General features: G+C 69.2%; 51 protein-coding genes and 8 pseudogenes. 27 read left to right on the forward strand and 32 right to left on the reverse strand.

The features are described from left to right. Positions 1–182: 182 nt before the first annotated feature. On the reverse strand, positions 183–749 hold the full coding sequence (locus IO33_RS0137705) for a hypothetical protein (protein WP_157857984.1): 567 nt from the start codon (positions 747–749) through the stop codon (positions 183–185). An 85-nt stretch (positions 750–834) separates the two neighbouring features. Next, entirely contained in the window at positions 835–3150 is a 2316-nt protein-coding gene (locus IO33_RS46225) for a hypothetical protein (protein WP_157857986.1), read from the reverse strand. 247 nt (positions 3151–3397) lie between these two features. On the opposite strand from IO33_RS46225, the gene IO33_RS0137715 reads away from it, so the two are divergent. Further along, positions 3398–3580, forward strand: a complete 183-nt coding sequence (locus tag IO33_RS0137715) for a hypothetical protein (protein ID WP_031173571.1) — start codon at positions 3398–3400, stop codon at positions 3578–3580. A 695-nt stretch (positions 3581–4275) separates the two neighbouring features. Here the strand turns inward: IO33_RS0137715 and IO33_RS0137725 are convergent. Both IO33_RS0137725 and IO33_RS0137730 read right to left on the reverse strand, forming a co-directional pair. Next, positions 4276–6804 (reverse strand): tetratricopeptide repeat protein, encoded by a 2529-nt coding sequence (locus IO33_RS0137725; RefSeq protein ID WP_051927195.1) that lies wholly within the window; start codon positions 6802–6804, stop codon positions 4276–4278. A gap of 5 nt (positions 6805–6809) precedes the next feature. After that, the gene (locus IO33_RS0137730; protein ID WP_031173576.1) at positions 6810–7289 is read right to left on the reverse strand and encodes a hypothetical protein; all 480 of its coding nucleotides are present in this window, start codon (positions 7287–7289) and stop codon (positions 6810–6812) included. A gap of 381 nt (positions 7290–7670) precedes the next feature. Here IO33_RS0137730 and IO33_RS52975 point away from each other — a divergent pair, with 381 nt between their 5' ends. Next, positions 7671–7904, forward strand: coding sequence for a hypothetical protein (locus tag IO33_RS52975; protein ID WP_245235981.1), 234 nt, complete (start codon positions 7671–7673; stop codon positions 7902–7904). Between the two features lie 100 nt (positions 7905–8004). On the opposite strand, the gene IO33_RS52985 is transcribed toward IO33_RS52975, so the two are convergent. Both IO33_RS52985 and IO33_RS53640 read right to left on the reverse strand, forming a co-directional pair. Beyond that, positions 8005–8439: a hypothetical protein gene (locus IO33_RS52985; protein ID WP_245235988.1), complete on the reverse strand. Its 435-nt coding sequence runs from the start codon at positions 8437–8439 to the stop codon at positions 8005–8007. 104 nt (positions 8440–8543) lie between these two features. Then, entirely contained in the window at positions 8544–8669 is a 126-nt protein-coding gene (locus IO33_RS53640) for a hypothetical protein (RefSeq protein ID WP_280921955.1), read from the reverse strand. 81 nt (positions 8670–8750) lie between these two features. On the opposite strand from IO33_RS53640, the gene IO33_RS50735 reads away from it, so the two are divergent. Then, the gene (locus IO33_RS50735) at positions 8751–9263 is read left to right on the forward strand and encodes a hypothetical protein (RefSeq protein ID WP_157857990.1); all 513 of its coding nucleotides are present in this window, start codon (positions 8751–8753) and stop codon (positions 9261–9263) included. A 45-nt stretch (positions 9264–9308) separates the two neighbouring features. On the opposite strand, the gene IO33_RS54250 is transcribed toward IO33_RS50735, so the two are convergent. The 3 genes and pseudogenes from IO33_RS54250 to IO33_RS48275 form a co-directional block, all read right to left on the reverse strand. Next, a complete protein-coding gene (locus tag IO33_RS54250) occupies positions 9309–9401 on the reverse strand; it encodes a hypothetical protein (protein ID WP_425347997.1) in 93 nt (30 codons plus the stop codon). Beyond that, positions 9398–10243 (reverse strand): pentapeptide repeat-containing protein, encoded by an 846-nt coding sequence (locus tag IO33_RS0137745; RefSeq protein WP_051927197.1) that lies wholly within the window; start codon positions 10241–10243, stop codon positions 9398–9400. Before IO33_RS0137745 ends, IO33_RS54250 begins: the two co-directional genes overlap by 4 nt. Positions 10244–10445: 202 nt before the next feature. Further along, a pseudogene (locus IO33_RS48275) lies at positions 10446–11061 on the reverse strand (IS5 family transposase); the annotation flags it as partial. Positions 11062–11693: 632 nt separating this feature from the next. On the opposite strand from IO33_RS48275, the pseudogene IO33_RS54255 reads away from it, so the two are divergent. Further along, positions 11694–12229: pseudogene (locus IO33_RS54255) on the forward strand (transposase); the annotation flags it as partial. Here the strand turns inward: IO33_RS54255 and IO33_RS0137760 are convergent. Beyond that, a complete protein-coding gene (locus IO33_RS0137760; protein WP_031173579.1) occupies positions 12220–12744 on the reverse strand; it encodes a MepB family protein in 525 nt (174 codons plus the stop codon). The pseudogene IO33_RS54255 and the gene IO33_RS0137760 overlap by 10 nt on opposite strands. A gap of 840 nt (positions 12745–13584) precedes the next feature. Between IO33_RS0137760 and IO33_RS44870 the strand changes: the two are divergent. Then, positions 13585–14915, forward strand: a pseudogene (locus IO33_RS44870) (NF041680 family putative transposase). A gap of 136 nt (positions 14916–15051) precedes the next feature. Here the strand turns inward: IO33_RS44870 and IO33_RS0137770 are convergent. Further along, positions 15052–15591: a MarR family winged helix-turn-helix transcriptional regulator gene (locus tag IO33_RS0137770; RefSeq protein ID WP_051927198.1), complete on the reverse strand. Its 540-nt coding sequence runs from the start codon at positions 15589–15591 to the stop codon at positions 15052–15054. A gap of 68 nt (positions 15592–15659) precedes the next feature. Here IO33_RS0137770 and IO33_RS0137775 point away from each other — a divergent pair, with 68 nt between their 5' ends. Next, complete coding sequence (locus IO33_RS0137775; RefSeq protein ID WP_245235983.1) at positions 15660–16952, forward strand: MFS transporter; 1293 nt, start codon at positions 15660–15662, stop codon at positions 16950–16952. Between the two features lie 149 nt (positions 16953–17101). Here the strand turns inward: IO33_RS0137775 and IO33_RS0137780 are convergent, their stop codons facing one another. Next, positions 17102–17467 carry a hypothetical protein gene (locus IO33_RS0137780; protein WP_031173583.1) on the reverse strand — a complete coding sequence of 122 codons (366 nt, stop codon included), beginning with the start codon at positions 17465–17467 and terminating at the stop codon, positions 17102–17104. Positions 17468–17940: 473 nt separating this feature from the next. Here IO33_RS0137780 and IO33_RS0137785 point away from each other — a divergent pair, with 473 nt between their 5' ends. Next, positions 17941–18636 carry a hypothetical protein gene (locus IO33_RS0137785; protein ID WP_051927199.1) on the forward strand — a complete coding sequence of 232 codons (696 nt, stop codon included), beginning with the start codon at positions 17941–17943 and terminating at the stop codon, positions 18634–18636. A gap of 140 nt (positions 18637–18776) precedes the next feature. Here the strand turns inward: IO33_RS0137785 and IO33_RS0137790 are convergent, their stop codons facing one another. Then, the gene (locus IO33_RS0137790; protein WP_031173586.1) at positions 18777–19637 is read right to left on the reverse strand and encodes a hypothetical protein; all 861 of its coding nucleotides are present in this window, start codon (positions 19635–19637) and stop codon (positions 18777–18779) included. 911 nt (positions 19638–20548) lie between these two features. Between IO33_RS0137790 and IO33_RS46235 the strand changes: the two genes are divergently transcribed. Then, the gene (locus IO33_RS46235) at positions 20549–21355 is read left to right on the forward strand and encodes an N-acetylmuramoyl-L-alanine amidase (protein ID WP_051927200.1); all 807 of its coding nucleotides are present in this window, start codon (positions 20549–20551) and stop codon (positions 21353–21355) included. A gap of 236 nt (positions 21356–21591) precedes the next feature. Here IO33_RS46235 and IO33_RS54260 read toward each other — a convergent pair whose 3' ends face one another. Both IO33_RS54260 and IO33_RS54265 read right to left on the reverse strand, forming a co-directional pair. Further along, on the reverse strand, positions 21592–21939 hold the full coding sequence (locus IO33_RS54260; protein ID WP_425347995.1) for a transposase: 348 nt from the start codon (positions 21937–21939) through the stop codon (positions 21592–21594). Then, positions 21917–21970 (reverse strand): annotated as a pseudogene (locus IO33_RS54265) (hypothetical protein); the annotation flags it as partial. The pseudogene IO33_RS54265 and the gene IO33_RS54260, both read right to left, overlap by 23 nt. A 244-nt stretch (positions 21971–22214) precedes the next feature. Between IO33_RS54265 and IO33_RS0137800 the strand changes: the two are divergent. After that, positions 22215–22865 carry a DUF6082 family protein gene (locus tag IO33_RS0137800; RefSeq protein WP_051927201.1) on the forward strand — a complete coding sequence of 217 codons (651 nt, stop codon included), beginning with the start codon at positions 22215–22217 and terminating at the stop codon, positions 22863–22865. A 65-nt stretch (positions 22866–22930) separates the two neighbouring features. After that, a complete protein-coding gene (locus IO33_RS0137805; RefSeq protein ID WP_157857991.1) occupies positions 22931–23182 on the forward strand; it encodes a hypothetical protein in 252 nt (83 codons plus the stop codon). Between the two features lie 353 nt (positions 23183–23535). On the opposite strand, the gene IO33_RS0137815 is transcribed toward IO33_RS0137805, so the two are convergent. The 5 genes from IO33_RS0137815 to IO33_RS0137845 all read right to left on the reverse strand — a co-directional run bounded on the left by IO33_RS0137815 (position 23536) and on the right by IO33_RS0137845 (position 34185). Continuing rightward, positions 23536–24363: an alpha/beta fold hydrolase gene (locus tag IO33_RS0137815; RefSeq protein WP_031173592.1), complete on the reverse strand. Its 828-nt coding sequence runs from the start codon at positions 24361–24363 to the stop codon at positions 23536–23538. A gap of 886 nt (positions 24364–25249) precedes the next feature. Next, the gene (locus tag IO33_RS50750; RefSeq protein WP_157857992.1) at positions 25250–25417 is read right to left on the reverse strand and encodes a hypothetical protein; all 168 of its coding nucleotides are present in this window, start codon (positions 25415–25417) and stop codon (positions 25250–25252) included. A 114-nt stretch (positions 25418–25531) separates the two neighbouring features. Beyond that, positions 25532–30145: a peptidoglycan-binding domain-containing protein gene (locus IO33_RS0137830; protein ID WP_157857993.1), complete on the reverse strand. Its 4614-nt coding sequence runs from the start codon at positions 30143–30145 to the stop codon at positions 25532–25534. Positions 30146–30150: 5 nt separating this feature from the next. Further along, positions 30151–33165 (reverse strand): hypothetical protein, encoded by a 3015-nt coding sequence (locus tag IO33_RS0137835; protein WP_031173596.1) that lies wholly within the window; start codon positions 33163–33165, stop codon positions 30151–30153. A gap of 465 nt (positions 33166–33630) precedes the next feature. Beyond that, a complete protein-coding gene (locus IO33_RS0137845; RefSeq protein WP_031173599.1) occupies positions 33631–34185 on the reverse strand; it encodes a PASTA domain-containing protein in 555 nt (184 codons plus the stop codon). A gap of 174 nt (positions 34186–34359) precedes the next feature. Between IO33_RS0137845 and IO33_RS44875 the strand changes: the two are divergent. The 6 genes and pseudogenes from IO33_RS44875 to IO33_RS0137870 all read left to right on the forward strand — a co-directional run bounded on the left by IO33_RS44875 (position 34360) and on the right by IO33_RS0137870 (position 38921). Further along, positions 34360–35051, forward strand: a pseudogene (locus tag IO33_RS44875) (AfsR/SARP family transcriptional regulator). A gap of 82 nt (positions 35052–35133) precedes the next feature. Continuing rightward, complete coding sequence (locus IO33_RS53870) at positions 35134–35520, forward strand: hypothetical protein (protein WP_342448393.1); 387 nt, start codon at positions 35134–35136, stop codon at positions 35518–35520. Positions 35521–35784: 264 nt separating this feature from the next. Beyond that, positions 35785–36390: a hypothetical protein gene (locus IO33_RS53875; protein WP_342448394.1), complete on the forward strand. Its 606-nt coding sequence runs from the start codon at positions 35785–35787 to the stop codon at positions 36388–36390. 309 nt (positions 36391–36699) lie between these two features. Further along, complete coding sequence (locus IO33_RS46240) at positions 36700–37149, forward strand: peptidoglycan-binding domain-containing protein (RefSeq protein WP_031173600.1); 450 nt, start codon at positions 36700–36702, stop codon at positions 37147–37149. Further along, on the forward strand, positions 37146–37412 hold the full coding sequence (locus IO33_RS46245; RefSeq protein WP_157857994.1) for a lysozyme family protein: 267 nt from the start codon (positions 37146–37148) through the stop codon (positions 37410–37412). The genes IO33_RS46240 and IO33_RS46245 overlap by 4 nt, the downstream gene beginning before the upstream one ends. 198 nt (positions 37413–37610) lie before the next feature. Continuing rightward, positions 37611–38921: a hypothetical protein gene (locus tag IO33_RS0137870; RefSeq protein ID WP_031173603.1), complete on the forward strand. Its 1311-nt coding sequence runs from the start codon at positions 37611–37613 to the stop codon at positions 38919–38921. Here the strand turns inward: IO33_RS0137870 and IO33_RS0137875 are convergent. From IO33_RS0137875 to IO33_RS0137895, 5 genes and pseudogenes are all read right to left on the reverse strand, one after another. Next, positions 38905–40683, reverse strand: a complete 1779-nt coding sequence (locus IO33_RS0137875) for an asparagine synthase-related protein (protein ID WP_031173604.1) — start codon at positions 40681–40683, stop codon at positions 38905–38907. The genes IO33_RS0137870 and IO33_RS0137875 overlap by 17 nt on opposite strands. A 1-nt stretch (position 40684) precedes the next feature. Beyond that, positions 40685–41308 carry a lasso peptide biosynthesis B2 protein gene (locus tag IO33_RS48290; protein ID WP_245235984.1) on the reverse strand — a complete coding sequence of 208 codons (624 nt, stop codon included), beginning with the start codon at positions 41306–41308 and terminating at the stop codon, positions 40685–40687. A 356-nt stretch (positions 41309–41664) separates the two neighbouring features. Further along, positions 41665–41805 (reverse strand): annotated as a pseudogene (locus tag IO33_RS54455) (SWIM zinc finger family protein); the annotation flags it as partial. Between the two features lie 325 nt (positions 41806–42130). After that, on the reverse strand, positions 42131–42997 hold the full coding sequence (locus tag IO33_RS0137890) for a peptidoglycan-binding domain-containing protein (RefSeq protein WP_157857995.1): 867 nt from the start codon (positions 42995–42997) through the stop codon (positions 42131–42133). Between the two features lie 389 nt (positions 42998–43386). Continuing rightward, the gene (locus IO33_RS0137895) at positions 43387–43818 is read right to left on the reverse strand and encodes a serine/threonine-protein kinase (RefSeq protein WP_031173608.1); all 432 of its coding nucleotides are present in this window, start codon (positions 43816–43818) and stop codon (positions 43387–43389) included. Between the two features lie 116 nt (positions 43819–43934). Between IO33_RS0137895 and IO33_RS44895 the strand changes: the two are divergent. The 10 genes and pseudogenes from IO33_RS44895 (at position 43935) to IO33_RS0137950 (ending at position 50811) form a co-directional block, all read left to right on the forward strand. Beyond that, positions 43935–44685, forward strand: a pseudogene (locus IO33_RS44895) (transposase). A 151-nt stretch (positions 44686–44836) separates the two neighbouring features. Next, a complete protein-coding gene (locus IO33_RS54270) occupies positions 44837–45208 on the forward strand; it encodes a hypothetical protein (RefSeq protein ID WP_031173609.1) in 372 nt (123 codons plus the stop codon). An 11-nt stretch (positions 45209–45219) separates the two neighbouring features. Beyond that, positions 45220–45414 (forward strand): annotated as a pseudogene (locus IO33_RS48310) (IS21-like element helper ATPase IstB); the annotation flags it as partial. Between the two features lie 131 nt (positions 45415–45545). Continuing rightward, positions 45546–45881 (forward strand): nuclear transport factor 2 family protein, encoded by a 336-nt coding sequence (locus IO33_RS0137915; RefSeq protein WP_209438991.1) that lies wholly within the window; start codon positions 45546–45548, stop codon positions 45879–45881. A gap of 2 nt (positions 45882–45883) precedes the next feature. After that, complete coding sequence (locus tag IO33_RS46250; RefSeq protein ID WP_051927203.1) at positions 45884–46657, forward strand: alpha/beta fold hydrolase; 774 nt, start codon at positions 45884–45886, stop codon at positions 46655–46657. A gap of 137 nt (positions 46658–46794) precedes the next feature. After that, positions 46795–47601 carry a nucleotidyltransferase domain-containing protein gene (locus tag IO33_RS0137925; protein WP_031173613.1) on the forward strand — a complete coding sequence of 269 codons (807 nt, stop codon included), beginning with the start codon at positions 46795–46797 and terminating at the stop codon, positions 47599–47601. A 242-nt stretch (positions 47602–47843) separates the two neighbouring features. Then, positions 47844–48371, forward strand: coding sequence for a hypothetical protein (locus tag IO33_RS0137930; protein ID WP_063765852.1), 528 nt, complete (start codon positions 47844–47846; stop codon positions 48369–48371). An 18-nt stretch (positions 48372–48389) separates the two neighbouring features. Beyond that, the gene (locus IO33_RS0137935; protein ID WP_157857996.1) at positions 48390–49427 is read left to right on the forward strand and encodes a hypothetical protein; all 1038 of its coding nucleotides are present in this window, start codon (positions 48390–48392) and stop codon (positions 49425–49427) included. 28 nt (positions 49428–49455) lie between these two features. Further along, entirely contained in the window at positions 49456–49788 is a 333-nt protein-coding gene (locus IO33_RS0137940; protein ID WP_031173617.1) for an ASCH domain-containing protein, read from the forward strand. Between the two features lie 714 nt (positions 49789–50502). Further along, a complete protein-coding gene (locus tag IO33_RS0137950; protein WP_245235985.1) occupies positions 50503–50811 on the forward strand; it encodes an ANTAR domain-containing protein in 309 nt (102 codons plus the stop codon). 56 nt (positions 50812–50867) lie between these two features. On the opposite strand, the gene IO33_RS53880 is transcribed toward IO33_RS0137950, so the two are convergent. The 7 genes from IO33_RS53880 to IO33_RS44910 all read right to left on the reverse strand — a co-directional run bounded on the left by IO33_RS53880 (position 50868) and on the right by IO33_RS44910 (position 54966). Continuing rightward, entirely contained in the window at positions 50868–51062 is a 195-nt protein-coding gene (locus IO33_RS53880; RefSeq protein WP_051927205.1) for a DUF6417 family protein, read from the reverse strand. Further along, a complete protein-coding gene (locus tag IO33_RS53885; protein WP_078964066.1) occupies positions 51017–51676 on the reverse strand; it encodes an ISAs1 family transposase in 660 nt (219 codons plus the stop codon). Before IO33_RS53885 ends, IO33_RS53880 begins: the two co-directional genes overlap by 46 nt. Then, positions 51642–52181, reverse strand: a complete 540-nt coding sequence (locus IO33_RS48315) for a transposase family protein (RefSeq protein WP_167349498.1) — start codon at positions 52179–52181, stop codon at positions 51642–51644. Before IO33_RS48315 ends, IO33_RS53885 begins: the two co-directional genes overlap by 35 nt. Before the next feature lie 144 nt (positions 52182–52325). After that, positions 52326–53045, reverse strand: coding sequence for an SDR family NAD(P)-dependent oxidoreductase (locus IO33_RS0137965; RefSeq protein WP_031173623.1), 720 nt, complete (start codon positions 53043–53045; stop codon positions 52326–52328). A gap of 63 nt (positions 53046–53108) precedes the next feature. Continuing rightward, a complete protein-coding gene (locus tag IO33_RS0137970) occupies positions 53109–53771 on the reverse strand; it encodes an NAD(P)-dependent oxidoreductase (protein ID WP_031173625.1) in 663 nt (220 codons plus the stop codon). Positions 53772–53838: 67 nt separating this feature from the next. Beyond that, complete coding sequence (locus IO33_RS0137975) at positions 53839–54210, reverse strand: DoxX family protein (RefSeq protein ID WP_031173627.1); 372 nt, start codon at positions 54208–54210, stop codon at positions 53839–53841. 87 nt (positions 54211–54297) lie between these two features. Next, a complete protein-coding gene (locus IO33_RS44910) occupies positions 54298–54966 on the reverse strand; it encodes a DsbA family oxidoreductase (protein ID WP_037686990.1) in 669 nt (222 codons plus the stop codon). A gap of 105 nt (positions 54967–55071) precedes the next feature. Here IO33_RS44910 and IO33_RS0137985 point away from each other — a divergent pair, with 105 nt between their 5' ends. After that, positions 55072–55518 carry a winged helix-turn-helix transcriptional regulator gene (locus IO33_RS0137985; RefSeq protein ID WP_037686993.1) on the forward strand — a complete coding sequence of 149 codons (447 nt, stop codon included), beginning with the start codon at positions 55072–55074 and terminating at the stop codon, positions 55516–55518. Positions 55519–56774 lie beyond the last annotated feature (1256 nt).

A 56774-nucleotide genomic window follows, 5' to 3' on the forward strand; every position in this document is an offset into this window, starting at 1 on the left:
AACGAGGCCCCCAGGCCCTTCGCATGGACCAAGACCGCCGACGAGATCCTCGACAAGGTGGCCACGTATTGCCGGCGAATCTCTGACTCAGGTCACTAGCGGTGGATAGGTAAGTACCGAAGTCGTGCCTGGCTGCGTTGACTCGCCGTATCACGCAACCATCTCGTGCGCAGCTTCCCGGATCACTCCAGGTCGTCCCAAGTCCAAGCATGGGCTGCGCTCCCGTCAGGCTCTCGCCCGAATCGGAACCGTTCGCGGTGGTCACTGATCTCGATGAACTGGTGAAGTTGCCCCGCGGCAGGAAGGCGTGCGGCTAGGGTGTCCACCTGTTCCCGGCCCCTCACCTTCCGCAGCGCCTCTAGCAGCCGCGCCACCGCGGCCGGGTCGTCGAGGGCGGCATAGGCAGCGGCCCGTGCGGCCAGGGCGCCCACCTGCTCCTGCGCCCCCACCCTCCACAGCACGTCCAGCAGTCCAGCCACCGCGGCCGGGTTGTCGAGGGCGGCATAGGCGGCGGCCCGTGCGGCCAGGGCGCCCACCTGCTCCTGCGCCCCCATCTCTCGCAGCCTGTCCAGCAGCCGCGCCACCGCGGTCGGGTCGTCGAGGGCGGCATGGGCAGCGGCCCGTGCGGCCAGGGCGCCCACCTGCTCCTGCGCCCCCACCTCCCGCAGCACGTACAGCAGCCGCGCCACCGCGGCCGGGTTGTCGAGGGCGGCATGGGCAGCGGGATCGCGGGCCAACAGGGCGTCCACCTGCTCCTGCGCCCCCACCCTCCGTCGAGAACGACATGGGCAGCGGGATCGCGGGCCAGCAGGGCGTCCACCTGTTCCCGGCCCCTCACCCTCCGCAGCCTGTCCAGCAGCCGCGCCACCGCGGCCGGGTTGTCGAGGGCGGCATGGGCAGCGGGATCGCGGGCCAACAGGGCGTCCACCTGCTCCTGCGCCCCCACCCTCCGCCCGGGGCATCGAGAACGACATGGGCAGCGGCCCGTGCGGCCAGGGCGCCCACCTGCTCCTGCGCCCCCACCCTCCGCAGCACGTCCAGCAGCCGCGCCACCGCGGCCGGGTTGTCCAGGGCGACGTACGCGGCGGCCCGTGCGGCCAGGGCATCCACCTGCTCCCGGCCCCTCACCCTCCGCAGCGCCTCTAGCAGCCCCACCACCGCGGCCGGGTTGTCGAGGGCGGCATGGGCAGCGGGATCGCGGGCCAGCACGGCGTCCACCTGCTCCTGCGCCCCCACCCTCCGCAGCACGTCCAGCAGCCGCGCCACCGCGGCCGGGTCGTCGAGGGCGGCATGGGCAGCGGGATCGCGGGCCAGCACGGCGTCCACCTGCTCCTGCGCCCCCACCTCCCGCAGCCTGTCCAGCAGCCGCGCCACCGCGGCCGGGTCGTCGAGGGCGGCATGGGCGGCGGCCCGTGCGGCCAGGGCGTCCACCTGCTCCTGCGCCCCCACTATCCGCAGCACGTACAGCAGCCAGGCCACCGCGCCCAGGTAGTCCAGGGCGACGTGCGCTGCGGCCCATTGGGCGGGACGGAAGTCGGCGCGGTGCAGTCTTCGTAGGTGCCGGACGAGGGCTTCTGCGGCGTGGCCATGGCCGTGGGTGGTGGCGAGTTTGTGGAGTTGGGCGGCGTCCCGGTACAGGCCGCGCCTCCAGGCGGCGTTGCCGAGGGGGCCCTGGTCATTGGGGTGGGCATGGTGGGCGGCTGCGGTCCAGAAGTCGACGGGCGGGATCGTGTCGGCGCGGTGGTGGCGGCCGTGCTGGTCGAGGTAGTCGGCCAGCCGGTACACCGGCTCCTGTTGTCCGGCCCGAGGGCGAGCCGGCCCGGTACCAGGCCGGGTGGTGGGGCGGTTGCGCTGATTGCGGTCGGCACCCGTTTTGACGGGGGTGAGCATGCTGGGGATGCCGTTCCACGGTGTTGTGACGTAGCCCAGGGCCTGCTCAAGCCAGTCGTCCTGGGTCTCGTCCCACTCGATGTCGGTGAGGTAGCCGGGGGCGGCCTGGGCCAGCCATGCCAGGGGGATACGGGGTCCGGCGCCGAGTCGGCGGGCATCCATCGCGGCATGAATCAGCGCCCGAGCGGCGGGCGGAGCATCCTCGTAGCGGTCCAGCAGGACCAGTCCCCCGGCCAGGTACTGGGTGACCTGGCCATCGCGGGCGTGTGCGGCGGCCTCGCCGAGCCGGGGATCACGGCCAGCGGTGTCGGTCAGTGCGGCCATGTCGGCGACGGTGAACGCATCCGGGACTTTGATCTTGTGCCCGTCCAGCAGTTCCCTGGCCTGGCCGTGCAGGTCCGGATCGGCACGGGTGGTCAGAGTCTCCCAGTGCTCGGGCCACAAGGTGGCCAGCACCAGCACCGGAGTTCGCCGCGGGTCGTGCAGCAGGGTCCGCAGGCCCGCGGCGACCTGCTCGCCGAGCGGGGTCGGGCTGAGGTAGAACTGAGCCTCGTTCAGCCAAACCACCGTGTGCGGAGCAAGGCTGCTCAGTTCGGTCAGGGCGGCGTCGGGACGGGTGGGGTCGATGGGGTGCCACAGCCGCCACGGCTCGGACTGTTCGCGCAGCAGGCGAAGGATTTCCCAGCAGGCGCGGGTCTTGCCGGTGGAGGACCCGCCCACCAGCACCGCGATCTGACTGGTTCCGGCAGCGGCCTGTGCCACCACCTCGGCCAGGTCCCGGTCATGCTTGCGCTCCACATACGCCGGAAGGTTGGGAAGACCAGCAACCCCAGTGCCGATCGCGCGGTGCACTTCCAGCCGGAACGGGTCGGTCACCTCCGTCAGCGGGTCGCCTGGCCGTATCCGCGCCAAAACCTCCCGGCCCTGCGCGGCCAGCGCCCCGCTCCGCGTTCCGTCCGCGCGCCGGCGGGCCTCGATCAGGTGGGTGCGCCGCCATAGCTGCTCGTCCAGCAGCTTGGCCACGTCCTGCTTCTGCAGTAGCCCGGCTTGCTTCGCCTGGCTCCGTACGGCCCGCACCAACCGCAGCAGCGGATCGATCTCCTGGGGAAACTGGCCTCTGCGCAGCCAGTTGCCGATCGTCGTTGGGCTGGCCTGCGCGGCCTCGGCCAGGGTGCGGTCCGATGGCCCGCCTTCCAGCGGGCCGTCACGGAACCGGACCAGCTCGTCGATCAACGCGGTGTATTCCGGCTCTTGTGCCACCGGTCCCGTCACCACGACGCTTTGTACCCTCCCCCGCTGGTCCGTGCGCGCGTGTCCACGGTGCCCTTGGGCACCCCGGTGGACGCATCACCTGCCGTGACCTGAACCCTAGCGGCCACCAGCGCACTTCCGGCCGGTGTGTCCAATCGTCATCGGACTCCTGTGGGACGGCCCTGTGGACAGTCAGCGTCGGACTCGTCCCGCACGGCCCGCCCGGGCCGTCACGACCCATGGGGGAGTTCCCGCGATGAGCCCACTACAGATCCTGTCCCTGCTGCTGGCTCTGTCAACCGCCCTCAACATCGCGTTCACCGCGTGCCTGTTGGCCCACCGCTCGGGGGTAGGCATTGCCCAGGCGATCCTTGCTGGCGCAGGCGCCGCAGCCACCAGCCTCGGCATCTACCTCGCCGCCGTCGCCGCCTACAAGTAGTCAGACCCGTTCTCCCAGCACCCGGTGGACGGAATTACCGCTACCGCTGTTGGCTGTCCAGCTGTTCCCCGAAGCTGGGGCCGCACCCGGGGTGGTTGCGTGCGGTGCTGAGGGGCTGCCGGGCGGACGCGGGGCGCCGGCCGCTGTGGAGCTACTTCCGCACGCGACCGGCGCGGCGTGCACGTCTTCACCGGCGTCGCCGACTCCCCGGCCGCGGCCCTAGGCGCATCCGCCAGCCCCTGGTCATCGCCGACCCGTCACGCCCGCACGTGGTGCACCGGCTCAGCGCCGGCGGTGTCCACCGGATGCGGCTGCAAGACCTTCGGCCGGTCGAGCGGAGGTGGCTTCTACGGGAAACCGAGGACGGCCTGGAACCTGCCATGCTCCTAAACGAGAACGGGCTGCCGATGTCGGTCTCCGGCTGGCAGGCGATGTTCTCCACGGCCCACGACCGCGGCCACAAGGCCGACGTGCCGGTCGAAGCACACGCCCATCTCCTGCGTCACACGTGCAGAGGGCTCCGCACCTTCCGAACCTCGAAGTCCATCGCATCCCCTGAACTGGGGTGTTGCGACAACCACTAGAACGGAAGGCGAACACGCGGGGGTACGGGCCTTTTTGCGTTGTGGATCAGGCCAGCTGGCGTCTTGTTCCCTCCAGAGCCGACAACGTAGTCCTGTGATTGGGGACGGCCGTCAGTTGGGCCACCCGCCTGAGGCGCGGGCCCTTGCTGCTTGGACTCGCACTTCGGCTTCGCGGCGCCGATCGCCAGTCTCTCGAAAGATGGCAGCAGCGGCGGAAAGAGCCTCAACGGCCTCGTCGAGCCTGCGTACCTGACACAGGCTGAGCCCGACATTCTTCCAAGCGATGCCTTCGCCCTGGCGGTCGCCCAGCTCCCGGCAAAGCGACGCGTCCTGGGTACCAACGTCAGCAGCCTCATCGAATCTGCCTTCTTCGGCGAGGGCTTGGCCGAGGAGATTCAGCGTAGAGGCCGCACGGCGGCGGTGGCCGGTTTCCCGGAAGAGTCTGGCAGCGGTGGTAAGCGGAGTGACGGCCTTGTCGAAGCTCCGCTTCTGAAGCAGCAGTTGACCGAAGTTGGCCAGCGCCATGGCCTCACATTGAGGGTATCCGATCTCCTTGGAGAGGCGAGCAGCGCCAAGAACAGCATCTGCGGCCTCGTCGAACCTACGCATCCGGATCAATGCGGCCCCGAGATTGTTCAGAGCATCTGCCTCCCCATGGGGGTCACCATGTTCACGGAAGAGGGCAACGGCATCAGTATGAGCCTTGACTCCCTCCCTGAACTTGCGCGCGCCGACCAAGGCAAGACCGAGGGAGTCCAGCGTCACGCTCTCTGCGTGGCGGTCGCCCACCTCCCTCCAGTAAGCGACAACCTCGGTCAAGTAGCCGACGGCCTGCTCGGATCCGCCCAGCTTGATCTGGATGGGCCCTAAGATGCCCAGCACCCTTGCTCCGCCCAGGCTGTCTCCTATCTCATCGAATAGAGCTGCAGCATCGGTGAGGACGTTGACGGCTTCCACGAATTTCTCCAGGAATGCCAGAGCCTGTCCGAGATTGCTCAACGTTATGGCTTCTATGTGGCGGTCTCCGGTCTCACGGCAGAGATCGAGAACCGCTGTGAAGATGTCGACAGCTTCTTTGAACCTGCCTGCACGGATGAGGGCACGCCCGAGAGCATCGAGCGCTGCCCTCTCGTTGTGACGGTCTCCGGCCTCACGGCAGATGGCAACGGCGGCAGTACTGAGGTTGATCCAGTCGTTGGTGTGGCGGCGCAGGTCGAAGAACGTGCCAAGAGCCACAGCGAGTCCTGTCGCGGCGGCGTGGTGTGCAGGGGCGGCCGTGGCGGCGGCGACGAGGTTGCTCTGTTCGGCTTCCAGCCACTCCAGCGCCTGATCGCGGTCGGTGAATTCGTCCGGGAGGGGCAAGCCCGGCGTTGTCTGCAGGTGGACGTCGGCGGCCTGAGCGGTAGTGAGGTAGTGGTCGAGCAGGCGCACCACCGCCGCATCCCGGCCGTCGTCCGTGGCGCGGGCGCGGCCGACCTCATCCGCGAAGAGCCGAACCAGGTCGTGCATCCGCCAGCGGCCCCAGACCTGCCCGGGCTCGACCAGGTGCGCATCGGCCAGGTGTTGCAGCAGTTCTTCGGCCCTGTCCGTGTCGGTGCCGGCAAGGTGGGTGGCGGCTTCGGTGGACAGGTCGGGGCCGGGGTTGAGGGGCAGTAGCCGGAACAGCCGGGCGTAATCACTGTCGAGGAGTCGGTAGGACAGGTCGAAGGCGGCCCGTACGGCCCGGTCGGGGCGGCTCAGCTTGTCCAGGCGGGTGTGCTCGGCCTGAAGGGCAGTGGCCAGGGAGGCCGCGGGACGGGCAGGCGCGGCAGCCAGGACGGCGACGGCTATACGCAGGGCCAGCGGAAGGCCCTCACACAGACGGGCAATCGTCGTGGCCGCTTCCGGATCGTCGGCAAGGCGGGTGTCGCTGTCTCCACGGGCGTGTCGTAGCGCCTGGTCGAGCAGGGCGATGGAGGCTGACTCCTCAAGGGCGTTGAGGTCGTGGAGGCGGGCGTCGAGTCCGTCGAGGGTGTGACGGGAGGTGACAAGGGCAGCGGTCACACCGTCGGTGGGCAGCAGCGGGCGAGCCTGCTCGGTGGTGAAGGCGTTGTCGACGACCACCAGGATCCGCTGATGGTGTTCGGCGTAGGCGGCCAGCACACTGCGATACAGCCGCTGCCGGTCCTGCAGACCGTCGGGTATGTGATCGCCGGGCATGCCCAGTGCGCGCAGCAGGCCTTCCAGGGCCCGCTCGGGAGACAGGCGGCGCTCGGGGTCGTAGCCGGACAGGTCGGTGAAGAGCACCCCGCCGGGGAACCAGCCCGGCTTCTTGCGGGCCCGGGCGGCGGTCTGGACGGCCAGTTCGGTCTTGCCGATGCCGGCCAGACCGGACACGGCGGTCACCAGCACTGCCTGCCCGGCGCTCGTGCCGCTTTCGTCTGGGGCCAGCACGTTCAGCAGCCGCTCGATGTCCTGGTCGCGGCCGGTGAAGGTGGCAGAGGGGGCGGGCACCCCGGACAGGGCCGGGGTGATCTGCGGCGGCAGCTGCACGGTGATGTCCCGGCCCTGGATGACCGCGTGGAAGAAGATCCCGCCGCTGATCGTGTTGGTGACTCGGTGATCCGCTGCGCCCTCGTGGGCTGCCTCTGTCTGCCCCATGCCGGTCAACCCCGCACCGGTGGGAGGGTGCTGTCGCCGTAGTCCGTATCGGCCGCCGGCTGCGCGGCAGGTGCGGAGGGCGCAGGGGCTGAGGTGGTGAAGGACAGGCCGGAGAAGTCCCGGCCCTGCAGTACCGGCCCGTGCTGGGTACCGCCGCTGATGATGTTGTGCACCGTGCCGTCACCGGTGCTCACGAGGTTGGCCTGCTCCTGCCAGGCTTGAAGGCCGGTGCGGAAATCCGGATCCAGCGCGGCCCGCACAACGAGTGCGGTGCTCAGCGCCTGCGCTTGTTGCTGGTCGGTCGGATCCTGTTCCAGCCGCGCCAGCTCCGCTTCCCCGGAACTGACCGCCGGTGCCTCTTCACCGGCATCGCGGCGGAACGGGCGCCGCACCAGAGCCGTTAAACCCGCCCAGGCCTGCCGCCCGAGCTCTCCGCCAGCCCCGCCGGCCAGCGCCACCAGCAGCCCTACCGATACCGGGTCCACTCCGCACCACCTTCACCTTTCGTAATGGGGTTATTACTAGGAACGGACGAGTGGGAAGGAGGTGGTAGTTCCCACCCGTCGCCAGGCGTCCGCCTCGTGGCGCCCGGACGACTGAGTACGGCGGTGCGGGCTCCGGGTGGGCGACCGGCAGGCCACCAGCGCCATCACGCTGCGCCATATGCTCACCCACACATCGAACATCAACGGCGACCTGTTCCTGGACACAGGCCGCGGCAACGACTGTCTTCAGTGATACGTGGAAGCATGCGCCGATCTGGAACAGACCTTCCCGGACGGGGATTCGCACTCGTACTGCAACTCCGGCTTCGTCATCGCGGGCCGGGTGACCGAGAAGCTCACCGGCCAACCTGGGACCAGGCGGTGCGCGACCAGATCTGCACGCCTGTGGGACTGGGGCACACCTGGACGCTGCCGGAGGACGTCCTCCGGTTCAGTGCCGTCGTCGGCCATGACGAGCACGGCGCCGTGGTGCCGCCGTGGGGGCTGCCCCGGTCCGTCGGTCCTGCGGGGCTGATCTGCGCCCGGCCGCGGACGTGGTCGGCTTCGGCCGCGCCCACCTCACGCCCGGCGTCCTCCTCGCTGACCCTGCGGTGATGCGGCAGCCCCAGGTCGACCTGCCCACCCCCTATGCCAGCGGACGGCAGTGGGGCATCGGCTGGAGCCTGGACGAATGGGACAGCCACCAGGTGGCCTCTCACACCGGGGACACCATCGGCCAGCACGCCGCTCTGTGGGTACTGCCCGAACTGGAGACGGTCATCACCGTACTGATCAACGGCGGCCACAGGGTCGAGTTCCGGAACCGCCTCGTCAGCGAGCTTCTGCACGAACTGCATGGCCGGAAGGTGCCGGAGCCGCTCGCGCCGCCCAGGGCGCGGTCGATGCGTTCGCCGGTGTTGTCCTGGGCGTAGGCCTGGGCTCCGTCGAGGAGCTCGACAACGTCGTCGATGGCCTCGTGGTCGGTGTCGGTGATGGACACGGTGATGGTGCCGATGACGTCGGCGACGGCCTCGCAGACGCCGGCGTCCGGGTTGCGGTGGTCGCGCAGGGCGCGGAGAACCGCGATGTGCGGGCCCAGGGCCTCGGTGCGGGTGGCGGCGTCGCGCAGCCGCTCCAGGCCGATGCGCACGATGGCGATGGCTGCCGCGATCTCCTCGTCCAGGGTCGTGTTCGGGGTGTTGCTCAGGGGTTTCCCTTCCGCGGTGCGGTGTGAGGTTGTGGTCCCGGGCCGCGTTACAGCGCGGCGATGAGAAGGGCGGCGATGCCGAGCCAGAGGATGTGCCAGCTCTGGTGCGTCAACTGCACCTTCTCCGGCTCGTTGGGCAGCGCGATCCCGGCCCTCGAAGATGCCCACCGCAACCTGATTGAAGGATGAATGAACACCCCCGCACAGATACTTGGTGCTCAGTTCAATCAAATGCGGCGAGTATTCTGGTTTTTATGGGTGAGATCCAGCCGGATATTGCGTGGCGGGGCAAGGAGCTCAGTTGGCGGGTCTACAACCGATCGATTGAACACGCCTTGTCTCACGACCGTTACCGTCGGTTGTCGCGCATCGTCAGCATAGTCGGCGCTTTGTTGGCGGCGACGGCAGGCGCATCGGTACTGGCCAACCTGACTGGTGATTGGGCGAAGGTTGTTGCGAGCCTGGGCTTTCTCAGTGCTCTGCTCGCCACCATGGAGCCGGTACTTGGGTATGCGAAGCAGGCCGAAGCCCACAGGGTGGCTGGGAGTTCCTTTGGAGCCCTGGGTACTCCCTACTACAACCTGCAATATCTTGATCGTGAGCAGCAGGTGAAGGGTCTGCAAGAACTAACACTCCAACAGGAACGATTGGAGAAAGAATCGGTCAATGTGGAGCAGTGGGCGATAGAAAAGCGGGAGAAAAACGAGCGCCGCAAGAGGGAGTTGAAGGAGCCGCGAAAACGTAAGAGTAGAGGAGTTTTCACCTAAGAACGGCTAACACAATGAGTCGAGGTGGTGGAAGTCTGGCTGTTGTCACGAAGGCAACCCTCGGGTGCCCTTGAGGACCGCACCGTCGAACCCCGCGGTCGACAAGTTCTTCGCGCCTGTAAAATCGGCACCGCTCAGGTCCGCTCCGGTGAGTCCGCGTCGCGGAGATCGGCCTGCCTCAAGTCCGCTCCGCGCAGAATGGCGCCGGGCAGGCTGGCACCGACGAGACTGGCCCGCTGCAGATGGGCATCCTCCAATGCCGCCCTTGTCAGGTACGTATCGTCGAAGTGCGCCCCCGCCGCCTGGATGCGCCTCAGGTCGGCGCGCACGAGGTGCGACCGGGCCAGATCGGCATCAGTCAGGACGGCGTCCGCCAACTCAGCCCCGTTCAGAGCCGCTTCCCGCAAAGATGTGCCCGCCATGACCGCCCCGGCCAGATGGGCATGCTCCAAGTCCGCGCTGCTCAGGTCTGCGGCGCTGAAGTCGGCCTCCGGAAAATTGATACCGATCACGCGTTGGAGCGCCCGGTCCCACATCCCCATGTAGCCCAGGTTGCGCAGGCGGACGTTGCGTAGGTCGAAGTCGCCGCTGCCGTCACGCGCGGGATCCCGGTTGGCCAGTACCGTTATGGCCGCCTGGACGTCCGTGGCCGGGCGGGCATCGGCTGAGCTGTCCACCTGCCCGTGAGTGTGCTCACGGACGTATGCCGTCAGCAGAGTGACGACGGTGGGCTGGTCGTGCGGCGAATCCCGCATGAGGCGCTCCAGGCCGTAGATGCCGCCGAGGCGAACGTCCACGGCCGACGAGGAGAGGTTGCCGATTGCTGCATTGAACCGGCCGGTGACCTGCCCACGCTCGGCGATCCGCAACTGATCGCCGGACTGCTCGACCGAAACCCAGGTGAACAGCAAGGCGGCAAGAGCCGCGATCCCCGGTAGCGACGACGCCGCCAGCGCCGCCCACTGCAGGCGGTTTCCCATCGTATGGTCGCCCGTGCGAGGACGTCTTGCCTGCCTTTGATTTCCGCGACGTGTGCCTCGGTGAGAGATTCGGCGCAGCTGCGCCAAGGTGCTCAGCCTGGTCATGCTGGCCATGGAACCCCGGAACCAGGGATGGGCCGGCGTTCTGGCAGCGCGGCGGACGACAGCTTCGGGCGAACGGCCGAATCCTCACCCAGATCCGCTACCACAGTGAGCGGATCTGGCGCAGGGTGATCAGGCAGCAGGCGAGTTTGAGGAAGGCTATGTGGATGTCAGCCCTCCGTTCCCAGCGCACACGCAGGCGCCGGAAGCCGTGCAGCCACGCGAACATGCGCTCCACGACCCAGCGGTAGCGGCCCAGTCCACTGCCATGGGGTGTGCCCCGGTGGGCGACGACAGGGAGCATCCTGCGGGCCCGGATCTGCTCGCGGTAGCTGTCGTGGTCGTAGCCGCGGTCGACGAACAGCGCGTCCGCTTGCGGCGGGGCCGGCCGCGTCGGCCCCGGACGCATGGGATGGCATCGAGCAGGGACATGAGCTGGGTGACGTCATTGCAGTTGCCGCCGGTGAGGATGACCGCGAGCGGGGTGCCGTGCCCGTCGGTGATCAGGTGGTGCTTGGAGCCAGCCCGGCCCCGGTCGACCGGCGACGGGCCGTCTGGAGCCCCCCTTTAAGCGCCCTGACGTGGGAGGAGTCGACCACGCAGCGGGACCGGTCCAGGCGGGCGGCGGCGTTCAGCTCGGCTAGCAGCACCTCGTGAAGCCCTTGCCAGACTCCTGCCTCGTTCCAATCCCGCAGCCGTCTCCAGCAGGTCATGCCTCCCTTGGCGGGCCGTGGGCTCCGAGCGGACTTATCGACCTGGCCAGGTCGACCGCCAATCGGCGGCAGACTGCTGATCGCCGCGGCCGTCCCGTACGGCATCTGCGATATGGCGACGGTGCTGAGGTCGGCTCCTTCGGCGGGCCGGTCGGGACCGTGCTCGCCGGTGTCGGGATCAGCGGGAGCATCGCGGACAGGATCGAGATCTGTTCTAGATGAAGAGCTGGCTGGCAAGGCTGCCCGGGAAGGAGCAGCTCCGCAGGGCCGGTGAGGACCCGTCGGCGATCCCGTCGCCGGGCCCTGTGTGGAGCGATCCGGAGATCCCGGACGAGGAGCGCGCGGTTGCGCTCGTACGGCTCCTCGAAGACCCCACGGCGCGCGAGGACGAGCAGGGCGATGCGGCGTCGGCGCTGGAATTGCTCTCCGGTCCGTTCGTCGAGGCAGCCCTGATCCGTGCCATCCGGGCGGGGGACTTCCACAGCGACCTGTCCCAGAGCTGCGCCGAGTCCCTCGCCGGAATCTGGGCCAGGGAGGGTCACGTCGACCCCGCCTTCCTTGCGGAACTGCACAGCCTGGCGAAGGAGGAGGTCTTCGGCATCCTCGGGGCGCGGGCGTCGCATCTGCTGCCCCTGGCCCGGCGTGGCCACACGCTCCGCGTCACCGTCCGGGCTGGCGGCCCGGGACGCATCTCGCTGGCCGGCCTGGTGTGCCGTGTCGCAGGCCGAGCCGACGCACCCGGCTCGTCTTCCGGATGCTGGTGCACCATGGCCGCAAGGGCGAGCGGAAAGTTTTCCGGGAGAAGGACGTCGGCGCGTTGCTGGACGCGTTCACCAGCAGCTTGGCGGGCGTGTCGTGCTGGTAAGGGACAACTACACCCATCACGTCGATGCCGCGACGCGTGAGCTGATCGAGGCCCGAAGCTGGCTGACGGTCTTCCGCTTTCCCTCGTACACCCCCGACGTCAACCCCGCCGAGGGCGTGTGGGGACATCTGAAGAACAGCCTGGGCAACCTGGCCCCGTGCGCCTCGACGAACTCGCCACGCTGGCCCGCACCCGTCTGAAACGGATGCAGTACCAACCGGCCTCCTCGACGGATTCATCGCCGAAACTGGACTGATTCCGGCCCAGCAGTCGGACGCCGCGGCAGCAGGGGGCACCTACGGGTGATAGAGGGCGTGGGCGCGCGTCAGCTCGGCGGGCCCGTCCTGGCCAAGGTGGACGAAGTAGCCCACCTGCCACGCCTGGGTGCTGCGGGCTTGCCGGTTGGTCGTGGCCACCCACGGCGGGTACACACGAAATCCACGCTTCCCGCCGGAGCCGTTGCGGGAGACGATGTCGCGCTCACACAACACCTCTCGCGAGAAGACGAACTGTCCGAAGCCGTCGGCGTCACGGCTGCTGATGACGAAAAGGTCCACTCCGTCGTCGGCGTCGAAAGGCCGGATCGGCTCCTCAGCGGACCGCTGCCACACGGTGACGAACTGGCCCACCTTCGTTGGGGTGGTCTTGCCCACGCGGAACCGGACCGACCGGCCATCGAGCGTGAAACCGCACGCCGCGTACTCGACGCTCTCCGGTTCGGGCACCGGCAGCGAGCAGGCAAAGCCGCTCGGGTCGTACACCAACGCCTTCGCCGCCAGCAGATCACTGTGAAGCCCCGTCCACGGCTGATTCGTCACCATGCCGCCATCCTGCCATCGCGACTGCCGCGCTCTGCCTCGGCGCCAAGCCGACCTGTCAGCGCCGGGGCCCCTGGTACAACATCCTCACCCTGAACCGAAAGCCTCGGTACCTCGCCACCCGCCAAACCAACAAGCTCACTGGTCTCGAACCCTGGCACCGACGTGTCGGACGCAGCATGGCATATCAACAGCTGAACTTCCCGAACCGGGTCAGGCAGTGCGAGACCTTCTTGAGGTCCTGTAGAGCGTATCGACCTGTGCGGGCAGCGTCTCCGACATTCCTGGGACTGAGCTTGTTCTTTATCTTCCGGCCATGTCATAGGGCGGAGACGGAAGATTCCAGACGGCGTCTGACCGGCTGACGATCTTTCGAAGTTCGCGGGCGCTTCGTGGCGACATAGCTTGCATCACGGTGTCGAGGAGGGCTCGGGCTTCGAGGGGGTCGCCGCAGCAGTACCAGTGCACGTTGCCCCACTCGTAGTCGTGCCACAGATCCCGCTCGGGCTGATGGGCGTAGTCCTTCCACAGACCCACAGCCGCGCTGACATCGCCTGGCTGCAGATAGTTGCGGGTGTGCTCAAGGTGGATGACCTCGGACAGTGCGCGTGAGGACAGGCCGTCGATGACAGGCCTTGCGCCTGTGGTCCGGTGGCTGCCGGGGGCGCCGGCACGGATCTGTCCTGGCCGTCTACGCGGCATGGACCTTTCGGTTCGTCGTCATGCGGTACATGGTGCCACGGTCTCGAATGGCGTCTCGAACGGATTCGCCCGCGAGGGGATTCGCCGGACGTGGGGGCGGCCTTCGTCTGATCCTGTGCTCCGACCAAGGTGCACGTGACCATGACGAAGGCCGTGAGGGCGAGTCTGCTGCCTGGTGCTGTACGGAGGGAAGCGTTTGCGGAGGCGTCACGCTTCCGGGGCGAGTTCTACGAGTGTCTGACCGCCCGGCGCGACGCGTTGTCCGAGTGGGTAGACGCGGTGCTGTGTGCGGACGGTGCGGTGAAGTCCCCGGTGGACTTGAGGTGCTGGCGGTTGATGTGTCGCCGTGGCTGCGGTCGGACGCGCCGTGTTCGGCGGAGCGGCTGTTCTGCCATGTCTATGGCCGGGTGAAGACGGCCTCGCAGTCTATCCCGGGCTGGCCCTACTCCTTCGTGGCCATGCTGGAGCCGGGCGCCACGTCATGGACTGCGATCCTGGACGCGGTCCGGCTGGGACCGGCCGATGACGCGACCGCGGTCACCGCCGCCCCGTTGCGGGATGTCGTTGAGCGGCTCATCGCCGCTGGCCAGCGGCAGGCCGGGGCCCCGGACATCGTGATCGTCAGCGATGCCGGCTACGACGTCACCCGCCTGGCATGGGTCCTGCGCGACCTGCCGGTCGAGCTGGTCGGCCCCCTCCGCTCCGACCGCGTGATGCGGCTGCCGAAGCCGCCGCGGATGCATGGCGTCAACGGTCGGCCGCCCAAGCACGGCCCGGAGTTCCGGTTCACCAAACCGGAGTCCTGGCCCGAGCCCGCGATCACCACGGTCACCGACACCACCAACTACGGCAGGGCCGAGACCCAGGCATGGGACCGGGTCCACCCCCGGCTCACGCACCGCTCCTCATGGCTCGACCACGACGGTGAACTTGCCCTGGTCGATGGCACGTTGATGCGCCTGAAGGTCGAGCACCTGTCGAAGGAACGGGATGCTCCACCACTGTGGTCATGGTCCTCCAAGACCGGTGCCACCCCGGACGACGTGGACCGCTTCTGGCAGGCATTCCTCCGCCGCTTCGACCTGGAGCACACCTTCCGCTTCGCGAAGCAGAGCCTCGGCTGGACCACCCCGAAACTCCGCACCCCCGAGGCAGCGGACCGCTGGACCTGGATCCTGATCGTCGCCCACACCCAGCTCCGGCTCGCCCGGCCCCTCGCCGTGGACCTCCGCCGGCCCTGGGAGAAACCCACCACCTCCGACCGACTCACCCCGGCCCGGGTCCGCCGAGGGTTCAGGAACATCCGCGCTCATCTCGCCTGCCCGGCCCGTGTTCCCAAACCCACAGGCACCGGACCCGGACGGCCACCCGGCGCCAAGAACAAACACCGGGCACCCCGCTACGACGTCGGCAAAACCGTCAAACGCCCCGAGACCCTCAAGGCCATCGGCAGACACGGTAGGACCTGGTAGACAAAGAACAAGCTGAGTCGCTGTTTTCAATCCGGTCTTGCGGGATCTCGGTCGAACGTGAGTGTCCTTGGGTAGCTGCGGCGGCCAGCGAGATGCAGAGACCTGACGGCGAGAAGCAACACCATCGACTCGGGGTTCACCGGTGGCGACTGTCCGCCTCCGCCTGGATCAGCATCCGCTTGAGCAGGGCGCTGAGTGCGTCCTGCTCTGCCGGGTCGAGGGGGGCGACCATCGAGTCCTCCGCCTGCCCGCGCAGCTCCATCGCGGTCAGCCAGCGGGTGCGCCCCGCCTCGGTGAGCTCCACGTCCACCCGGCGCCTGTCCTGACTGCTGCGCACACGCCGCACCAGCCCTGACTGTTCCAGGGTGTCCAGACGGCCCGTCATGCCGGCAGGGGAGAGCATGAGTTCAGCCGCTAGCTCGGAGGGGGTGGCCCGCCCCGGGGCCTCGCGCGCGCCGAGCCGATGCAGCGTGGCGAACTCGAACTCCTGCAGGCCGACCTCGGCCAGGGCGCGGTCTTTGGCTTGGCCGACATGCTTGGCCAGGAGCTGAATGCGGGTGATGATCCCCTCCACCCGCGCGTCGAACGGGGCCTTGCCGCGCCAGCGTGCAAGGTGCACGTCGACGGAGTCGTCCCCTTCTGCGGGCCGCACCCGGCCCTGACTCTCGGTGTCCATGCCCTCAGTATGCTACGCCAGCTTATATTTCGTTGGCACATAATTAGCTGGCGAAATACTATGCGTTCATGACGCAACCCATGCGCCGACTGCTGGTCGGCCGTACATGCGCGGCGCTGGCCACCGCGCTGATACCCACCACGCTCACGCTCGCGCTGCTTCGAGGACACGCCGCAGGCTCGACGGGTTCGGCAGGGGATCTGGGCCTGGTGCTGGCATGCGAACTGCTGCCCATGCTGGTGCTGCTGCCGGTCGCCGGCGTGCTGGCGGACCGCTTCCCGCCACAGCGGGTCGTGCTCGCTGCCGATCTGCTCAGGGGCGCGGCGCAGACCGCGATCGGCGCGGAGCTGCTCTGCGGCCTGGTCCGGGTGCCCGACCTCGCCGTGCTCGCCGCGGTCACCGGCGCCGCGGTCGCCTTCGGCACCCCAGCGGTCCGCACCCTGGTCGCGGCGACCGTCGACGCCGACCAGCGGCTGCGGCTGAACTCGCGGCTGGACGTCGCCACCGGCCTGGCCCAGACCGCTGGCCCTGCTACGGCGGGCGGCATGATGCTGATGCTCGGCGCCGGCTGGTCCTCGCTACTGACCGGCGCGCTTTTCATCGGCTCTGCGACGACCCTGGGCGGCCTGCACACCCGCCGGGCCCCCAGGCCGGCCGACGGCGGCCACGCGGGGTTCCGGGCGCAGTTGCGCGAAGGCTGGGCCGAGACCCGGCGCCACCGCTGGTTCCTCACCAATGTGCTGGGCCATGGAGTATGGCATCTGGCGGCCGGCTTCCTGCTCACCCTGGGACCGCTGATCGCTGTCCGGAGCATGGGCGGTGACGGCGCGTGGGTCCTGGTGGCCCAGCTGGGGACCGTCGGCATGCTGGTCGGTGCTTTTGCCGCAGGACGGCTGCCGATGCGCCGCCCGCTGGTCGGCGTGGCCGTGGGCGCGGCCGTCTTCGCGCTGCCGCTGGCGGCCTTCGGGCTGGGACTGGCGCTGCCCTGGGCGGCGTCTGCGTACTTCCTGGCGATGTTCGGTCTAGGAGTGCTCAGCCCGCTGTGGGAGACCGCCATCCAGCGCCGCATCCCACAGGAGGTGCTCGGGCGGGTAGGCTCCTTCGACTCACTGATCTCGTTTGCCGCCCGCCCGTTGGGCCTGGCCGTGGCCGTTCCGGTTGCCACCCTCCTCGGCACCTCGGCACCACTGCTGGCAGGTGCGGTGCTCGTGGCAGCGGCGAACCTGGCCGTGCTGCTGCTGCCCGAGGCATGGGAGGACCCGGAGCCGGTCACGGCACGCGGCGATGCCAGGCGCGAACCTGTGGCCGCGGCGGGCCAGGGTCAGTCGGAGGCCGGCTCCAGGGCAGCGGACGGCAGCTAGCCGGAGGAATGCAGACCCGGTGTCGGCCCGTGCCGTTGCCTGACTGGCTGCCGTCGTGCCCATCTTGAGGGCCACGACGGGGTCCCGATGGGGTGATCGTGGCAACTGCCGTGCAGGAGAACAGGGCGTCTTGGCAGCTCGAAGGGTGTCTACGCCAACGATCTGTCCAGGAGGCCCTGTTGCCGCGGTTCTACGGCATGGCGGGGAGCGGAGCCCACATCGCCCACTCTGACGTCAGCCGGCTCGTCGGCCGAGAGGGTGATCATGCCCTTCGCGTGCCGCACGTGGTTGGCCCAGCGGCCGAGGACATGGGCGACGCCGGCGTTGATGCCGGTACGCCAGTCCAGCTCCGAGGTACCGACGAGCACGATCTGGTTCAGGTGCAACTTGAGACGCTCGGCGACCGTCAGTAGCCACGCGCCGTTGCCGCGGTTCGGTGTGCCGGGGATGTCGTCGCGGGACAGGTGAAGAGTGGGGGCGGGCAGGGCCGGCAGCCCGCAGAGCGGCGTCGGCATCGATGGAGTCGGTCGTGAGCAGTACAAAGGAGATGTCGTGTCTGATCACGAGCTGACCTTCTTGCCATGATCTCAGCCGGTCTAGCCGACTACTGGCGAATCCCCCAATTCCGGCTCCGTGGCGGCCGCCCGTACAACGAACCCAGCCCCGCTCAGCACACAAGACACAACCCCAGCTCACACACATCGACCTCCCCGCCGAAGCCGCCCACCCCGCCTCTCAGCAAACCCACAACACACCAGGCCAGCCGCCGCCCCGTGCACCAACAAACCCCCTCCGAGCGTTACCCGACAACGCGTACCGATTCCTCATTTTCGGACTCCTGTTCGCCCCTGCAGCCGGGCCCGTCGGACCGGCGATAACGACGGGATGACGCCGCGCTGACACTGCGTTCGTAGCGTCGGACGCGGTATCAGAAGAGGTGAGCGCGGGGATGCCCGGCAGTCGGCCCCAGGACCGACAGGAGCACGCCATGACGGCGACGGCGACCATCGAGGAGTTCATCTGCGTGCGGCCGGCGACGTCGACCGACTTCGACGTCGGGGCGGTGATCAACACTCTGCTTGCCCCGGTCTACGAGTTGCCGGGTGCCCATCTCATCGACCGGCTCACCGGGAACGTCGACATCGGCCGGCTCATCAGCGACGCCGCGAACGAGGAACCGGACGAACTTTATGCCAAGGCGACCGACTCGCCCGGTCTGGACAACAAGGTGTGGCCGCCGGGCGACCCGGTCGAGGCCGCCGCGGGGCAGCGGAATTCCGTCGGATACACCTTTCCCGTGGAGGGCGCCACGACGGTCTTCCTGTGGGAGAAGGACGGCAGCCCGTTCGGCAACGACGACAAGCTGGGCTCCGTCGTCATCGACGAGACCGAGCAGGGGCAGGGCGACTTGTCGAAGATCGCGTATTCCGAGGAGGAGAAGTCCTGTTACTACGTCTACTGGTGCCGCAGACCGTCGCCGACGAGAAGTCCGTCCGTTTCCGTCTGGCCCGCCTGGACCGCGACGACGCCTCGCTCGAAGCTCCGCTGGGCCGGCTCCTCGCCGAGACGGCCGGCCTCTACGAGGAGGAGGTGCCGCGCTCCGGCATCCGTGTCGAGCGCAGCCGGCAGTTCACGCGGTGGCAGGATGGCTCGGCATACGCGTGGACCACCCGCCGCAAGGTGAGCGGGACCGGGGGCGGGTCGAGCGGGCTGCGGTTCGATGTGTTGAAGGAGACCGGGTGTTGAAGGAGTCCGGCTGAGACCGGCATGAGCCCCGCCGGTGCCGGCGGGGCTCATGCCGGTCTCAGTCGGTCTCAGCCGGTCTCAGGAGTCCTCGAACAGCAGGTCCTCGGGCGGGTGGGTGATCCGCACGGTCTCGCCGTTCGTGATCTCCACGACCCGGTGCAGCCCCACGCAGCGCTCGCCCGTGGACAGGATGGAGAACCGGTCCCCCACGCCTGCCAGAAAGGCGGGGAAGCAAGTGAGCGGCAGCGTGCCGAGGTTCAGGTAGTCCACCAGGCGGCGGAAGAGCTTGGGCAGGAGCACAGCGTCGTCGGTCAGTGACGACAGGCCGCTTACCTTCACCCCGGTGAGGGTGACGTCGCTGGGCCACAGGCCCCGGCCCTCTGTCCGGGCCTGTTCGGCCGTGGTGGCCATCTCAGCGCGCAGGCTGGTGAACAAGCTGCGGTAGAACGTCGGGTAGGTCAGGCCCGCGGTGAGCATGTGGTGGTTGAGCGTCGTCCTCAGCACGGCGGGGTCGACGTCGATCTCCCGGCCACTGTCCCCCGGGGATGCGCCGCGGCCCGCCAGGGCGATGCACCGGCCGTGGATGTCGGTGCCTCGGGTGAGGACGAAGCCAGGGACCGTGTCCGGGGTGGTGGCGATCACGTTCTCGCCCTCACGCTGGACCTCGGTGAAGCCGATCCAGCTCAGCAGCTCGTCGCGCGCGGCGTGGGCGAACTGCAGGGGCTGGTGGACCCGGTTGGCGCCGTAGTGCGTCTCCAGTGCGTCGATCGCGTCCAGCCGCAGCTTTGCGCGGCCCGTGGCACTGTGATCGACGGCGCGGCCGAGCCCACCGCCCACGAGGTCCCACTCGGCAGGGTCGTCGGGGGTGAAGGCCACCGTGTCCCCGTCCGGCTGGGAGCCCTTGACGTCGTAGAAGCCTTTGATCAGAAGCATGGGCATAGCGACTCCTCAGACTGCCCCCTCGTTTAATTATGCGACGGAACAGGGCATTTCGCACTTCGAGGAGGACAACGGACCGTCGCCTTGCCGTCAGTTGAGCGAGCCACGACGGCACCTCAGGCACCCTGGTCCACGACGGGCTTACGGCCGATGCCCCTGGTTCTAGGCCTCAACGATTTCGTCGCCCCGGGCGGAGGTCTGCCACAGCGGGGTGCGACCGGAGGCGGGTCCGTGACGGATCGCGACAACCCTCAGTTCCTCGGGGACGTCAAGTAGGAGATCACGTGACCGGACCGGGAACCCTCGGGCGTTGGTGGCTTACAACGACGGCCGCTCCGAGTGCCGTTTGAGGGGAAACTGGTTTCTGCGCGGTCGACGTGGAGCGGCACGAATACGCGCTTACGAATCGCTGCCGGGGCGGGAAACGGTGCCTGAGGCCGTCGTTCGTCAAGTTGCCGATTCGCCCGCATGGGCGATACTGAAGATATCCTATGCCTGGAAGTCAGGGGCGTCTACCGGGCAGCCCGTCGCTCATTCATAGCATCCCAGGGCTGTTGAAGCGCAGCATCCTCACCATCGGACTTTGCTTGCTCATAGCGGTGGAAGGGCCAGATGCTGTCCAAGGCTCGTTGCGGGATACGCACGCGGGGATTAAATCATCAACGTCCCCCTCAGTGGGCGACCGAAGAAGCTCGACCGTTCCAGCCGAATGACATTGAGTCCGTCGCCTTGCAGCCCTTGGGACGGGAGCTCTCTCGAAAAAGTACCAATTTCTTTGGATCAGCTGGTTGTTGGTCCGGGTGTGCCGTTGAGTGATGCGCGGTGGGCGCTGTCGGGGGCTTTCGCGTGTCCACATCCGCCACCGTGTGGGCTCAAGTATCTATACCGCTCACCTCGAAGGGAGCCTTCTCATGGCCCGTATGCCGGGAGCGGCCTACCGCCCCGTCCGCAACTTCCACCCCAACGGCGTCCGCGAGCACCGTGGCCTGGTCCTGCACGTCCAGGACGGGAACAACTCGCCGTTCGGCTGGGACAACGACCCGGCTTCGCAGGCGTCCTCGGACTTCTGGGTATCCAAGTCGGGCGTCATCGAGCAGTACGTCAACACCGGCGTCGACTACGCCTGGGCACAGGCGGCCGGGAACCCCTACTACGCCAGCGTCGAGACCGAGGGCCACCCGAACGAGTCGCTGACCGACGCGCAGGTCGAAGGCGTAGCCAGGATCTACGCCTGGGGGCGCGACGAATGGAACTGGCCGCTGGTCGTCGTCGACTCGACCACGGCGCACGGCCTCACCTACCACGGCATCGGGGGCGACGCCTGGGGCGGACACACCGGCTGCCCCGGCGAGCTGCGCAAGGCCCAGCGCAGCCGCATCATCGCCCGCGCGGGAGAGCTGGTCACCCCGCCCGCCCCGCACCGCACGGTGTCCGTCGCACATATGGTCACCGCAATGAAGGCCGACGGTGCCGGGCCGCAAAGCCACGTCACGTACAAGACCGAGGCGCTCCTCCTGGAAAGCGCCCTGTACGCGGAGGGCCTGCTCGAAAAACAGTGGGTCGACGGCAGCCTCGGCATCAAGGCCCGTGAAGCCTACGCCACCTGGCAGCGCTCGAAGGCCGGCGGCTCCTACTCGGGGAGCGCCGCAGACGGCTACCCCGGCATCCAGTCTCTGTCCAGCCTAGGCAGACGGCACAACTTCCTCGCCGTCGCCTGACCCGAAGAGGTCGACGTCGCGGGCTGAAGCCGGCCGTCTGCGCCGCCGCCGGGCTGGGTGGATCTTCGATCCCAGCTTGCCGCGATCAACGCGCTTTAGGCCTCCTCGCGGGGAGAGCCCGATGCTCCTGTCGACCATGAAGCGCTCCACCAAGCTTGCTCAAACTCAGCTGATCAGGGAAGCGGCAAAATCCGGCTGACTCGCCACATCCTCGATAGCGCCTACTGGAATCTCACTCAAGCCGTTTTCTGAAGGCTCGTGAAACTCATCAGCCTTGAGTCTTCGCCCCTCCGCCGTCCAGGACGTGCGGCCGGTCTCCAGCGCAGCCACCACCGAGTACGGCCAGCTGATGCTTGCCCTCCCCCGCCAAAGGTGTGGCAAAAGGCCCGGTCAGCCCACGTGTTGGCGTCCGGTCGCAGCCACGGCGAGACATCCACCACCAGCACGAGCCGACCGTCCGCCGCCCACGGCAACGGCACCCCAGCCCGGGCACGACGCAGCCGCGCAACACTGATAGTGCACGCTGGTCCGGCTGCGCATGCCGACCGCATCGCCGATCTCCCGCACCGTCGGTGCCTCGCCATGGTCGGCGATCGCCTGCCGGATGCAGCGCAGGACGCGTTCCTATGTGTCGGTGAGGTGCTCTACGCGGTGCATACCGAGGTTAGAGCGCATGTTCGATTTCTGGGGCAAGGCGAAACACGCTGGCGCAGCGCGGAGGAACACCTGTCCTGTGACAGCGAACCTTGAGCGTGTGCCATCGAAGTTTGAGTGATGCCACCAGCCGCTGCCCCATTGATGGGCTGCCTGCCAGTTGCCACCATGCTGAGATTGGCCAGCGAATCACGAGGGGGGAAACGTGCTCAGTCTCCGGGGAAGGCCGTCTCAGAAGAGCCGGACACTCGTCGTCATCTCTTGCGTCCTGTCCACCTTTGGACTCATCCTCGGGACCCCATTCATTCTGAACATACTTGCCCCCGATGACCTGAACTGGGGCCAGCTGAGCAACGTCAGTCAGACCTACGGTGCGCTGTCCGTGCTCTTCTCTGCAGCTGCACTGGCCGGAGTGGCTGCCTCGCTGTGGTACCAGGCCCGACAGACGCAGCTGGCCCAGGAAGCGGCGCGACGCGATGCCCATCGAGAGCTGATCATCCTGGCGCTCGGTGACCCTTCGCTCCTTGCGTGCTGGGAGCCGCCGCAGACGCCGATGACGGCCACTCGAAGGAAGCAGATCCTGTTTACCAACCTCATCGTCACCAACTGGGAGTCCGACTTCAGGCTCGGGAACCTAGGCGAGGCAGCTCTCCGGGACATGTTCGACGGCCACTTCCAAGGCGAGATCGCACGCGAGCACTGGGTGACCGGCGGCCCTGGATGGCGCGTCTCGGCCGAGCTTTCCGCCGACCCGATGCGACGCCAGTTTGTCGAGATTGCCGACGAACGGTACGCACGTGCCGTGGCCGACGGCTCTCCGGTGGCTGCTGCTGAGTACTTCGAGACTGCTCCTTAGCAAACCCAGGCTGCTGGCAAGTCACTGCGGCTCAGGTCGGCCGACGGCGAGCCGATCAAACTTCGATGGCACACGGTCAAGGTTCGCTGTCACAGGACAACACCCAGGTGCACGACGATTCCCCGCTGACCCGTCTCGACATGATGCGCTTCGCCCGCCGCGTCGTCGAGCAGCAGACCGTGCGGCAGCTGGCCCTGATTGACCGGTGGATTGCCGATGAGGAACCCCGGGAGTACGAGCAGCGGCGGGGCCAGGAACGCCTGGAGGCGTTCGTCCCGGTCCCGGGGGCCCTGCGGGGCCGCACGGCATGTGCTTAACCACCTGGTCGGCAGCGTCACGCTTCCGCAGCTGACCCGGCCGGACCCGGTTGTCAGTGGCGGCTGCAAGCCTGAACGGATGGACCCGTGATGACGAGCAGCTGCTGCGCTGCCCCGGGCGCGGGGCAGCCGGCCGAGGAGGTGGGCCCGCAACACCCTGAGAGACCCGCACCTGCTCGTCCTCGACATTTCCGCGGTCTCGGGGCGCAGGGTGAGGCCGCTGTGCAGGAACTGCTCGGTGTCGGCCGGCCCGAGTACGAGGGCGCGGGCTGCGGCCGTTCCTTCGTCGTCCTGGGCGAAGGCGAGTAAGACCTTGCGGCTGTCCGGGTCGGCTGAGACTTCGCCTGGGCCTTCTACTTGTTGAGGAATTCCAGCAGGTCCCGGTTGAACTTCTCCTTGTCGCCCGGCACCATCGCGATGCCGTGGGAGCTGCCCTCGTACACCTTCAGCTCGGCGTTCGGGATGATCTGGGCGGACTTGCGGCCGGTGGCGTCGATGGGCACGACCTGGTCGTCGTCGCCGTGCACCACCAGGGTGGGGATGTCGAACTTCTTCAGGTCTTCGGTGAAGTCGGTGTAACCGAAGGCGTCCACGCATCGCACGCCGCCTTCGATGGTCTGCGCCATCGCCATGTACCAGAAGGCATCCTTGTTGCCCTGGGTGACTTTGTTCCCGGGGCGGTTGGCGGAGAAGAAGCCCTCCGCAGTGTCCTTCCAGAACTGGGAGCGCTCGGTGAGGACGCCGTTCTTGAGTGCGTCGAACACCTCGTCCGGGACGCCGTGGGGATTTTTGTCAGATTTGATCATCACTGGCGGGATGGCGGACAGCAGCACCGCCGAGCGCAGCCGCCCCGTGCCGTGTCGGCCGACGTAGCGCGCGAGCTCGCCGCCACCCATGGAGTGCGCGACCAGGGTGACATCTCGCAGGTCGAGGTCGGTGAGCAGGTCGTTGAGGTCATCGGCGAAGGTGTCGAAGTCGTAGCCGTCCCAGACGGGCGTGGAGTGTCCGTGGCCGCGGCGGTCGTGCGCGATTGCGCGGTATCCGGCGTCGACGACGGCCTTGAGCTGGTCCTGCCAGGCGTCGCCGTTGAGCGGCCAGCCGTGGATGAACACCACGGGACGTCCCTGGCCCCAGTCTTTGTAGAAGATCTCGACACCGTCGCGGGTGGTGCAGATGGGCATGTGGCCTCCGTTGGCGCAGCTCCGGCCGGGCATCTGGGCAGGCCGGGCGGAAGAGGGATGCTCGGGCATCTGCTTGCCAGCCGAACGCATGCCCGCGCTAGGCGCAAGCGTCGACCGCCAGATGGCCTACGTGACGGGGTGGCGCCGCCCCACCCCGATCGAGCCGACACTCGCCGAAGCACGACGATCGCTGCCTCAGGATGAGGCTCTGCCACGTAGTGGATCGCGGAGCGGAAAGTGGACGGCTTCCGGACCGTCCTCTTAGCGCGTCCCGGACTCGTGATGATCCTGACACCTGCGCCGCCGCCGCGACCGCCGAGCTGCGCAAGGCCCTCGTGCTCGACGGTGAACTCGTCGTACCGCACGAGGGATGGCTGCATTTTCAAGCAGGTCAACGGGCATGCCGTAGATCATCTACGGGACAGCCCTTAGGGGCGCCATGAGCCTGTCGGCGTACCGTCCGGGTCCAGAGTTGGGCCACAGTTCGGTGAGAATATGCTCGATGCGCCAGATGTCGCCGCGGTCGGCAGCCTGCCGATAGAGGGGTTCGGCGTCCTCTCGATCGCCGGCCTTCTCCCGCATCTCGGCCAAGCGGTACAAGGCGCGGGTGTCACCGCGGTCAGCAGCCTGGCGAGCAGTTCAAGCAGTCGAGCTTGGTGGCGGCCGGCGGCCTGAAGTACGCGAGCCGGGCCGACCGGGCCACGCGCAGGGAGCAGTCGCCGTGGCCAGACGCTTGGCGGCCATCCAGGGGATGTCGACCTGGGGCTGCGCCTGAGCGGTCACGGACGCCGCGCCCCCGGAGCGGGCGGCAACTCGAGCCGTCACCCCGGTCGGCCGCTCGGCGCACACGGCGCACAGCGGCCCCCACCGGGGTGAGTCCGGCGGCTCAGTGTCCCGGCGACAGCACGGCGTAGGTGACCGGTGTCCCGTCGTCCAGTTTGGTGCGGATGAACTGCTCGTTCATCGTGGGCTTGGAGTTGAGCAGCGACACGGCGACGCCCACGGCCCCCTCCAGGAATTCGAGGACATTACCGGCCGCGGTCTGCGCGAACATCTGCGCGATGCGAACTGGGCAGCGTGTCCTGCAGTGTTTCGTCGGACATGACGATTTCCTCCTGTTCCTGCTGCGGCATGTACGGGGTGATGTGCGCGTCGAGGGAGTGTCGAGTCAGTGGCGGAAGCCGCCGCCGTGGGGCCCGCGTCGGTCGTCGCCGTCGTCGTCGCCGCCGCGGTCGTGCCGGTCGTCGTTCTCGTGGTCGTCGTGGTCGTCGTGCACGGGCGGGAGGTCGACGGTGTCGCAGTAGATCACCGGTCCCGAGGGCGTGGCCGGGGCGGGGCCGTCGGGCGGGACGCCCTCGGTCTCCATGACCAGCAGCCGCAGCGGCGTCCCGGTCCGCACGGGCGGTACGGTGACCTGGCCCCGGTAGGTCGGTCGGTGCGAGGACTCCGCCTCGACCGAGGTGAGGGTGGTGGCGGTGTCGTCGAGGGTCACCCAGCCGAGGTCCGCGTCACCGATGACGTCGTGCCGGCGCTGCAGCTGGGCGGTGATCGCCGGCGGCAGGGAACGGGTCGGGTCCCAGGAGGGGCCGGTGAGGCCGACCGAGACCGTCCGGCCGGGCCGTACCGTCAGTTCCCGGTCGGGCAGGGTGCGGACCACGTCGGCGAGGACGACCGGTGAGATCTCGGCTCCGGGGATCGAGTCGGGCTGGTACCGGACCAGAGCGAGCCGGACGAAGGGCAGACAGGCGTCGCCGGTGTCCAGTTCCAGGTCGCAGAACCACCGGCCGTCTTTCTCGTCCTTGTCGAACTGCGGGGTGAATCCGAGCACCTTGACGGGGAGCGGAGCGGTCTGCGGATGCGGGTGCAGGGCGAGCGGTACGGGCGGCCCCACCGCGTTGGTGAACATCTCCGGGGTCGGGGCCACGACGGGCGCGGAACGGTGGAGGGGGTCGCGGCCCATCAGCGTGACCCAGGCGTCCTGTGGGTCCTTGGGGTCGCCGCCGGGCAGCTCGCCGAGGACGACTCCGAGCAGTTCGCCGTCTCCGGAGGAGTACCAGGGGCGGCCGAGGTAGACGCGGATGCCTCCGCCGCGCCGGCGGCGGACGATGGCGTCGGGCGTCCCGTGGTCCTGCTCCAGGGAGAGCGTGGGCAAGCAGTACAGGACCCGCGGCGCCGTGGGGGGCGCACTGCTGGGCACGGAGTACGGCCGGGCGGCGCCCTGGACGGTCAGTTCGCTCCTGCCGGGCTCGGCGAAGGCGGGAGGGAAGTAGTCGCCGAACCGGCTGCCGGCGAGTGGGTGGTAGCGCACGGAGCGGTGTTTGGTGTCGCCGAACTCGTGCTTGTGGATGAGGGGCGCGGCGCCCGCTGCGGCCTTGTCCTCGGCCGCTTCGGTGCTGAAGGTCAGGACGCCGTCCCGCAGGACGGCGGGATCCTGGCCGGGGGTGCCGGCCGGGTCGGCCCGCGCGGTCAGGAGTCCGAACACCGGCGCGGTCACGGACTGGGTGGCACGCCCGTCGGGGCCCGCGTCCGTCACCTCGGTCCACTCCGCGACCAGATCGACCCGGCCCGTACTGTTCTCGTCCAGCGCGATGGTGCCGGCGAGATGCTGCGCCGTGGCCTTCTCGGGGCGCGGGGCCGCCGGCGACGGCGGGAACAGGGTCAGGACGGGGGTGCGCAGCGGCTTCTCGACCGCGTGGACGAGCGTCAGTTCGTGCCAGGGGGTGAACATCCAGTGCCGGCTGGCCGCGGCGAGGTCCAGCGCGTGCTCGGCCTTCTGCCGCTCGGCCTTTCTCTCCGCCTCGGCCTCCTCCGCCGACTGCGGCGCGAGTCCTTGTCTCGGCTCCGGGGGGTCCAGGCACCAGGACGCCATCCCCATGAGGCCGGCGTCGAAGTCGATGGCGGAGCACACCCGGACGGTGGCCACCGCGCCTTTGGGCAGCGACACGGTCAGCACGCGAGACGCCTCGTCGAAGTGGGGCGGCGCGGTCCCCTCGGCCAGCCGGATCCGGAAGGACTTCGGGCGGTGCCAGACTTCCCCGTCCCACGGGACGGTGAAGGGCTCCCCGTCGGCCGTCCCCGGCAGGCCGAACAGGACGGTTCCCCGGGCCAGCGGGTCGGGCAGGCCCCGCATCTCGACCTGTTCGCCCGCGTGCAGGGCGGTCATCGCCGGATGGTCGGGGTCCGCCGCCGGTGAGCCGACGGGCTCGAGGCGTACGTCAGGGCCGGGGTCGTCCAGGGAGTCGCTCTCGCGCACGGCCAGTTCGTAGACCGCGTCCTGCACGGCGTGGTCGGTGGAGCCGATGGCCTCGTCCAGCAGCCCGTGCCACTCCACGCACCGCAGCGATGTCTTCGGCGCCACGACATGGCGTTCGTCGACGCCCCGGTAGGGCTCGTGTCCTTGGCCGGTGACCAGCGGCAGCCGGTTGAACTCCGCGGCGAACTGCTCCGCCGTGCTTCCGGGCGCCGGGGCCGGCTCCGAGCCGGGCCCGCAGTCGACGGTGAAGCCGGCCTTGCGGCCCAGCTCGGTCAGGGACAGGCAGCCGGGTGTGCCGTCGGCGTCGCTCCCGGTGAGACCCTGGTCCCGTTGCTCCTCGGCGTAGGCGTCCGTGGTGTGCTTGAGGAACTTGCCGTCCGCGCCGCCCTGCAGGTCGTGACCGAGGGCCATGAGAGCCCTCTGGACGACGGCGACGTCGTCGTTCTCCAGGCCGGGCTTGACGTTGGCCAGCGAGACCCTCGGGCCGGTCTCCGGGGGTCCGGGCGGACCGGCCGGTGGCGGCTGGTCCCCGGGGCTGCTGCGAATCACCATGCGAAAGGTGGAGGCGCCCTCGGCGAGGGGCAGTCTCGGCACCACCGCCGGCGCCGGAACGGCCTCGAACCGCTGGAAGACCAGCGGCGGGTCGGGGGCGGACAGGCCGGGCAGGCGCATCATGGCATCGGCGTCCTCCAGGTCGAGACCGTTGCCCGCCAGGTCGACGGTGAGCAGCCGTACCAGGTAGGGGTGGCCGTAGCGCAGGGTCGGCAGGGAGCCGACGGCCGCCTTGACGGTGATCTCCAGCGGCAGTCCCGGCGGTGCCTCGTTGCTGAGCGGCACCGCCGGGTTGGGGGCACGGTGGGTGTCGGGGTCTCCCTCGTCGGTGCCCAGCACGAGACCGGGGAAGGGCGCGGACAGCGACCAACCTCGCCAGACGGCCAGCGTCTCGGGTACGTAGAGCGCCGGATCGCTCGGCGGTGAGACCAGGTGGGCCTGGAAGAAGCCTTCGTCGGAGGCCGTCGGCAGGAGCAGCCCGTTCTGGGGCTGCCGGTACTCCACTTCGCGCGCGTGGAGCGAGAACCACCGCTTCCGGTAGTCGTCCCAGATGTCCATCCGGTGTCCGCGGACGAGGTCCTGGGCGTTGAGGACGGGCCGGGCCGGTTCCTCGGCCTGCGCATCCCCCTGCGGGGCGGCCTGCGGATCCCCCTGCGGGGCGGCCTGTGGCTGTCCCTGCGCCTGCTCGCGCTTGAACGCGACCACCGCGCCGAAGTCCTCGCGGTGTTGGTCCGCCCGGTCGAACTCCTGCTGCAGGACCCACTTGCGCTTCTTCCGGATCAGCAGGATCCCCTGGGTGTGCACGGGGGACAGCCCCGTGGCGTCCTCGGGGACGCCGAGCATCTTCAGGGCGGCGCCGTCGATGTCCGCCTGCTCGACGCCGTAGCCGTCCGTCGTGAGCGTGACGAGACCGCGGGACGGCGAGGCGAGCGGGTCGCCCTCGGCCGGTGACTGCGCCGCGGGGAGGAAGACGCGGCGGCCGGGCGCGGGCGGCCGGGAAGGGACGGGGTCCTCGTGGAAGAAGTAGCGGGTGAGGCAGGCGACGTCGTGCGAGTGGGGGCTCAGTGCCGAGTTCCAGTGCGGGACGACGGTCAGCACCTTGTCCCCCTGGGAATCGGGGAGCTGTGACGCCGGCAGGTCGAAGGTGAGCACCAGTCCGAGCTGCCGGAGCAGTACGGGATGGTCGCCGAGCGAGGTGAGCATCGTATGGAAGTCGGCGGGCGGCGGGGACGGCGGCGCCGGCTCCTCCTCGTCGGTCGGCGGCTGCCCGTCGGCCGGTGGTGGGCCGGCGGCCAGCGTCCCGGACCCGGCCGGCGCCGCGCCGGTCGCGGACCGGGCGGCCTGCGAGGGCCGGTGGAACCTGTCCAGGTCCTTCAGCTCCGTGGGCACGTACTCCTGGGCGCTCGTGGGGATGGCCTCCTTCTTGTCCGCCAGCCGGTCCTTGGGCTCGCCGACGCTCTGGCCCCGCAGAAGGCCCAGGGTCGGGGGCGGTGTCTCGGGCGAGTTCTTGGCCGCCGTGGCGTACACGTCCTTGGTGTAGTGACGCACTCCCTGAGACGAGTAGCTGCACAGGTCCCGCTTGTCCGGATCGGCGGGGAACGGCTCCAAGGGTGTGCCGTCGTGGAACAGGCTCGTCCACAGGTTCGACACCAGTGGCGGGCCCTGGGGCCGAAGCAGGCCGGTGAAGGCGACGGGCGGTGGCGGAAGCGGTGGTGGCGGTGGCGGGGTGCCGTCGGCCGGAGCAGGGGCCGGAGCGGCGGCGGGGGCGTCGGCGGGGGCGTCGGCGGTGGCGAACTCGAAGGTCGCCGCCCTCATCCTCTCCGGCCAGTCCAGGAAGTCCGGGAAGTCGTGCAGTGTCGGATTCGGGCCGTCGGGCTGCAGCCGGGGGGCCACGAACACCGACACCCGCGCCAGGGTGCCGTCCGCCGAGAGCCCGCCCGGCAGGACCGTCCAGTTGAGGTGCTGTTCGACAGGCATGGACATCACCCGTGGGGTTGGGGGGCGTACGCTTCGCAGTACTCGCGCCAGGACGGTTCCAGCGGGACGCACATGCGGAAGTCCGGGTCGCAGGGCGCTCCGGAGAAGCTGCGTTCGAGTTCGAGCGTCACGGACTTGCTGAAGAAGGCGATCCGGACGCTGACCGTGAGCGTGCCCCTGCCGTAGACCACCGACTGGCGGCCGTGCTTCACGTAGGTCAGCTCCAGGTAGAACTCGACGGACACCGTGATGAGGCCCAGCACGCACAGGAAGCCGCTGCAGCGCAGGTAGCCGGAGAGGGAGACCACGTCCACGAGCTGCACCTGCCCGTTCACGACCTCCTTGTCCTTCTTGAGCGAGAAGCGGATGCCGGCCATGATCGAGACCCCGCCGCTCGCCACCCCGAGGTTCAGCGCCGCGGCACCGCCGAACTCGATGGCGCCCTCGATCTGCTGGGGGCCGTTGGTGTCGACGACCATGGAGAAGTAGCCGCCGCCACCGAGCAGGGACACGGTGACGCCGAAGGGGTGCTGCCGCTCGGCGACGGAGAAGCGGAACGTAACGGCTTTCTCTTCGTCGAAGGGGATCTCCAGTTCGGCGGCCAGCGAGACGTTCGACAGGGTGAAGACACCGATCCCGAGGCTCGGGACCGCGAACTTGTAGCCCGCCCGGATCCCTTTACCATCGACGTCGACATAGGCACCGGACCCGAAGACGTCGGCGGGCAGCGCACTGCGCAGGGTGTTGATGAACTCCAGGCTCTCCAGGAACTTCAGTTCCACGCCACTGGCCGTGACGTCGGGCTTCTTGCCCGCGCCGGACCGGAACTCCACCTTGTCGAAGTGCACCTGGGCGGTCTTGAGGAAGTCCATGGTGAAGTCGGTCAGGCTGCCCTGCACGGTGGCCTGGGCGACGGCGTCCGGCGAGCGGACGGTCCGGGCGTCCAGGGTCAGGGTGGCGCCCTCCAGGTCCACGGGGAGCATCGAGGCCTCGTTCTCCCCCGGATGCGCCGACGCCCCGAGCTTGCCCAGCTGGGTCTTCCACACGTAGCGCAGTTCCTTGCCCTGACCGTCGGCCAGGTCGCGGACCCGCAGCACCGGAGCGGGCAGCAGGCCCTTGGCGTCCTGCAGGACGGCTTCGAGCTGCTTGTCGTCCAGCTGCTGGAGCGTGCCGTGGTGGTCCGGCGGAATGACCTGCAGGAACCGGTCGAGGGGGATCACGCCCAGTAGCTTCGCTCCGGCGAACGCCGCCTTGATGCCGCTCAGGTCGATCGCCCCGCTCGCGTCCTTCGTGAAGGCGTCCGGGAGGACACCGGCCTGTGCGGTGATCAGTTTGAGCGCGGTCTGCGGGCTGGCGACCCCGCCGGCCTTCTCCGCGCCGAGGGCGAGCTTCACCGGTTCCCTGAGGTTGAGGTAGGCGCCCGCCGGATGCGCCTCCATGGACCGCTCGAGGTAGGTGTCGTCGAACACGACCTCCCTGTCCCCGGTGATCCCGGTGAACTGCTCGACGGCCTCGACGCGCACCTGCGCCTCCTGCACGTAGGGCCTGCCGACGCTGTAGCGGCCCTGCTCCGCCTGGTTGAAGGGGACGAAGGTACCGAGACCGAAGGTCAGCTCGCCGACCGCGTGGCTGGTGCTGCCGGGAGCGTCGTCCGGTGGCTGGGCCATGGCCATCACCTGACCGTCCAGCTTGCACCTCATGCGGTTCTTGTCCTCCAGGTACAACCTGTGCAGCAGCGTCTCGGCGTCGGTGTCCTGCATTCCAGCCTCCGGATCGACGAGTCGTCCGTCGGGCACGAACACCAGCGGCATCCGGAAGCTGACCTTCCTGCCCTCGTGGTCAGTGCCGATCACGGTGAACAGGTAGTCGCTCCCGTCGCTCAGCAGCCGCACCCAGAAAGCGACCTGGTCCCTGAGCGGCCCCCCAGGGAAGGCCGGCTCCGACGGCGGCGCGTCCGGCGGCTTGATCACCGGTGTGGCGCGGTCGGTGATGCGCAGGCTGCGGAAGGGCATCTCGCGTCCCGCGTGCGTGTAACGGTCCTTCTGCTCGTACGAGACCTCCGGCTCCTTGATGATGACGCGGTCCTCACGCCGCACGTAGGCGACGATCCCGTCGGTCAGGCTCGCGACGAACACCCGCCGGAACTCGAGCACATGCGACGCCCGGTGACCGAGGCACATGTGGCCGCGGGTGACGACGCGGACGTACTGGTCGCGTCCCAGGCCCGTGATGTGGTCGTACGCCTCCAGGCGCGGGAAGGGCCGGCCGGCCGCCAGGTAGCGGGACTCGTTGTCGACCGGCGCGTCCCAGACGCCGTGCAGGCGAACGGACGCGCCGAGCGGTGTCACGATGAACTGTTCGGATTTCAACGGCGCACTTGGGACGTCGAGGGGCGGGCCGCCCGGGGGGATGAGTTCGGCCCGGCTGGTGAGCGTGACGAGGTCGGCCATGTTGTCGTCGCCGAGCGGGGCGTCCAGAGGGAGCCGCGGCCGGCCCTGCACCGTCGAGAAGGCCCGCAGCGCTACGTCTCCGTCCCCTGTGCCGTGCAGCCGCGCGTGCCACAACGCCGCACGCCCGTCGGCCCGGTGAGGCTCGGGCCGGCTCGACCACTCCACCTGGTCGTCGTAGGTGAGCAGCAGCCGGGTGGGGAATTCGAGGACGCTCCTGGGGGCGTCCTGGAAGACCGTCGTCCCCGGGGTGTCCGGGAGCGAGAGACCGGTCGGCACGGTCAACGGCACGAGCCGCGCCCAGTCGAGCAGTGCCGCCAGCGACAGGTCCAGGCCCTGCGGTTCGTCCGGCACCGAGAAGGCCAGCGTCGTGGGGCCGGCAGTGACGGCTTTGATGGGTTCGGGCGGGGGTGCGCTGTCCGCGGGGAAGGACTGCTCGACGACGTGCTGCGGCGGCAGGACGGCCAGGACGAACGCCGGTGCACCCGCGTCCCACCGCACCAGACGACGGCCGTCCAGGCGCAGATTCACCAGGCTGATGTCGACGACGAGCATGTCCGCCGGCCGCACCACGCGGAACGGCCCCTCGATCCCGTCCTGGGTGTGGGGCGGCGGTCCGGGATCCGGGGGCCGCTGCGGACCCGAGTCGTGCGGGCCGGGGCCCGAGTCGTGCGGGCCGCGGCGCCGGTCTCCGCCGTCCCCATCGCCGTGGAAGCCGCCGCCCCCGCCTCCGCGGAAGCCGCCACCGCCGCCGTGACCACCGCCGCCACCGCCGTGAGCCGGGAAGAGCCTAAGGACGACAGGACGTGTCGGATGGAAAGCCATGAGGAAACGCCTCGTTCGAGGTCGTGAGAACAGTGTGCGAAGCGCGGCGGCGCCGCTCACCTCTCCCCCGATTCTCACCCCGGCGACGTGGAGCTGCCACCGGAGCCGGCCGCGGCAGCGGGTGATTCCACCGTCAACCGCTGACTGTTCAACCAGATGTGACTGGGCGTCACATCAGGGGCGTGCGATCGGTCACGGGGCCACCACCGGACATCAGGGGAACGTCACCTTCACCGCCGTGCCCCGGGGAACCGCGGCTCCCTTGGCGGGGTCCTGGCGGGAGATGGCGGCCGGTGCCGCGGACGGCCCCGAGTCGGGTGCCAGCTCCAGCTTCAGCGTGGTCCCGCCCAGCTTCACGGCGGCCTCGTCCTTGGTGCACCCGATCAGGTCGGGCACCACTTCCTCGCCCCCGAACGCGGCGCTGAGCACATCCTTGCGGGCGTCCTCGGCGGCCTTGCCCGAGAAGTAGAAGGCCACCGCCGACCCGACGGCCGCGGCGAGCGCTCCGATCAGCGTGCTGCGCAGGTTGGTGTCCCCTACGGCGAAGGCCACCGCGCAGAACGCCATGAGGCCGGTGACCAGTGCCATGGCCACCCAGCTGCGCACGACGCTGTTCGGCGACGCCGTGCGGCTCGGCACCACACGCCGGGCGACGACCAGGACGATCCCGATGGCGACGACGGTGGACAGCAGGATCCACAGCAGTACCTGGACGTGCCCCCACGAGATGGTCGCCGGGTCGTTCGTCTGCAAACGGAGAACGCCCATGGTTCCGTCCTCCCGCTGGCGATCCGCAAGACCGGCCGTGCCTTTGGTGGAGTTCCCTCTGCCGAGTCTCGTCGTCGGCCGACGGGTCCGCAAACCGCGGAGTTGCACGGTCCCGCCGCACCGGCCGAGACTGGTGTCGAGAGGCTCACGGTGTCTTCCCCTCCCCAATTGCGACTGCTCGGCCACTTCCGTCTGGAATGCGGCGCCGAGCCGGTCGAGCTGTGCCGCAACGGGCAGCGCCTGCTGGCGTTCGTCGCGTTGCGCAGACGCGTGTCCCGCACGGTCCTCGCCGGGACCCTGTGGCCCGAGGTCACCGAGGAGCACGCCAGGGGCAGCCTGCGCACCAGCCTGTGGAAGCTCCCGCGGGGCAATCAGCCGCTGGTCGGTGCTCCGGGGACTCGCTCGTGACCGCCGACACCCTGCACGTCGACGTGCACGCCTTCACCGAGACCGCGCTCGGTGTCGTCCAGGGCGGCGGGCCGCCGCCCACCGCCCAGCTCCCGCAGGGGCTGCTGCGCGGAGAGGGCCTGCTGCCCGGCTGGGACGAGGAATGGGTGCTGCTGGAACGTGAGCGCCTGCGGCAGTTGCGGCTGCACGCCCTCGACGCGCTGGCCGAGGCGCTCGTCCGCGAGGGCAGGCCGGCACTCGCCCTGGAGACGGCGTGGGAGAGCGTGCGCGCTGAGCCGCTCCGGGAGAGCGCGCACCGGGCCGCCGTCTCCGCGCACCTCGCGGAAGGAAATCTCATCGAAGCGGTCCGTCACTACCGCTCGTTCCAGCGGCTGCTGCGGGAGGAGCTGGGCGTCGAGCCGTCCGCTCGCTTCACCCGGATGCTGGCCCGCCACGGGTGGCGCCTGACGAGCCGGTGACGCCGACGGCGGCCTGACGCCGCATTGACGCCACACTGACGCCGCAGTGACGCCGGGCTGACGGCGCGTCCGTAGCCTCGACATGCCGATCCTGGAGGACCGCATGGCACCGACCCCGAAACTGCCGATCGTCTACGTCCGGGGATACGCCGGTGACACCGCCGGCATCGACAAGGTGGTGACGGATCCGTTCTACGGGTTCAACCAGGGCTCCCCCCACATCTGTATCGGGCCGGACGACGCTCCGTGCTTCTACGAGTTCGAGAGCCCGCTGCTGCGTCTGCACCTGGACGAGGGCTACCGGATCCTGGTCGACGGCGGCCAGGAGCTCTATCTCGCCGGACACGACAGCATCCCGCCCGACAGCGTTTGGATCCACCGGTTCTACGACGCCTCCGCGACCACCTGGGGCGGGCACCCCCCCGGGCGTTCCGGCTGGAGACGGCCGCGGAGGACCTGCTGCGGCTGATCGACACGATCAGGGCCAAGTCGGGAGCGGAACGGGTGCACCTGGTCGCGCACTCCATGGGCGGCCTGGTGTGCCGCTGCCTGATCCAGAAGATCCTCCCGGACCTCGGCCGCGATCCGGCCGACTGCGTGGGCTGGCCCTTCACCTACGGCACCCCGCACGGCGGCATCGCGTTCGACGTCGGCTTCGGTTTGCTGGAGAGGCTGCGTGACGTCACCGGCAACGACGGCGCGGACGTCTTCGGGCGTGAACGCATGTACGAGTATGACGCCGAAGGCGCGGACGGATCCCGACGGCCCGCCGCCGCGGTGGGACGCCCGCGCGATGCCGGACGAGGGGACGTTCCACGCCCCCGACCGCGTCTTCTGCCTGATCGGCACCGACCCGACCGACTACGACGTGGCGCACGGCCTGTCGGCGGCGACCACGGTCGGACCGCGCAGCGACGGCCTGGTGCAGATCGACAACGCGTACGCCCCCGACACCCACCAGGCGTACGTGCACCGCAGTCACAGCGGGCGCTACGCACTCGTCAACTCCGAGGAGGGCTACCAGAACCTGCGGCGCTTCCTGTTCGGCAACTGCAGGGCCGAGGCCGCGCTCGTCGGGGTCCGGCTGCCGCAGTGGCCCGACACGGTGTGGCAGGCCGAGGTGCGGCTGTCGGTCCGCGGGCCTGCAGATCGTCACGCACGAGCGGACGAGCGCCCACTGGTGCCCCCTGCAGCTGCCGGACGGGCGGCCCGGCCGACGGGGCGGACGACGGGGCGACGGCCCCCTGGCGGAGACGTTCCTGTGCAGCAGTCTCCGGCCGGACGACACGGGCACCATGTACGCGCTGCACCTGCGGATCCTGTCGCTGCGGCGCCGTGAGGGTCTGTTGAGCTTCGCCGGCCATCTGGAGCAGACCGCCGACTTCGACGACATCCTGGTGATCGACGTCCGCCCCGACCCCGCCGCCCCGGTACCCGCGGTCTCGGCCTGCTGGAACTCCGCCATCACCGGACCGATCAGCGCCTACCGGCCCAACAGCCACGCTCTTCCCGACGACGACCCCGTCCCGGGCTCCTGGGCCGGCCACGCCCCCCTGCCCGCCACCGCCGCCGATCCTCGGGGAAGACGCGCGGATCAGGCTCACCGTGACCCCCTGGGGCTGACGACACGAAAGGAAGCGAACCGGTCATGGTCTCCCTGTCCAACCTCCGTCCCGGCGCGAGCAACGACGACGTCCGCACCGTGCAGCAGGCCCTGATCGACCAGGGCCACCCCATCCCCGGCGGCCCCACCGGATTCTTCGGCGAACAGACCAGGACCGCCTACCGCGAGGAACAGCTCGCCCTGGGCTACGCGGAGACCGAGGCCGACGGCATCCCCGGCTACGCCTCCCTGAGCGCACTCGGCGAACGCGCCCACTTCACCGTCGACCGCCCCGCGGCCCCGGCGGGGAGCGGCCGGCTCGACCTCAGCCAGATCACCTACGGTGATCCGCACGACGGGTACGGGCCGGACGCGATGCGCCGCTACGCCCGGGAGGCGTGCGGCCTGACGGCATGGACCCGCGGTACGGCGTCCCGACGCTGGTCACCCTCACCGAGCGCGAGTCCGCCAACAACGACCCGCGGTGGCGGGTGAACCTCAACGATGTCAACGCGCGGGGGCACAGGGCACCCGACGGCCACCCGCAGAACTGCTCGCGGGGCGCCACCCAGTGCATCCCCACCACCTTCGCCGCCTACCACCAGGAGGGCACCGCCACCACCCCGTACGACGTGGTCGCGGACATGTGCGCCACGATCAACTACGTCCGCGCCCGGTACCACGTGAACCTCACCGGTTCGAACTTCGCCGACCGGGTGCAGCAGGCGGATCCGCACCGCCGGCCGCACGGTCACTAGGAGCAGGCCGCGCCCTCCCCCGTGCCCGCCCGGCGGACCGCGCGGGCACGGGGGAGGTCCCACACCCGGGGGCGTCTGATGGCGGCCCCGTGGATCCCCACGGACGATGGTGACGAACCCCGGCACGGCGGCGGAACCCCCGCGGCCGCGCCGCACACGTGCGTACCGACCCGAATCGGGGTCCCAGGAGGTGATCGGGTGCGGACTCCCCCCAAACCGCACACCGGCTTGCGCCCGAAGGTGTTACGGCCCTCGCTGAGCACGTGGCGGGCGCGGGTCTCGCTGGTGCTGATCGAGCTGGTCCTTCTCCTGACCACGGTGCTGCTGGCCCGGTTCGGCCTCGAGGACTTCTTCCATGCCCTGAACTTCCCTGGTCGGTTCACCGGTGCCGTCCTTCTCGTGGTCGCATTCACCACGCTGCTGGGCGTCATCGCGGTCCTGGACCACTGGGTGCGGCACTGCTTCCCCTACTCGGGCCTTGTGGCACTGGTCGGCACGTTCACCGCCCTGCTGACCAACGTCATGATCCTGGTCACGACGTGGAGGGACGGTGATTCCGCGTTCTACGAAGTGGTGTTCGCCGTGCTCGCGGCGGGTTCGGCAGCGGCTACCTTCGCGGTCTGGCGAACGGCGGTCATGGTCCCCACCCCCAAGCGGGTGGCCGTCGCGGTGATCGTCCCCTCGTTCATCGCGGTCGCCAATTTCGGCTATCAGAACCTCTATCAGCCGTACGAGCGCGAAACCAGTCCCGTCATCACGTTGTCCCCCGGGAAAGCGGTGCTGAGCAAGGACCGTAAGGCGTTCGCCGTACCGGTCGACATCACCCTCCAGAACCACGGGGACAGGAGTTTCTATGTACTCGGCTCCGAATTCCACGCGATGGCGCAGAAGGTGACGCTGAGCGCGAAGGACCGGCTCCGCCAGCAGTGGCGAGCCGATGCCGACCAGTGGGCCAAACCCTCGGAGGTGAACCCGCTCTCCCGCAGGGAGATCCACCAGCCTGGCGATCTGCTGGACGCACAGCCTTGGATGCCCTACGCGCAGTGGATCGAGTCCAACGACAGCTTCACCACGCGACTGGTGGTGCAACTGCCCACCAACACGCCGTACGACCAGGTGACCTTCTACGCCACCGCGAAACTCGCGCGCAAGGACCGGCTCATTCTGGAGCCACCGCTTCGTTTTCTGACGAAAACCTGGGACGTGAAAAGTCTGCCCGCGTGGGTGAAAGAGCACCAGAATCCGGATTACGACGCCCTCATCTACCGCGCCAGGGTGCGCGAGAACAATGCCATCGACGAGTACACGAGAGATCCACGCTTTCTCACGGTCTACTGGGACTTCGGCAAGCACGGCGCCTACGTGGCGACGTCCATCGCGCGCGCGGGCGAGGAGGGCCACATCCCCGGGTCGATAGAACAACGTGACGTGTCGAGCCGGTACGGTCTTGTCGACCTGACCACGGGTCCTTACGTCCAGAACCTCTGGGACATCAAGAACCAGCGCTGAGCCCCTCCAGCCACGCCACCAGCGCCAGCGAGCTGTTCATCCGGTCCCAGGAGTACGCGTCCCCCATGCCGAGCCGGGCCTCCCGCACGGCCCCGCACAGCGTGTCGACGTCGAACATCTCGGTGACCAGCGGATGCCGGGCAGAGCGGCACAGGGCGACGAGTTCGTCGCCGTGTCTGCGCAGACCGCGGGCGTAGAGGTCGTCGAAGGGGACCTTGACCGCCCTGCCGCGGATCGGGGCCGGGAGCAGGTCCGCCAGGGCCTCGCGGAGGACGGCCTTCGGACGGCCCCGCCGGAACACGGCCGCGGCGGACAGGCGGCTCATCGTGGCGACGACCTCCGGGTCGAGGAACGGGTGCGAGAGGAAAAACCCGTCCCGTCCGGCCCGGTGCCAGGACAGCGGATCGGGCGCGGCCAGGTAGTTGGCGGCGTCGTACAGCGACTGTTCCGGTCTGCGCCCGAACACGAAGCGGCTCTCCGCGATCCGGGCCTCGCGGAACCCGTGGGCCCGGGCGAAGCCGGGCCGCAGCCAGCGGGGGCGGTCGAAGGTCCCGAGTCCGCCCAGCACCGTTCCGCCACGGGCCAGTGCGGTGATCCGTTCGGCGGTGAGCGGGGCGGTCGGCCGGACGACGTAGGCGTGGACGACGTCCCGCAGGCCCCGTTCGCTCCCCTCGGCCCAGGCGCGCGCCTGCCGGGTCAGCTGCCAGAGCCGGCCCGTGCGGGCGAGCCTGTGCAGGTGGAAGGGGTTGGCGTCGGCGACCGGATCGGCCCCGCAGCCGGTCAGGAGGGTGTCGCAGCCCAGTTCCGCGGCCGCGCCGTGGAGTCTGCTCCAGAACGGGGCGCGGAACGCGTGCGCATGGGGCTCGTCCGCGTCGCCCGCGTGGTGCGGGAAGTCGTCGAAGTCGGCCACGTCGTCGGTGTCGACGACCACCGGGCGGGCCGTGGGGGCGTGCCGGCGGATCCCCTCCAGCGCCAGGTCGAGGTACGGCTGCTCCCCGGCCAGCTCCCCGTGGTGGAAACGCCCGGCGAGCAGGACGAGCTCCCCGGTGCCGACGTGTCCCGCGGCCAGCAGGCGCGCGGCGAGCAGCGCGACACCGGTGGAGTCGGTGCCGCCCGAGACATGGCAGGCCGTCGTCGTGCCCATACGGCGTCCGACGGCGTTCTCCAGCGCCAGGCGCAGCTCCCGCGCGGCCTCGTCGAGGCCGGGTCCGCCAGCGAGGGACGCGGGCGCGTCGGCGGTGGCACGGGCGCGTCGCGGCGTACGGCCACACAGCCGCCCGGCGAGGGAGAGCTCCACCACTTCGCCGCCGAGGACACGGTGGACCCCGGTGAACGGCGTGAGGCCCGTGTGCGGTTGCGCCAGGTTCCCGGTGAGGAAGCGGCAGAAGTAGCGGGGTTCCAGCTCGGTGGCGCGGCCCAGGGTGCGGGCGGAGGTGCTCACCGCGTCCACGCGGCCTGCGGACTCCCTGAAGAACAGGGGGATGCGTGCCTGTTCGTCGCGTGTCAGGAGGATGCGGTCCCGGCACACGACGACGGCCGCGTAGTCGCCGGCCGGCATCGTCGGAGCCGCTCCCTGCCTGCCGCAGGCGTCGAGGAGGCCGTGTGCGCCTGTCACCCGGTCGCGGGCCGAGCCGGCCCAGCCGACGACGGCCGCGGTGCCGACCGGCGAGGAGACCGTCGTCACGAGTCCCCGACGTGCCAGGGCGTCGGTGGTCCGGAGCCTCGGGGTGCCGCCCGTCCACTCGAGGCGCAGGGCGTCCATGTCACCGGCCCCCGCCGTCGATGGTGAGCACCGGTTCGAAGGCGTGCCCCCGCGGATCGGCGTCCGGGATGCACAGGCCGGCGGAGACGGTCCAGGCGTGCAGGGCGAACGGGTGCTCGCGCACGCCGATGTGGAGGACGGCCTGCAGGCCGGACCGCCGCAGCAGGAGGAAGGCCGTCACCGCCTCGGACTTGCAGTCGCCGTCGACCAGCCAGCTGCGGCGGCTGTGGGCGAGGATCGCTCGTTTCAGCCGGCGGACCTCCTGTGCGGAGGGGGTGTCGGCGCGGGCGTACGCCGGGGCAGCCAGGGACAGCAGCCGCAGGACGCGACCGAATCCCATGGTCCGGATGAGCAGGTGCACTCCGCGCAGCCAGGGCCCGGCGCCGGCGTCCGTGTGCCGCTGCCGGTGGTCCTTCGCGCACCCGGCACGCAGGAGGACGGTGACGAGCTCCGCGCGTTCCTCGGGGGTGCCTTCGGCGAACTTACGGACATCCGCCGCCGCCATGCCGAGAAAACGCGTCCGCTTCCAGTCCGCGATCAGCGCGCCGTCGGACATCCCGGTGACACGGCAGTGCGGTGACAGGGTCCTCGCCATGGCTGTCAGGGCATCGGCGTCCTCTGTCACCGCACTTCCTCCAAGGGTTCGCCGTGAACGGCGTCAGGACTGGTAACCGTGACCGTCGTAGAATCCGCCGCTGAAGCCCCGGATCAGACGGCCGTTGCCGAGAAGGACCAGCCGGTGCGGCTGACGACGCCGCAGCAATCGGAGAAACATCGCCCACCTCCAGATCAGGCAGGGCCGATCAGCTCCAGGCTACTCCGCCCGGAATGCCCCGCAACCGGACTGCCGGCGCCGGTCGCGTCTGGCTTCCACGACCGTCCGCGATGGGAAGTCACGCAGCGTCAACGGGGCGTGTGGGTGAGTGTGTTGTGCGGGATGCAGCGCCGCCCGGGTCGCGGCCGGCCGGTGCGGGGGCCGGGGCCGGAGCCCGTCGGGGCGCCCACCGGGTCCAGGTCCGGGGTGCCGCGGGGCCACCGGTCGTCCTGTGCGGGCTCGGACTCGTGGGCGTACCACGGGCCGTCGCGGCCGGGGCGGAGCTGGACGTGGCCGCGTGGGTGGGTGGGGCGAGAGCCCGATCGACTACGAACGTGACTACCGAGCCACCCTCGCCGAGGGACTGGCCGCATAGATTGTCTCCACGCTGCGAGGGGACTGACACAGCGACCAGATCGCCCACCGCAAAGCTAAGGGCTCCCGTGGTGGACGCCCACCCGTCTTCGATCCTGAGCGCTACGCCGGCCGCAACGTCGTCGAACGCTGCTTCAACCGACTCAAACAGTTCCGCGGACTCGCCACCCGCTACACCAAACGCGTCGCCTACTACCGCTGAGAGATCATCATCGCCGCCATCGTGTTGTGGCTGCGTGCCGACCTACAGGACACGGCCTAGCAGCCATTCCGCTGGAGGCAATCAACGACGTCTGCCTGGGCCGCGACGATCTGCTCCAGAAGACGGGCGAGTTGGAACTGCAGCTGTTTCATCGCGTTGGGGTCGTTGTCGTTGGCGGGCATGCTGTCCAGCAGCTCGTTGATCTTCTGCTGCAGGTCCTTGACCTTGTTAATCTCGTTCGCGCATAGCTCCGCACATCGTGTGCCGCCAATAACACCCTCGATGGCGTCGACTATGTCTTGAACGGCATCACGGATCTTCTGCGACAACAATCGCATGCGATCCTTGAGGCCTTTCAGCGTCTCTTTGGCTGCTCGCTGCCAGATCGGGTTGGAGGTGATGACGATGAGCAACGCCAGTATGAAGATGAGAACAATGATCAAGGGAACCACTTGCACCGCCCCGAGCAGGGTCAAGCGGATGCGGTCGACAGGGGCGATGAGGTCCGGAACCGGGTTGGCAAAGCGACTGGCGCCGGCAACGCGTTCGGTGGGAGCAAGCGCGGAGAAGTCACCGCGAATATCATCGAAATCGGCAGCCAGGTCGCCCGGCGTCCCGGGAGGCGTCGGCGCAGTCAGAATGGGGAAGCCTTGCTCCTGCACGATCGTCGCATAGAGACTGCTGCTGACTTCATCGAGCCGGGTGAAGCTTGGCCCTGTCGGGTCGATCCTGCCATCGACCAGTAGGCCAGGATTCTGCTGCTGGAATTCCGAGATTGCCGCGATGGTCTTGGGACCGACCAGCCCGTCAACGTCAAGCGAAACGTGGCCTGCTGCGATCTGCAGATCGCTCAGCAGACGCTGCACCGCCATGACGTCGTCTGGACCGTTGATACCGCCTTGTCCGACAGATCCGCTGATCAAAGTGACCTCCCGAGTATGGGACGCAAAGCAATTTCACCATCGGCTGCGAAAGACCAGTGGCTAATACCCCCTTGCCACCACGCTGTTCGCCCACGTGGCGCTGTAGCGGGCCGCAGGAGGCGGAGACTTGCGGTTTGCAGCAGGGACGGAGTTGATGGCCGCCCTGAACCGACTCGGTGATCTTGGAGACTCAAATCATTGTGTTCTGTCTGGGACATGGTGCTGGTCGTAGTGGATGGCCTCGTTATTCTGCGGCCGGGTCGATGGCCACGGCCAATGACATGTGCGCGCTTGTTCAGCTATTTTATCTCGGGTGGTCGGCTGGCTGCCACAGCTCACGCGAGTGGACCTTGCTACGGGCCCAGGGACTCGCCGGCTCGCGACCTCCATCATTCGGGTTGCCAATCGCTAAGCGTGTCGCACGCCGCGATGACATCACCATCGACCAGCGCAGCTATTACGTGTCGCACCTCGGGCAGGATGCCGTGCCGAACGAACTCGTCGAGGAACCGCGGCAACGCGCTTGGATCGTGGCTGAAGTAGCTCACCGCCGTCAGCGCGCATACAAGTACAATGCCCAAGGCGTAGAAATCATCCTCAGGCACCAGTGTTTTAGGGATGTCTCGAGCCGGGTGCTTGAAGCCTGGCGTCGCCCACATTGCCGCGAACCGCTTCTGCTCACAGGAGTCCGCGTCCACGGCGGCGCTCTCAAAGGCGATCAGCCACATCCGGCCACCTTCGGGATCCTTGAGCACGTTGTCCGCCGAAAGATCACCGATGAGAACACCGCGCTCGTGGACACGAAGAACCATGTCGATCAATGAGCCTCTTCGAGCTGGCCACCGATCAGGTGACAGCCCACGAAGCGCAACGAGCGAGGCCCCCGAGTCGTTGATCGAGGTGTCTGACGTCTCAACCACGTTGCTCGGGGGCCTCGTTGGTCATCAATCCTGCCGCACTCGACCTGCCCCATGCGCTCGTGGAGTGGGTGACCATGCTGATCGTCACCCGTGAGGGTGACCGGCACTGCAAGCTCCGTCCGTCTCAGCGCGCGATGGTGGCACTGGTGTACCTGCGTGAACCCACCACCCTGGCGAAGATCGCTGCCGGGTTCGGGGATCAGCGAGTCCACCGCCCACGCCTACACCGGTGCGGTTATCCGCCTGCTCGCCGAACGTGCGCCGGGTCTGCTGAAGGTCCTGCGCGAGGCCGACGTCGACTTCGTCCTGCTGGACGGCACGCTCGCCGAGTGCGACCGGGTCGGCGACGGACGGGCCGACTACTCGCACAAGCACCGCCGACACGGGGTGAACGTGCAGGTGGTCACCGATCCTGGCGGCCGGCTGCTGTGGCTCTCACCCGCGTTGCCGGGCCGGGCTCACGATCTGACCGCTGCCCGTACCCACCGCATCATCCGCACCTGCGAGCGCCAGGGCATTCCCATCCTGGCCGATCTTGCCTACCAGGGCGGCGGCCCCTGGCTGACCACTGGCATCAAGCGCCGGCCCCTGCAGGAACTCGCCCTCACCGAGAAGACCGTCAACCGGGCCCAGTCCGCGGCACGGGCGCCGGTTGAGCGCGGCGTTGCGCGCCTGAAGTCCTGGCGGATCTTCCGCAGATCCCGATGCAGTCCAAATCGCATGACGTCAATCGCCAGAGCCGTCCTCACCCTGGAGCGGCAACGCTGAAGAGGCTCAATGCAACAGCGGTCGTTTTGAACCTGGTCGACCAGGAACGCACCCTGGCGCTGTCGCGGACATACGGAGACACGATCACCTCGTCCCTCGCCCAGTCAGTCCGGATCCGCCGTCCGTCCACCCGCGCTTGAACGAGGAATAGGTGCCCGCCGGACTCGATGTGGTCGCGCAGCGGCGTGCCGATGGGTTCCCGGTTCAGTCGGCGGCCAAGGCGCTGTCGGAGGAGCGGCGCGAGCAGCTGGAGAACATCGCCCCGTCGTGGTGCCCGGCCTGGCCGGTGGAGTGGCAGCGCGCCCTCCACCTCGTCCGGCTCCACCTGGAGGCCCGCAAAGCGGCGGAAGCCGACACCGCGGCCGCGGAAGAACCCGAACCGCCCGCAGCCGACCGGGCGAACGTGACGTCTCTGACCACGCGCCGCCTGGCCCACCTGCCACCCGACAAACGGCCGTTCCCCTCCGTGGCCCACTACGACCAGCTCCTACGACACCGCCGACCCGACCATCCGACCACTTGAAGGAGAACGCCGTGACCATCCCCCGCCAACGAGGACTCTCCGAACAGGCCGCCACTGCCGCGGTCGACTAGGCATGCCGGATGCTGCGGCTGCCGACCATCCGCACCCAGTTCCCGGAACTCGCCGAGACCGCCGGCCGCGAGCAGATGTCCTACCTCGGCTTCCTCGCCGAACTCCTGCTGGCCGAATGCGACGACCGGGAGCGGCCAGATCATCCGCTCGGGCACTGAGCGTTGGGTGATGTGGTTGCGGTGAGCCCGGCGGGTGGGGCGATGATGCAGAGGTGCGTGCTGAAGCGAATGAGGTGGAAGAGGCGGTCAGGGGCGAGCTGCGGCTCATGGATCCCCGTGTGCGAACGTCGCGGGCGGAGGCCAGGCAGCTGCTGGACCCGGAGTTCGTGGAGGTCGGCGCCTCGGGCCGGCGGTGGTCGTACGAGGAGATACTGGCCGAGTTGCCGGACATGCCCGGCAACTCGGAGGAGGGCCCTCGGTACGTGCACTCAGGTATGACGGGTGCCGTGCTGGCTCCCGGTGTGGTGCACCTGACGTACGAGACCACAATCGAGGGACGGCGGGCGCGCCGGAGCTCGCTGTGGCGCAGGCTGGGCGAGGAGATGGGTTGGCGGATGTACTACCACCAGGCCACGCCCATCCCGTCCCAGGACGGGGATTAACGGTGCGGGTCACCACTGACGACGGAGTTCGGATCGCCTTCGAGGTGGTGGGCAGCGGACCGCCGTTGGTACTGCTCCACGGTTTCTTCGGAGATCGTACGACGTGGCGGTCGGCGGGCTATGACGACGCGCTCGCCGGGGGCCATCGCCTGGTTCTCGTCGATGCCCGTGGTCACGGCGGGAGCGACGCGCCCCACGACGCGGACAGCTACCGGATCGCCCGTCAGGTCGGCGACATCGTGGCCGTACTCGACGCACTCGACGTCTCCCGGGCGGCCTTCTGGGGTGCGTCGATGGGCGGCATCATCGGCCTCAACCTGCTGGCGGGGCACCCCGAACGGCTGACCGCGCTGATTGCCGGCGGAGCACATGGTGGACGTGCTGCAGCTGCTCCGGCGGAGGTTCAGCAGGAGATCGGACTGTTCCGCTCTCGGGGAACGGCTCCCTTCATCGAGATGCTGGAACGTCAAGGACCACTCCCGACGTGGATGCGCGGCGCGATGCAGGCAGCCGACCCACATGCGCTGGCAGCGCTGACGGCCGCCCTTGACGCCCGCGAGGGCGTCCTGGAAAGGCTCGTGCAAACCCCGGCACCGGTGCTTCTGCTGGCCGGTGACCGTGACCCCCGACTACGGTCGATCCAGGACACCGCTGCTCGGATCTCGGGCGCGGCCTGCGTCGAACTGCCCGGCTGCGGACACTTCGACACATTCTTGCGCCTCGACCTCGCCCTACCGGTGGTGCGTCCGTTTCTCGCCACGTACGCGGCTGGATGAGCCGGGCAGGGCCTTTTCGGCGGCTGGCCTGCCCGACGTCTCCCACTGGCGGATGCGTGGGCGGTGCGATGCACGGACGCCACACCGCCTCGGTAATTCGCTCGGCAGCACACAGCAGCACAAGGCACAGTGGCCCCATGAATGAACGAGGGCTGGACCACGACGGAACGATCGCACGCGAAGGCGCACTGGACCGAGTGCCGGCAGCGTTCGTCCCCGTCGTCGATGCCGCCCGCGCTCATATCACCGAGACGTTCGGCAGAACACGCCTGCACAGCGCCTACCTCTACGGCAGCATCCCCCGTGGCACCGCCACCCCCGGAGTCTCCGACCTCGACCTCCAGCTCGCCCTCCACGACGAGCCCACCGAAGCCGACCGCGCTGACGCCAAAGCAATCGAGGCCGTAATCGACCGTGCATTCCCGCAGATCGACGGCGTCGGGATCCTGCTGACCAGCACGCGGGTACTGCTCAGCGACGTCGAACGTCACGATGGTGGATTCTTCATCGCCTGCCTTTGCACCCCGTTGCTGGGCCCTGACCTTGCAGAACAACTGCCCCGTTACCGCCCCACAGCCCTACTCGCGCGGGAGACCAACGGTGACCTCGCCCGTGTGCTTCGACACTGGCGTGCCAAAGCAGCCGAAGCCACCACTGACGCCGATCGCCGGACCCTCAGCCGTCTCGTCGGCCGCCGCATCGTCCGCACAGGATTCACCCTGATCATGCCTCGATGGGGCGGCTGGACCAGCGACCTCGACCAGTCCGCCGAGCTCTTCGGCCCCTACTACCCCGAGCGCGTCGAGCAGATGCGTGTCGCCGCGTCCGTTGGCCGTGCGCCCTCACCCGACCCGGCGGTGCTCGGGATGCTCATCAACGACCTCGGCCCTTGGCTCGCTGCCAAATACACAGCCGTGCACGGCGAGAAAGCCCCGCGTCCGTGACAGGCGGCCCACGCATGACTCGGCCTTCCCATACATACCGTCATGGGTGACGACCTGGCAACTCAGCGTAATAGGAGTGATGCCTCCATGACCGCCCCCGTGGAGAAGGAACCGATTTAGGGCCTGGAGGCCCACCGGTGAGCCGCGAACCCGTCGTTGTTCACACGCGGGCTGAACGCCGGTTGGCAGCGGAGCACTGGCTTCTGTCTACCCTTCCCAGCTTCGGGCGTGAGCGCGCTCGGATGGAGTGGCAGGAGCACGGCGTAACCCTGCTGCCGGTAGGGACGCTGTTCGTCGCTCTCCGGCTCCCAGGCGCTCTCGTCCATGCCGCGGCTGCGAGCACGAAGCCGGCGGACGTCGATGGCGTCATGAAGGAAGCCCTGGAGGGCGGTCCGGTAATTTGCGACCAGCACCGTGACCGGTACTACGTCCTCCTGCCCTCCAGCGTGCCCAGGACGTGGCGCGAGGCCGTCAAGGACTGGCAGGCGTCCGACGTGGCCGTGATCGGGCGCGGTGCCTATCTGGGAGTGCCGCGATTGGACGCCGACCGATCCCGTCCCGGCATCGACTCGTACTGGGCAGTGCCGATGGATTCCCCCGCTGTGCTGTGCAGGGCCCTGCACGTTGCTCGGCTGATCGCTGCCGGTCACGAGTCGCTCACGCAGTCGTGCCAGGAAGACGCCACCGACACCCCGGCTTCCGTCACCGGCCTGCACCACGAAGCCCGCCAACGACAGCAGCGCTCAGCCGATCGCCCAGACCCTCATTGACCAGTCAGGGAGCAGAGCATGACGGCACATCCCGTTTCACCGAACACTGTGCTGGCCAACGCGCTCAGCGCCGTCACGGACATCCTCACCCCCCGCTTACTGATCAGCCGCCCTGCCAGCATCGTGTTCTCCGTCGGCACCCAGATCAACGGCGTACCCCACCTCGGCACGTCGCTCGTGCAGTCGCTCACCTTCGCCGCTGCAGCCCGCGTCCGCGACCGGTTCGGCCTCCCCGTCGAGGTGGCCTTCGGCGCCCTCGACAACGCCCCGCACGAGGTCATCACCGACTCAACATCCGGACACCGGTACCAGCGCGCCTACGCACAGGCCCTCGGCGAGGACGTCCTCGCCGCGCAGGTGGACACCCTCTACAAGCCTCTGTTCGCCGCGCTGTCGAACCGGCTGTCCATCCCCTACTCCATCGAGATGTACTCACGACTCCAGCAGACCGAGCACTTTCGGCAGACCTGGCTGCGTGCACACCGGCGGATCGACGCTGCGCGCTGGTGGCTGGACCCCGCGCACGGTGTGCCGCACGTCCGCGTCTCCTGCCCGGAAGCCGGTTGCGGGTGGGCTGAGAAGTACGCCGAACGCACGCGGATCCTGCTCGGCACCGACCACGCCCAGATCTCCGCGGTCTGCCTTCAACACGGCCCCTGCGACTCCGTCATTGGCACGGCCGGCACTGGTTACCTCGACCTCGCCACGCTGTACCGGAATCTGGTCAAGGAGCTGAGCGCTATCGCGGATCGAGACCGGCTGTCTGTCATGGTCAAGGGCGGCGACTGGGTATTCGGTTCCCAGCTCGTGGACCAGGCTCTGACGGCGATTGGACTCACCGGCGCACAGCTGCCGGCGCGGCTGTTCTGTCCGCAGGTCGTCACGGATAGCGGCGCCAAGTTGTCGAAGACTCTCATTCGGGAGGGCAGGGCGGCGTTGCCGGAGGGCGCTGCTCCGTGGATGCTCGATACCCGGATGTGGCCGGGCTCGTTGTCCGATTACGCCGACCAACTGCTCGACATAACCGATGTGACGAGGAGTCTCACCGCCTCATGAGGACACCGCGGCCACCCGCAGGCATGACCTGAACCTGTACCGCAGGTATTTCGATCTCGTCGCCGCCGGCAGTAAGACGATCGAAGTCCGCGTGAAGTATGCGCACCTGGCTGGCATGGCTGCGGGTGACACAATCCGCTTCCGGATCAAGGGCAGCGACGAGACGTGCGACGTCCGAGTGCTCCGGGTGACAGAGTACGCGGACTTCGAGCAGCTGCTCGATGGAGAGGGGCCGACGAACGTGAACCCGACCGCTACTCGCGAGCAGCAGCTGGCGAACATCCGCTCCATCTATCCGCCAGAGAAGGAAACCCTCGGCGCGCTCGCGATCGAGATGGAGCTGATCCACGCCTCGGCGTAGCCTCGCGGTGCAGCCGCCCGCGACGGCGCGATCCCAGGCTAGTCAGCACGAAACCCGCTTTGTGCACTCAGGACAAAGCACCCGATCCAACGGCCCCTTGGTTCCAGGAGCCCGGGGATCAGGAGGCGTGGGAGCCCAGGAGCACACCGGCCAGCGTCCCGGCGAGCAAGAACGGGCCGAACGGGATCCTGCTAGTACGGCCGCCCCGGGCCCGCAAGCATCAGGCCGATCCCGTAGAGCGCGCCGAACAGGTACCCGGTGAGAGTCCCGACCAAGACGATCGCCCAGCCGTACCAGCCCAGGACACCCGTCGACCTTCTGCTCGACCAAACGGGCCTTGCCCCGGGCGGTGGCAGCGTTGTCAGGGAGCGGGCCAGCATCGGCTCGATGGGTGGTGAGAGGTGCACTCTTCCACTCCTACACCTTTCGCGCCCGATCACAGCAGTCGGTCGCTGGCATGCCAGATCCCGCACCAGGTGAGCCGGCGGATCAGCTTCTGAGAGTGCTCGAAATGACCGGGGCCGACTCCGTGCTTGATGTTCGAGACTCAGTCGAGGAGGCCACCGCGTCGTAGGGAGACCTCGGTGGCGTCGGAAAGCCTGCGACCTGGTCTTATCCCTCGATTGGCGTCCTGTTGCGGTGCTGTGCATACCCGTAATCTCGTGCTCACGGGGAAGCAGGACACTGTCACTCTGGCAGCACCGTTTGGAGGAGATGCGGATCACCATGCCTGAGCGCCATGACCCCGAAGGCGAGATCCTCGACCTGAAAGAGCAAATCGAGCAGCTGAAGACGGCGCTCGGCTCCCACGCCGTCATCGACCAGGCGATCGGCGTGGTGATCGCCTACGGCGGCGTACAGCCCGCACAAGGCTGGGCGGTCCTCAGGGAGATGTCGCAGCACACGAACATCAAACTGCGAGAAGTAGCAGAGTTCGTAGTGCAGTGGCCGCAGAACAAATGGCTGCCGCCCGAGATTCGCAGTGCGCTGGATGCTGCAGTGGAGCACCAGAAGGGTGCTTGAGACCGACGGACTACAGGCGGGGATCCCTGGACTAGTTGGGAGCCGGAGTGGCCCGCTCAGTGCAGGCGCATCAGCCACGGGCTGCCGCACCCGTCCGGGTGGAAGACGACGCCGTACTCCCGGCCGAACCGGTTGGCCTCCGCGCCGGAGCCGCCCACCGAGCGCAGGTAGAAGGCGTAGGCCACCGACGCGATCTGCTCCTCGTTCAGGTACAGCACCCACAGGTTGCCGAGCTGGCGCGCGGTGCGCACCTTCTCCTCCAGGCCGTCGGCCGGCGGTACACACAGCCGGGCACCAAGGTGCGCGTAAAGGCGCAGCGCATCCATCTCCGAGCGGCGCAGCTCGACCAGGCGCTCGTCGTCAGCCGGTCCAGCGGGCTGGCGGTCGGGGGCGGGGCTGACCTCTCGGGAGCATCGGCCTGCTCGGCCGTCAGATCGGTGACCGCGTAGACACGTTCCAGGGTGAACTTCCCGGTGGTGACCGTCCGACGGCGGCGCACGATCTGCACGGCCTGGGCGGCGTGGGGGAAGTCGAGGCCGCGGGTGACGGTGCAGGTCTTGACACGGCGGATCTCGTCACGGCCGTGTTCCGTAGCGCGGGTCTTATCCAACAGCGGCACCTCCCGCCAGGGCAGCTGCTTAAGGTGCTGGTGCAGCAGCGGCTGATTCCCCTTGATCACGGCGATGTAGTGGGCCTTCTTCTCCTCCACCAGGAAGCGGGCATGGGCTGTCTGGGAGTGCAGGGCGTCGAAGGTGACCACGGTGTCGGCCAGGTCGAGGTCGACGAGCATCGGCCGGAAGACGGTGATCTCGTTGGTCTTGGCGCCGACCTCACGCTGGGCTGCGACCAGGCCGGTCCCGGTCATCGCGGCCAGAAGGTGGACCTGGGTGCCGTCGGCGCGGCGCGCCGCGAACGGTCTTGCCGTCCACGGCCAGCGAGCGGCGGGCGCGTCTGCCCAGGTCATGGTCGGGTGGCGGGCGGTGGGGGTCCCGGGCGGCGAGCCAGGCGCCGATCGCCGCGTCGAGGGCGTCGCCGTCCACGCGCTGCAGGATTCGGCGCACGGTGGCTTCGGTCGGGGCGGTGGGCCCGGCGGGTTCGCGGCTCGGGCCGCCGAGGGCGGTGAGCACGGCGGCCGGGGCGTCGGCTGCCCATTCCGCGATCGCGGTCAGGGATTTCGCGCCGGCCAGTACCGCGCACGCGGCGAGTGCGAGGACGAAGGCGAGGGGGTGGCGGCGCCCCTTGGCCCTACGTGGATCGGGAACGGTCGCGAGGCGGTCCAGCAGCTGCGGGTGTTCCCCGGGCTCGGCAGGGCGGCCGGTGGCGAGCCGGCCCAGGCCGGCGGGGATGGGCGATGATGATCGGGCAGGCACGGTCTTCCGCCTTGTGATGACAGCGGCCAAGATCCTTTCCCCGCGGACGGCCAGTTGGACTCCCCACCGGTGGACTGGCCTGTACGCAGGGTGTCGTCGCCGAGGGATGACCCGAACCGTGGTGGCGAGGGGTCCGGGCTGGGGTTACCCGGCGGTCGGCTCGGGATGGATCTGCTCGATGCGGTCGCGCTTGGTGTACAGGTACCAGTAGTGCTCGGCGAGGTCGTCCGGGTCGACGAGCGGGCCGACGCCTTCCGGCAGTGATGCGGCGGCGATCTCTCCCATCTCGCTGCGCGCGATGAACGCCGCGATGGAAAGGGTGCCGGCGTAGGCGCCGATGTCGGCGAGTTCGCCGTTGAGGGAGTGCAGCCAGTTGCGGGCGGCGGACATCAGCGGGCCCCCGCTCATGTACGGCCGCGGCTCCACGGCGGTGTGGCCGGTGGTCATCAGGAACGCGCCGTCGCCGCGCTCGGCCCACTCGGGCAGCACCGCGCGGACCACCTCGACCGGCGTGAACAGGAGAAGAGGGCTGTCCTTCTGCAGGGTGACGGCGTCCAGCTTGGTGGCGGGGGCGAAGCTCTGCTCACCGCTGATCGGCCCGTACTCGATGACGTCGATCCGGCCGAACCGTCCGCGGATGACGTCGATGAGGGCGGGTACCTCGGCGGGCTTGGAGAGGTCGGCGGTGAATCCGGCCGCGTCGATGCCCTCGCCGATGAGCTGTTCGACGAGTGCGTCGAGGCGGTCCTTGCGGCGGGCGACGAGGGCGACGCGGAAGCCTTCGCGGGCGAAGCGGCGGGCGACGGAGGCGCCGAGCCCGGTGCCGGCTCCGAAGACGGCGATGACCTTGGACGTGTCGGGCATGGGGATGTCTCCTCGGGCTTTTTGGGGTGTTCTGGCTCTTTACCAGGTTCGAGGTGGGGTGGGTCAGCCGCGGGCGTTCCACACCAGCGGGGCGCGGCGGATCCAGGTCTCCTCGTCGACGGAGTCGAGGAGAAAGCGGGCGAGGTCGGCCCGGTTGATCCAGCGTCCGGGCGTGGTGACGTTGGCGTCGCCGGCGCGCAGGGGGCCGGTGGCGGGCCTGTCGCTGAGGGCGACGGCGCGGGCGAGGGTCCAGTCGGTGTCGGAGGCGCGCACGACCTGGTCGACGCCGGTGTGGTCGGTGAAGCCGGCCTTGATGTTCGACAGGTTGATGAATGCCTTCACCAGCGGGTTGAGGCGGGCCCAGTCGTCGCCGGCGCCCTGTGAGGAGGTCAGGACGATCCGGCGGATGCCCTGTTCGGCCATCACGGTCAGGGTGTTGCGGGCGGCGTCGGTCATGAACATCGGCGGGCTGACCGGCTTGGCCCAAGGGTTGTCGGAGGCGCGGGCGTTGTTCAGCACGCTGATCACCGCCCGGGTGCCCTGGGCGGCCCGGCGGATGTCGTCGATGTTCGCGGGCGTGCCCTGGATCAGCTCGACACCGGTCGGGGCGTGGACGGCGGAGGGGTCGCGGACGAGGGCGCGGACGCGGTGGCCGCGTTCGGCGGCCTGCGCCAGGACGTGGGTGCCGGTGCGGCCGCTGCCGCCGAGGACGAGCAGGTCGGTCATGGGGAGTCATCGCCTTTCGTGGGCGGAGGGCCGACGGCGGGCGCCGGCCGGGGACGGATTCGGAAGGTCAGAAGGAGTACGGGCCGAAGCGGCCCCAGGCCACCACGACGGCCAGGGCCAGCAGCACGGCGTTCATACCGATCGCGCTGTACTCCCGGCGGCGGACGTGGAAGGTGCCGGCCAGCGCCATCACCACCGCGAGGCCGACGGCGGCGAGCGGGGTGAGGACCACCGCGACGCCGGTGGCGGCGGGCAGGACGAGGCCGAGCACGGCGGCCAGTTCGACCGCGCCGATCAGCCGGACCGTGCCCTGGGCAAGGTCCTTGGCGTAGGGAAGAGTGCCGGCGAGCTTGTCGATCGGCTGGGTCGTCTTCATGACGCCGGCCATCGCGAACACCGCGGCCAGCAGTCCCTGCAGGACCCACAGCAGGACGTTCATCGGACTCCTCGGTTCTGGATCACAGGGGCTATGGGGATTCAGCCGTGTGCGGGGACGGCACAGCCGTCCGAGCCGCAGACCGGGGCGTCACCGCCACCTGCGACGGGGGTGAGGGGGGTGGGTGTCGTCCCAAGCGGTGCGGAGCAGGTCGAGCAGGGTGTCGCTGTCCTGGGCACCGGGGACGCCGTACCGGCCGTCGACGACGATGAACGGGGCACCGGTCGCGCCGAGGCGCTGAGCGCGGGCCGCGTCGTCGCGGACCTGCTCGCGGTAGCGGCGCTGGGCAAGGGCCTGTCGGGTCTGCTCGCGGTCCAGGCCCAGGGTGTCGGCGAGGGCGAGCAGGTCGTCCGGGGAGAAGACGGGCCTGGCCTTGCCGAAGTAGGTGTCGAAGATCGCGTCCCACGCTTTACGGTTCTTGCCCTGGGCGGAGGCGTGGGCGAGGAACTCGTGGGCCAGGTCGGTGTTGCCGACCTGGTTGTCCAGCACCCGGTAGGGGCTCAGACCCTCGGCTGCGGCCAGTGCCTCGATCCGACGGGTCGACGCCTCGGCCTGACCGCCGCCCACACCGTGCCGTCGCAGCAGAGCCTCGCGGACGGAGAAGGTGCGGTCCTCGGGGAAGCTGCTGCTGAGCGGGAACGAGTGGTGGACCACCTCCACCTCGCCCGCGTGCTCGAACCGCTCGACGGCCCGCTGCACACGGTGATGGCCCAGCCCGCACCAGGGGCACGTCACCTCGGACCAGATGTCCACCTTCACCGCGCGCCTCCGATTCTTACGACTTGTTCGTAACGCCATGGCGGACCAGTATGGAAGGCGGTACAAAAGGCACATCCGTGTGCGTGCTGGAGAGGAATGTGCGTCATGGAACAGACCCGCGAAGCGAAGGCGGCCGGTGGGGCGAAGGCGGCCGGGGCGGCGGCGATCGGGCCGTGCGCGGCGATCCCCGCCGAGCACATGGCCTTCATCCGCGAGGTCCTGGACCGCGTCGGCGACAAATGGAGCCTGCTGCTGATCGCCGTCCTGGAGCCGGGCCCGCTGCGCTACACCGACCTACAGCGCCAAGTCCCCGGGATCTCCCAGCGCATGCTCACCCTCACCCTGCGCCAACTCCAGCAGGACGGCCTGATCTCCCGCACTGCCTACGCCGAAGTTCCCCCGCGCGTCGAGTACGCCCTGACGCCGCTCGGCCGTGGCCTCCACGAGATCGCCACGTCCCTGGTGGGCTGGGCCGCCGCCCACCACGACGAGATCCGCGAGAACCGGGCCCGCACGACCTCAGCGCAGCCGAGTGCGGGTGCACACGCCTGAGCTACCGGAGACCGTCACCGACGGTAGCGAAACACGCGGCCACCCGACTCCCCATCGGTGGCCGCGGCTGGAGGATTCCCACTGGCCACCGACATGGTGATCAGGGACTCGACACCTCACGACCACTCGGAGGCTGTGCCTGCCTCCGTTCCAGCCCGGTCCGCAAACCCACAGTCACGTCAGCTGCCTGAATCGGCATCAAGGCGGACACATCGCCGGAACGACGCCACCCTGAAGGCCGGCGGCGGAGGCGGGTCCTCACGCGGCGGTGGCGGCAACGGGGCCTCCCGCAACGGCTCCGGTCCGGCGCCGAACCGGTCCGGAGCCCTGCGCGGATCCAACTCCGGCGGCACCGACGGGCGTTCCGGCTCCGCAACGACCGGGGGCGGCAAGGGCGGTACGAAGGGCACTGACCGGTCCTCTGACGGCCGTACAACCAGTTCGGGGCAACGGGCCGTCCGGGGGCTCGAGAAGCTCCCAGACGGGCTCCGGCGGCCCCGACAGGAACGGCAACTCCAAGGGCGACGGCAGCGGTCGGGAACAGCAGGGCCCGGCGTCCGGCGCCCGTGCCGAGCGGGCCCGCGGCCGCCAGGAGCGTGCCGGGGTCCGGCAGGCCGGACGGCAGGAACGGCGCACCGCCGGGCACGCCGCCGGTGTCGCAGACCGGAGCAAGGACCGCGACCAGGCACGCGCCCAGCGGCAGCAGGCGTGGGAGGACCGCCGGGCCAAGAAGGCGGAGCGGGCGGAGGCACGGAAGGCGAAGCGGGGAGCCGCGGCGTCGGCCGATCCCGGCCGCACCACGCTGGGCAAGGCCATCGGTGAGGAAGCCCAGCGCCGCTTCGACGAGCGCCGCGCCGACGCGAAGGCCGCTGCGGACGCGAAGGACGCCAAGGTGGCCGGCACCGAGAAGGTGGACCTGACCAAGGACAAGGAGTCCAAGGCCAAAGGCACCGACGGCAAGGACGCCAAGACCGGCAAGGACGCCCCCGACGGGGCCTCGAGCGCCGCGAAGGACGGCAAGGCGGGTGATGCGCCAGGCACCGACTCAACGGCCGGTGACGGGGCGTCTGACGGTGCGAAGAAGCGGCGGCGGTTCCGCCGCCGGCGCACCGGCGGCACGGGCCGGGCCGGACGGCGCGGACGTACCCGCCGCACCGGCCGCACCGGCCGGACGGGCCGGACGGGCCGGACGGGCCGGACGGGCCGGACGGGCCGGACGGGCCGGACGGGCCGGACGGGGCGCGGTCGTACGGGTC

Source organism: Streptomyces durhamensis, assembly GCF_000725475.1.
Lineage (GTDB): Bacteria > Actinomycetota > Actinomycetes > Streptomycetales > Streptomycetaceae > Streptomyces > Streptomyces filipinensis.

Bases quoted from the DNA above. Each gene is read 5' to 3' on its own strand.
- IO33_RS0137935 (WP_157857996.1), top strand. From the start codon at position 48,390: ATGACGGCACATCCCGTTTCACCGAACACTGTGCTGGCCAACGCGCTC.
- IO33_RS0137770 (WP_051927198.1), bottom strand. From the start codon at position 15,591: ATGGACACCGAGAGTCAGGGCCGGGTGCGGCCCGCAGAAGGGGACGAC.
- IO33_RS0137975 (WP_031173627.1), bottom strand. From the start codon at position 54,210: ATGAACGTCCTGCTGTGGGTCCTGCAGGGACTGCTGGCCGCGGTGTTC.
- IO33_RS46240 (WP_031173600.1), top strand. From the start codon at position 36,700: ATGGTCTCCCTGTCCAACCTCCGTCCCGGCGCGAGCAACGACGACGTC.
- IO33_RS0137775 (WP_245235983.1), top strand. From the start codon at position 15,660: ATGACGCAACCCATGCGCCGACTGCTGGTCGGCCGTACATGCGCGGCG.
- IO33_RS46235 (WP_051927200.1), top strand. From the start codon at position 20,549: ATGGCCCGTATGCCGGGAGCGGCCTACCGCCCCGTCCGCAACTTCCAC.
- IO33_RS0137715 (WP_031173571.1), top strand. From the start codon at position 3,398: ATGAGCCCACTACAGATCCTGTCCCTGCTGCTGGCTCTGTCAACCGCC.
- IO33_RS0137925 (WP_031173613.1), top strand. From the start codon at position 46,795: ATGAATGAACGAGGGCTGGACCACGACGGAACGATCGCACGCGAAGGC.
- IO33_RS0137950 (WP_245235985.1), top strand. From the start codon at position 50,503: ATGCGGATCACCATGCCTGAGCGCCATGACCCCGAAGGCGAGATCCTC.
- IO33_RS0137745 (WP_051927197.1), bottom strand. From the start codon at position 10,243: ATGGGAAACCGCCTGCAGTGGGCGGCGCTGGCGGCGTCGTCGCTACCG.
- IO33_RS53870 (WP_342448393.1), top strand. From the start codon at position 35,134: ATGCCGATCCTGGAGGACCGCATGGCACCGACCCCGAAACTGCCGATC.
- IO33_RS0137985 (WP_037686993.1), top strand. From the start codon at position 55,072: ATGGAACAGACCCGCGAAGCGAAGGCGGCCGGTGGGGCGAAGGCGGCC.
- IO33_RS0137930 (WP_063765852.1), top strand. From the start codon at position 47,844: ATGGAGTGGCAGGAGCACGGCGTAACCCTGCTGCCGGTAGGGACGCTG.
- IO33_RS0137965 (WP_031173623.1), bottom strand. From the start codon at position 53,045: ATGCCCGACACGTCCAAGGTCATCGCCGTCTTCGGAGCCGGCACCGGG.
- IO33_RS0137875 (WP_031173604.1), bottom strand. From the start codon at position 40,683: ATGGACGCCCTGCGCCTCGAGTGGACGGGCGGCACCCCGAGGCTCCGG.
- IO33_RS0137780 (WP_031173583.1), bottom strand. From the start codon at position 17,467: ATGCCGACGCCGCTCTGCGGGCTGCCGGCCCTGCCCGCCCCCACTCTT.
- IO33_RS0137970 (WP_031173625.1), bottom strand. From the start codon at position 53,771: ATGACCGACCTGCTCGTCCTCGGCGGCAGCGGCCGCACCGGCACCCAC.
- IO33_RS53885 (WP_078964066.1), bottom strand. From the start codon at position 51,676: ATGACCGGGACCGGCCTGGTCGCAGCCCAGCGTGAGGTCGGCGCCAAG.
- IO33_RS50735 (WP_157857990.1), top strand. From the start codon at position 8,751: ATGGGTGAGATCCAGCCGGATATTGCGTGGCGGGGCAAGGAGCTCAGT.
- IO33_RS0137830 (WP_157857993.1), bottom strand. From the start codon at position 30,145: ATGCCTGTCGAACAGCACCTCAACTGGACGGTCCTGCCGGGCGGGCTC.
- IO33_RS0137845 (WP_031173599.1), bottom strand. From the start codon at position 34,185: ATGGGCGTTCTCCGTTTGCAGACGAACGACCCGGCGACCATCTCGTGG.
- IO33_RS54260 (WP_425347995.1), bottom strand. From the start codon at position 21,939: ATGGCGAGGCACCGACGGTGCGGGAGATCGGCGATGCGGTCGGCATGC.
- IO33_RS50750 (WP_157857992.1), bottom strand. From the start codon at position 25,417: ATGTTCGCGCAGACCGCGGCCGGTAATGTCCTCGAATTCCTGGAGGGG.
- IO33_RS0137790 (WP_031173586.1), bottom strand. From the start codon at position 19,637: ATGCCCATGCTTCTGATCAAAGGCTTCTACGACGTCAAGGGCTCCCAG.
- IO33_RS0137785 (WP_051927199.1), top strand. From the start codon at position 17,941: ATGACGGCGACGGCGACCATCGAGGAGTTCATCTGCGTGCGGCCGGCG.
- IO33_RS0137725 (WP_051927195.1), bottom strand. From the start codon at position 6,804: ATGGGGCAGACAGAGGCAGCCCACGAGGGCGCAGCGGATCACCGAGTC.
- IO33_RS0137760 (WP_031173579.1), bottom strand. From the start codon at position 12,744: ATGGTGACGAATCAGCCGTGGACGGGGCTTCACAGTGATCTGCTGGCG.
- IO33_RS53875 (WP_342448394.1), top strand. From the start codon at position 35,785: ATGACGCCGAAGGCGCGGACGGATCCCGACGGCCCGCCGCCGCGGTGG.
- IO33_RS0137805 (WP_157857991.1), top strand. From the start codon at position 22,931: ATGGCACACGGTCAAGGTTCGCTGTCACAGGACAACACCCAGGTGCAC.
- IO33_RS0137915 (WP_209438991.1), top strand. From the start codon at position 45,546: ATGGATCCCCGTGTGCGAACGTCGCGGGCGGAGGCCAGGCAGCTGCTG.
- IO33_RS0137815 (WP_031173592.1), bottom strand. From the start codon at position 24,363: ATGCCCATCTGCACCACCCGCGACGGTGTCGAGATCTTCTACAAAGAC.